General features: G+C 72.9%; 44 protein-coding genes and 3 pseudogenes (1 of these 47 cut by a window edge). 21 read left to right on the forward strand and 26 right to left on the reverse strand.

What is annotated here, in order from left to right; genetic code table 11:
• Window positions 1–59: 59 nt before the first annotated feature.
• On the reverse strand, window positions 60–293 hold the full coding sequence (locus Sru02f_RS14555; RefSeq protein WP_109030445.1) for a heavy-metal-associated domain-containing protein: 234 nt from the start codon (window positions 291–293) through the stop codon (window positions 60–62).
• Window positions 294–483: 190 nt separating this feature from the next.
• Here Sru02f_RS14555 and Sru02f_RS14560 point away from each other — a divergent pair, with 190 nt between their 5' ends.
• Window positions 484–1,488 (forward strand): hypothetical protein, encoded by a 1,005-nt coding sequence (locus Sru02f_RS14560; protein WP_109030446.1) that lies wholly within the window; start codon window positions 484–486, stop codon window positions 1,486–1,488.
• Window positions 1,489–1,554: 66 nt separating this feature from the next.
• Here Sru02f_RS14560 and Sru02f_RS14565 read toward each other — a convergent pair whose 3' ends face one another.
• On the reverse strand, window positions 1,555–2,334 hold the full coding sequence (locus Sru02f_RS14565; protein ID WP_109030447.1) for a DeoR/GlpR family DNA-binding transcription regulator: 780 nt from the start codon (window positions 2,332–2,334) through the stop codon (window positions 1,555–1,557).
• Between the two features lie 127 nt (window positions 2,335–2,461).
• Here Sru02f_RS14565 and Sru02f_RS14570 point away from each other — a divergent pair, with 127 nt between their 5' ends.
• Window positions 2,462–3,343 (forward strand): SIS domain-containing protein, encoded by an 882-nt coding sequence (locus tag Sru02f_RS14570; protein WP_109030448.1) that lies wholly within the window; start codon window positions 2,462–2,464, stop codon window positions 3,341–3,343.
• A 96-nt stretch (window positions 3,344–3,439) separates the two neighbouring features.
• Here Sru02f_RS14570 and Sru02f_RS14575 read toward each other — a convergent pair whose 3' ends face one another.
• Window positions 3,440–4,573: a methyltransferase gene (locus Sru02f_RS14575; RefSeq protein WP_167469465.1), complete on the reverse strand. Its 1,134-nt coding sequence runs from the start codon at window positions 4,571–4,573 to the stop codon at window positions 3,440–3,442.
• A 154-nt stretch (window positions 4,574–4,727) separates the two neighbouring features.
• On the opposite strand from Sru02f_RS14575, the gene Sru02f_RS14580 reads away from it, so the two are divergent.
• Both Sru02f_RS14580 and Sru02f_RS14585 read left to right on the forward strand, forming a co-directional pair.
• Entirely contained in the window at window positions 4,728–5,378 is a 651-nt protein-coding gene (locus tag Sru02f_RS14580) for an alpha-ketoglutarate-dependent dioxygenase AlkB family protein (RefSeq protein ID WP_109030450.1), read from the forward strand.
• Window positions 5,379–5,415: 37 nt separating this feature from the next.
• Complete coding sequence (locus Sru02f_RS14585) at window positions 5,416–6,654, forward strand: ROK family protein (protein ID WP_109030451.1); 1,239 nt, start codon at window positions 5,416–5,418, stop codon at window positions 6,652–6,654.
• 20 nt (window positions 6,655–6,674) lie between these two features.
• Here the strand turns inward: Sru02f_RS14585 and Sru02f_RS14590 are convergent, their stop codons facing one another.
• From Sru02f_RS14590 to Sru02f_RS14610, 5 genes are read right to left on the reverse strand one after another with little or no spacing between them, the layout of a single operon-like run.
• Window positions 6,675–7,073, reverse strand: coding sequence for a VOC family protein (locus tag Sru02f_RS14590; protein WP_159107505.1), 399 nt, complete (start codon window positions 7,071–7,073; stop codon window positions 6,675–6,677).
• Window positions 7,067–7,468 (reverse strand): tautomerase family protein, encoded by a 402-nt coding sequence (locus Sru02f_RS14595; protein WP_109030452.1) that lies wholly within the window; start codon window positions 7,466–7,468, stop codon window positions 7,067–7,069. Before Sru02f_RS14595 ends, Sru02f_RS14590 begins: the two co-directional genes overlap by 7 nt.
• 51 nt (window positions 7,469–7,519) lie before the next feature.
• Complete coding sequence (locus Sru02f_RS14600) at window positions 7,520–8,428, reverse strand: phosphotriesterase family protein (protein WP_109031416.1); 909 nt, start codon at window positions 8,426–8,428, stop codon at window positions 7,520–7,522.
• Complete coding sequence (locus Sru02f_RS14605; protein ID WP_109030453.1) at window positions 8,425–9,012, reverse strand: DUF4865 family protein; 588 nt, start codon at window positions 9,010–9,012, stop codon at window positions 8,425–8,427. Before Sru02f_RS14605 ends, Sru02f_RS14600 begins: the two co-directional genes overlap by 4 nt.
• Before the next feature lie 48 nt (window positions 9,013–9,060).
• A complete protein-coding gene (locus Sru02f_RS14610) occupies window positions 9,061–9,648 on the reverse strand; it encodes a TetR/AcrR family transcriptional regulator (protein WP_109030454.1) in 588 nt (195 codons plus the stop codon).
• A gap of 175 nt (window positions 9,649–9,823) precedes the next feature.
• Between Sru02f_RS14610 and Sru02f_RS14615 the strand changes: the two genes are divergently transcribed.
• The 3 genes and pseudogenes from Sru02f_RS14615 to Sru02f_RS14625 all read left to right on the forward strand — a co-directional run bounded on the left by Sru02f_RS14615 (window position 9,824) and on the right by Sru02f_RS14625 (window position 13,429).
• A complete protein-coding gene (locus Sru02f_RS14615) occupies window positions 9,824–10,108 on the forward strand; it encodes an SHOCT domain-containing protein (protein WP_109030455.1) in 285 nt (94 codons plus the stop codon).
• Entirely contained in the window at window positions 10,105–10,854 is a 750-nt protein-coding gene (locus Sru02f_RS14620) for an ABC transporter ATP-binding protein (protein ID WP_109030456.1), read from the forward strand. Before Sru02f_RS14615 ends, Sru02f_RS14620 begins: the two co-directional genes overlap by 4 nt.
• Window positions 10,851–13,429: pseudogene (locus tag Sru02f_RS14625) on the forward strand (FtsX-like permease family protein). The gene Sru02f_RS14620 and the pseudogene Sru02f_RS14625 overlap by 4 nt, the downstream one beginning before the upstream one ends.
• A gap of 224 nt (window positions 13,430–13,653) precedes the next feature.
• Here the strand turns inward: Sru02f_RS14625 and Sru02f_RS14630 are convergent.
• Window positions 13,654–14,202 (reverse strand): ATP-binding protein, encoded by a 549-nt coding sequence (locus Sru02f_RS14630; RefSeq protein ID WP_174855022.1) that lies wholly within the window; start codon window positions 14,200–14,202, stop codon window positions 13,654–13,656.
• Window positions 14,203–14,387: 185 nt separating this feature from the next.
• Window positions 14,388–14,711 (reverse strand): hypothetical protein, encoded by a 324-nt coding sequence (locus tag Sru02f_RS14635; protein ID WP_109030457.1) that lies wholly within the window; start codon window positions 14,709–14,711, stop codon window positions 14,388–14,390.
• Between the two features lie 277 nt (window positions 14,712–14,988).
• On the opposite strand from Sru02f_RS14635, the gene Sru02f_RS14640 reads away from it, so the two are divergent.
• On the forward strand, window positions 14,989–16,119 hold the full coding sequence (locus Sru02f_RS14640) for a PLP-dependent cysteine synthase family protein (RefSeq protein ID WP_109030458.1): 1,131 nt from the start codon (window positions 14,989–14,991) through the stop codon (window positions 16,117–16,119).
• Between the two features lie 27 nt (window positions 16,120–16,146).
• Here the strand turns inward: Sru02f_RS14640 and Sru02f_RS14645 are convergent, their stop codons facing one another.
• Window positions 16,147–16,620 (reverse strand): SRPBCC family protein, encoded by a 474-nt coding sequence (locus tag Sru02f_RS14645; RefSeq protein WP_109030459.1) that lies wholly within the window; start codon window positions 16,618–16,620, stop codon window positions 16,147–16,149.
• Between the two features lie 132 nt (window positions 16,621–16,752).
• Window positions 16,753–17,577 (reverse strand): DeoR/GlpR family DNA-binding transcription regulator, encoded by an 825-nt coding sequence (locus tag Sru02f_RS14650; protein ID WP_003977803.1) that lies wholly within the window; start codon window positions 17,575–17,577, stop codon window positions 16,753–16,755.
• Between the two features lie 257 nt (window positions 17,578–17,834).
• Here Sru02f_RS14650 and Sru02f_RS14655 point away from each other — a divergent pair, with 257 nt between their 5' ends.
• Entirely contained in the window at window positions 17,835–20,192 is a 2,358-nt protein-coding gene (locus Sru02f_RS14655) for a hypothetical protein (RefSeq protein ID WP_109030460.1), read from the forward strand.
• 50 nt (window positions 20,193–20,242) lie between these two features.
• Here Sru02f_RS14655 and Sru02f_RS14660 read toward each other — a convergent pair whose 3' ends face one another.
• From Sru02f_RS14660 to Sru02f_RS14675, 4 genes are all read right to left on the reverse strand, one after another.
• Window positions 20,243–22,681 carry a right-handed parallel beta-helix repeat-containing protein gene (locus tag Sru02f_RS14660; protein WP_174855023.1) on the reverse strand — a complete coding sequence of 813 codons (2,439 nt, stop codon included), beginning with the start codon at window positions 22,679–22,681 and terminating at the stop codon, window positions 20,243–20,245.
• A 108-nt stretch (window positions 22,682–22,789) separates the two neighbouring features.
• The gene (locus tag Sru02f_RS14665) at window positions 22,790–23,398 is read right to left on the reverse strand and encodes an Rv1733c family protein (RefSeq protein WP_109031418.1); all 609 of its coding nucleotides are present in this window, start codon (window positions 23,396–23,398) and stop codon (window positions 22,790–22,792) included.
• 242 nt (window positions 23,399–23,640) lie between these two features.
• The gene (locus Sru02f_RS14670; RefSeq protein WP_109030462.1) at window positions 23,641–24,468 is read right to left on the reverse strand and encodes an MOSC domain-containing protein; all 828 of its coding nucleotides are present in this window, start codon (window positions 24,466–24,468) and stop codon (window positions 23,641–23,643) included.
• 42 nt (window positions 24,469–24,510) lie between these two features.
• Entirely contained in the window at window positions 24,511–24,954 is a 444-nt protein-coding gene (locus tag Sru02f_RS14675) for a DUF6643 family protein (RefSeq protein ID WP_003977808.1), read from the reverse strand.
• A 295-nt stretch (window positions 24,955–25,249) separates the two neighbouring features.
• Here Sru02f_RS14675 and Sru02f_RS14680 point away from each other — a divergent pair.
• Window positions 25,250–26,573: pseudogene (locus Sru02f_RS14680) on the forward strand (TerD family protein).
• Between the two features lie 19 nt (window positions 26,574–26,592).
• Here the strand turns inward: Sru02f_RS14680 and Sru02f_RS14685 are convergent.
• Window positions 26,593–27,837, reverse strand: coding sequence for a glycosyltransferase (locus Sru02f_RS14685; protein WP_373103460.1), 1,245 nt, complete (start codon window positions 27,835–27,837; stop codon window positions 26,593–26,595).
• Window positions 27,838–27,876: 39 nt separating this feature from the next.
• On the opposite strand from Sru02f_RS14685, the gene Sru02f_RS14690 reads away from it, so the two are divergent.
• Both Sru02f_RS14690 and Sru02f_RS14695 read left to right on the forward strand, forming a co-directional pair.
• A complete protein-coding gene (locus Sru02f_RS14690) occupies window positions 27,877–28,662 on the forward strand; it encodes a glutamate racemase (protein ID WP_174855024.1) in 786 nt (261 codons plus the stop codon).
• 77 nt (window positions 28,663–28,739) lie between these two features.
• Window positions 28,740–29,282 (forward strand): hypothetical protein, encoded by a 543-nt coding sequence (locus Sru02f_RS14695; RefSeq protein WP_109030466.1) that lies wholly within the window; start codon window positions 28,740–28,742, stop codon window positions 29,280–29,282.
• 56 nt (window positions 29,283–29,338) lie between these two features.
• On the opposite strand, the gene Sru02f_RS14700 is transcribed toward Sru02f_RS14695, so the two are convergent.
• Window positions 29,339–30,352: an O-antigen ligase family protein gene (locus Sru02f_RS14700; RefSeq protein WP_167469371.1), complete on the reverse strand. Its 1,014-nt coding sequence runs from the start codon at window positions 30,350–30,352 to the stop codon at window positions 29,339–29,341.
• Between the two features lie 291 nt (window positions 30,353–30,643).
• On the opposite strand from Sru02f_RS14700, the gene lnt reads away from it, so the two are divergent.
• From lnt to Sru02f_RS14720, 4 genes are all read left to right on the forward strand, one after another.
• On the forward strand, window positions 30,644–32,257 hold the full coding sequence (lnt, locus tag Sru02f_RS14705) for an apolipoprotein N-acyltransferase (RefSeq protein WP_109030469.1): 1,614 nt from the start codon (window positions 30,644–30,646) through the stop codon (window positions 32,255–32,257).
• A gap of 68 nt (window positions 32,258–32,325) precedes the next feature.
• Window positions 32,326–32,805 (forward strand): NUDIX hydrolase, encoded by a 480-nt coding sequence (locus Sru02f_RS14710; protein ID WP_109030470.1) that lies wholly within the window; start codon window positions 32,326–32,328, stop codon window positions 32,803–32,805.
• 54 nt (window positions 32,806–32,859) lie between these two features.
• Window positions 32,860–33,660: a 3-hydroxybutyrate dehydrogenase gene (locus Sru02f_RS14715; protein WP_109030471.1), complete on the forward strand. Its 801-nt coding sequence runs from the start codon at window positions 32,860–32,862 to the stop codon at window positions 33,658–33,660.
• A gap of 56 nt (window positions 33,661–33,716) precedes the next feature.
• Window positions 33,717–35,621 (forward strand): helix-turn-helix domain-containing protein, encoded by a 1,905-nt coding sequence (locus Sru02f_RS14720; RefSeq protein ID WP_109030472.1) that lies wholly within the window; start codon window positions 33,717–33,719, stop codon window positions 35,619–35,621.
• 43 nt (window positions 35,622–35,664) lie between these two features.
• Here the strand turns inward: Sru02f_RS14720 and Sru02f_RS14725 are convergent, their stop codons facing one another.
• Window positions 35,665–37,059 (reverse strand): MFS transporter, encoded by a 1,395-nt coding sequence (locus Sru02f_RS14725; RefSeq protein WP_174855025.1) that lies wholly within the window; start codon window positions 37,057–37,059, stop codon window positions 35,665–35,667.
• Between the two features lie 366 nt (window positions 37,060–37,425).
• Window positions 37,426–38,331: an SDR family NAD(P)-dependent oxidoreductase gene (locus Sru02f_RS14730; protein WP_109030474.1), complete on the reverse strand. Its 906-nt coding sequence runs from the start codon at window positions 38,329–38,331 to the stop codon at window positions 37,426–37,428.
• Between the two features lie 58 nt (window positions 38,332–38,389).
• Between Sru02f_RS14730 and Sru02f_RS14735 the strand changes: the two genes are divergently transcribed.
• Window positions 38,390–39,043, forward strand: coding sequence for a TetR/AcrR family transcriptional regulator (locus Sru02f_RS14735; protein WP_167469372.1), 654 nt, complete (start codon window positions 38,390–38,392; stop codon window positions 39,041–39,043).
• 156 nt (window positions 39,044–39,199) lie between these two features.
• Here the strand turns inward: Sru02f_RS14735 and Sru02f_RS14740 are convergent, their stop codons facing one another.
• Complete coding sequence (locus Sru02f_RS14740; protein WP_109030476.1) at window positions 39,200–39,961, reverse strand: ZIP family metal transporter; 762 nt, start codon at window positions 39,959–39,961, stop codon at window positions 39,200–39,202.
• A gap of 120 nt (window positions 39,962–40,081) precedes the next feature.
• On the opposite strand from Sru02f_RS14740, the gene Sru02f_RS14745 reads away from it, so the two are divergent.
• Both Sru02f_RS14745 and Sru02f_RS14750 read left to right on the forward strand, forming a co-directional pair.
• Window positions 40,082–41,386 carry an ATP-grasp domain-containing protein gene (locus Sru02f_RS14745; protein WP_109030477.1) on the forward strand — a complete coding sequence of 435 codons (1,305 nt, stop codon included), beginning with the start codon at window positions 40,082–40,084 and terminating at the stop codon, window positions 41,384–41,386.
• A gap of 16 nt (window positions 41,387–41,402) precedes the next feature.
• Window positions 41,403–43,451 carry a CocE/NonD family hydrolase gene (locus tag Sru02f_RS14750; protein WP_109030478.1) on the forward strand — a complete coding sequence of 683 codons (2,049 nt, stop codon included), beginning with the start codon at window positions 41,403–41,405 and terminating at the stop codon, window positions 43,449–43,451.
• Window positions 43,452–44,371: 920 nt separating this feature from the next.
• On the opposite strand, the gene Sru02f_RS14755 is transcribed toward Sru02f_RS14750, so the two are convergent.
• The 4 genes and pseudogenes from Sru02f_RS14755 to Sru02f_RS14770 form a co-directional block, all read right to left on the reverse strand.
• Window positions 44,372–45,409, reverse strand: a complete 1,038-nt coding sequence (locus Sru02f_RS14755) for a cytochrome d ubiquinol oxidase subunit II (protein WP_109031419.1) — start codon at window positions 45,407–45,409, stop codon at window positions 44,372–44,374.
• A 121-nt stretch (window positions 45,410–45,530) separates the two neighbouring features.
• Window positions 45,531–46,946 (reverse strand): cytochrome ubiquinol oxidase subunit I, encoded by a 1,416-nt coding sequence (locus Sru02f_RS14760; protein WP_109030479.1) that lies wholly within the window; start codon window positions 46,944–46,946, stop codon window positions 45,531–45,533.
• A gap of 1,278 nt (window positions 46,947–48,224) precedes the next feature.
• Window positions 48,225–50,996: a helix-turn-helix transcriptional regulator gene (locus Sru02f_RS14765; protein ID WP_109031420.1), complete on the reverse strand. Its 2,772-nt coding sequence runs from the start codon at window positions 50,994–50,996 to the stop codon at window positions 48,225–48,227.
• 163 nt (window positions 50,997–51,159) lie between these two features.
• Window positions 51,160–51,810: pseudogene (locus Sru02f_RS14770) on the reverse strand (sigma-70 family RNA polymerase sigma factor); the annotation flags it as partial.
• Window positions 51,811–52,207: 397 nt separating this feature from the next.
• Between Sru02f_RS14770 and Sru02f_RS14775 the strand changes: the two are divergent.
• A complete protein-coding gene (locus tag Sru02f_RS14775; RefSeq protein WP_167469467.1) occupies window positions 52,208–54,940 on the forward strand; it encodes an AAA family ATPase in 2,733 nt (910 codons plus the stop codon).
• Between the two features lie 19 nt (window positions 54,941–54,959).
• On the opposite strand, the gene Sru02f_RS14780 is transcribed toward Sru02f_RS14775, so the two are convergent.
• Window positions 54,960–55,433 carry an SsgA family sporulation/cell division regulator gene (locus tag Sru02f_RS14780; RefSeq protein ID WP_167469373.1) on the reverse strand — a complete coding sequence of 158 codons (474 nt, stop codon included), beginning with the start codon at window positions 55,431–55,433 and terminating at the stop codon, window positions 54,960–54,962.
• Between the two features lie 285 nt (window positions 55,434–55,718).
• Here Sru02f_RS14780 and Sru02f_RS14785 point away from each other — a divergent pair, with 285 nt between their 5' ends.
• Window positions 55,719–57,671: the 5' portion of an AAA family ATPase gene (locus tag Sru02f_RS14785; protein WP_244941760.1), read on the forward strand. It continues 858 nt past the right edge of the window; 1,953 of the gene's 2,811 nt are visible here — the first part of the coding sequence; its start codon is at window positions 55,719–55,721; its stop codon lies beyond the right edge, outside the window.

Consider the following 57,671-nt stretch of genomic DNA (forward strand, 5'->3'; position numbering starts at 1 on the left):
TCGTCGGCCGGGACCCGGCGTCGCGGGTCCCGGCGGTGCGGCGGGGGAGTGCGGGGCGGTCAGACGCGGCCGGTCAGCTCGTACCCGGCCTCGTCGACCACCTCGGCGATCGCGGCGTCGTCCGGCTCGGCCTCGGCGGTGACGGTGACCCGGCCGGTGTCGAGCCGGACGTCGACGCCGAGGACGCCGTCCAGCTCACCGATCACCCGGGTGAGGGTCGCGCTGCAGTGACCGCAGCTCATGCCGGCGACGGCGTAGGAAGTGGTGACGAGGGCGGTGACGTTCGAGGGCATTGCTTCCTCCACAGGTGCGGTCGCGAATACGGGGCGGGGGTATCCGCCCGGTCAGTCCATGTATACCCCTAGGGGGTACCCGACGCAAGTGTCTCCACCGCTTGACTCGCTACCCCCCGGGGGTATGGTGAAGTGCATGAAGAGGGCCTCCGAGTGAGCCGGAGCCCCTGGATCCGAGGAGACGACCGTCATGCACACCGGACTGAGGATCACCGCGTTCGCCGCCGCGCTGGCCGCCACCTTCGGCACCGCCTACGGCGTCGGCACCGGGATGGACCCGATCGTCGCGGACGGCGCCGCGCCCGCGCCCCATGACGGGCACGGCGAACCGGACGGGCCGCGTGAACCGACGCCGCGGCCGGCGGAGAGCGGCGGCCACGGGGGCCACGAGAGCACCCCGCCCGGCGGCCTGCAGATCTCCGAGGGCGGCTACACCCTCGACCTCGCCACTTCGCGCGTCACCGCCGGCCGGCGCACCGAGCTGCGCTTCACGGTGCGGGACGCGAGCGGCGCGGCCGTGACCGCGTACCGGCGCGAGCACGACAAGGAACTCCACCTCGTCCTGGCCTCACGCGACCTGGTCACCTACCGCCACCTGCACCCCACCCGGGCCGCCGACGGCACCTGGAGCACCCCCGTCGACCTGCCCGCCGCGGGCGGCTACCGCGTCTTCGCCGACTTCACCCCGGCCGGCGAGGACGCCGAGAACCTCACCCTCGGCGCCGACCTGGCCGCCTCCGGCCGATATCAGCCCGCACGGCTCCCGGCCCCGAACGGCACCGCCCGGACCGACGGTTACGAGGTCGAGCTCGACGGTTCCCTGCGCACCGGCAAGGTGAGCGAGCTGAAGCTGAAGGTGTCCCGCGACGGCGAACCCGTGGGCGACCTCCAGCCCTACCTGGGCGCCTACGGCCACCTCGTCGCCCTGCGCTCCGGTGACCTCGCGTACCTCCACGTCCACCCGAACGGCGAACCCGGCGACGGCACCACCAGGCCGGGCCCGGAGATCTCCTTCACCGCCACCGCGCCCAGCGACGGCACCTACCGCCTCTTCCTGGACTTCCGGCACCAGGGCGAGGTCCGTACCGCGGCGTTCACCGTGCGGGCCGGCTCGGCGACGGGCGCTGCGCCCGGCGCGACGCCGGGGGCCGACCCGAGCGCCACGCCGGAACACACCGACGGACACGGGCACTGACCGGCACCGCCACCGCCGCCGCCGGGGAAGCCGCCACCACCGGGGCCGGGTGCACCTCCGGGGCCCCTAGGCCGTGACGACGCGGACCCCCGCCTCCTCGAACCGTCTTACCAGCTCCGGGTCGGCCGCGCCGTCCGTCACCAGGGTGTCCACCGACTCGGTCGCGCAGATCCGGGCGAACGCCCGCCGGCCCAGTTTGCTGGAGTCGGCGGCCACGACGACCCGCTCGGCGCGCTCGCACAGCAGTCGGTTGATCGCGGCCTCGGCCTCGTCGTGGGCCGCGGCACCGTGTTCGACGTCGAAGGCGACGACGCCCAGGACCGCCACGTCGAGGGTCACCTGGCCCAGCACGCCGTCCGCGAGCGGGCCGATCAGCTCGTACGACTGCGCCCGGGCCACCCCGCCGGTCACCACGATCTTGAACTGCGGGCGAACGGCCAGTTCGTTGGCGATGTTGAGCGCGTTGGTCACCACGGTCAGCGCGGGGGTGCCGGAGGCCAGGTCGGCGCGCACGGCCAGGGCGCGCGCCACCTCCGTGGTCGTCGTGCCCCCGGTCAGTCCCACCGCCTCGCCGGGCGCCACCAGAGCGGCGACCGCCTGCGCGACGCGCTGCTTCTCCGAGGCGCGGCGGGCGGTCTTGTAACGCAGCGGCAGTTCGTACGACACCCCGTGCACCACCGCGCCACCGCGCGTGCGCACCAGCATCTGCTGCTCGGCGAGCCGGTCGAAGTCGCGGCGGATCGTCGCGGCCGAGACCTCCAGCTCGGTCGCCGCCTCCTCGACGTCCAGCCGGCCGCGCTCGACGAGCAGTTCCAGCAGCGCCTTCCAGCGGGCGTCGCGCGACATCCGCGCCTCCGTTCCTCGATCTCCGCCGACCCTAGCGCACGCACTCTTACCCCAGATTGCTTGATAGTGATCGAAAGGTCGCTATATCTTGCAGAAACAGTCAATCCGTATTCGGGGAGTGTGCGGCATGACGTATGTCGAGGACGAGCTCAACAGCCAGCCCGCGTGCTGGACACGCGCCGCGGCCGAGGCGGCGCGCCACGCGGCGGCACTGCCGGCGGCGGGGGAGCGGGTGGCGCTCGTCGGCTGCGGCACCTCGTACTTCATGGCGCAGTCGGCGGCGGCGCTGCGCGAGGACGCGGGGCAGGGTGAGACGGACGCGTTCGCCGCCTCCGAGTTCCCGCGCGGGCGGACGTACGACAGGGTCGTGGCCCTCACCCGCTCGGGCACCACCACCGAGGTGCTGGAGCTGCTCACGGAGCTGAAGGGGCGCACCCGCACCGTCGCGCTCACCGCCGATCCCGAGACGCCCGTCATGACCGCCGCCGACGACGTCGTCGTCCTCGACTTCGCCGACGAACGGTCCGTCGTGCAGACGCGGTTCGCGACCACCGCGCTCACCCTGCTCCGCGCCCACCTGGGCCTGCACACCGAGGCCGTCGTCGCCGACGCCCGCGCCGCGCTCGCCGCCGAGCTGCCCGAAGGGCTCGTCGAGCGCACCCAGTTCACCTTCCTCGGCCGCGGCTGGACCGTCGGACTGGCCAACGAGGCCGGCCTGAAGATGCGCGAGGCCTCCCTGTCCTGGACCGAGGCCTACCCGGCGACGGAGTACCGGCACGGCCCCATCAGCATCAGCACCGCGGGCACGGCGACCTGGATGTTCGGCGAGGCACCCGACGGGCTGGCCGAGCAGGTCCGCGGGACCGGCGCGCTGTGGGTGCCCGGCGAGCTGGATCCGCTGGCCGAACTGGTGCGTGCCCAGCGGCTCGCCGTCGCCGTCGCCGCCGCGCGCGGCCTCGACCCGGACCGCCCGCGTCACCTGACCCGCTCGGTGATCCTCGCCCCCTGACGCCCGCTCCCAGTCGCCCGGGACGGAACCGACCGCACCCCTCGCCACCACCGGCGACCTCGTCGGCCGCGCCGCGGCCGAGCGCTCCGCCGTCGGCTACTCCTTGACCGTCTTCAGCACCACGAACTTCCGGTCGCCCGCCACCAGCTCGCTGTTGCCGAACAGGCGCCGCAGCCTGACGTGGTAGCCCAGGTGCCGGTTGCCGACCACCCACAGTTCGCCGCCGGGGCGCAGCACCCGCCGCGCCCCGGTGAACATCCGCCACGCCGTGGCGTCGGTCGTCGCCTGGTGGGAGTGGAACGGCGGGTTGTTCAGCACCAGGTCGACACTGCCGTCCGGCACCCCGGCCAGCCCGTCGCCGACCCGGAACTCCGCCTGGCCCGCGACCTCGTTCGCCCGGTACGTCGCCCGGGCCGAGGCCACGGCCTGGAACGACTCGTCGGTGAACAGCAGTTCCGCGTCCGGATCGGCCAGCGCCACCGCCGTACCGACCACACCGTTGCCGCAGCCCAGGTCCACCACCCGCCGGAAGCGCCCGGGACCCGGCAGGTGCCGGAGGAAGAAGCGGGTGCCGACGTCGAGCCGGTCGGCGCAGAAGACGCCGGCGTGGTTGACGACCGGGCGGCCGGAGAGCTGCCCGACGTCGTCGGGCAGCCGGTAGCCGAGCGGCCAGGGGTTGGCCGGCCGCTTCAGCGCGGGATCGGGCTCCGCGAAGATCAGCCGGGCCTTTTTCACGGCCAGGGACGTCCGGGTCGGGCCGACGATCCGCTCGAACAGCCGGAGCGTGGAGGTGTGGATCTCCTTCACCATCCCGGTGCCGACCACGACCGTGCCCTCGTGCAGCGCGGGCGCCAGCCGCAGCAGCTGGTCCTCCAGCAGGGCGAGGCTCTTCGGCACCCGCACCAGCAGCACGTCGACGCGGTCCGGCGGCGGATCCTGCGTGGTGAGCAGGCGCACCGAGCCCGGCTCGACACCGCTCCGCTCCAGGTTGGCCCGCGTCGCCTCCCGCGCGAGGTGGGAGTCGGTGATCTGCACCGGGCGGTGCGCCGCCAGCGCCGTCACCAGCGCTCCCCACCGGTCGCCGACGACCACGACCGTGCCGGACAGGGAGACCTCCCGCTCCGCGAGGTGCCCCAGCAGGTACTCGTCCGAGGCGTCCCAGGCGCGGAGCCGGTCGCGCGGGTCCTCGGGGAAGCGGGAGAGCACGCGCTCGCCCCACGGAGTCGCCATGCGGTCGTCGCGGTCGTCGCGGTGGTTCGTGCCGGGATCGTTCGTGCCGGGATCGTTCGTGCTGCGGTCGTTCATCGTGTGTCCAGGCTAGCCGAGCCGCAGCTCAGCGCCGGTCGCCCCCGGGTGGGGGAGGACGCGGAGGCAGGATGGGGACATGGACGCGGAGCTGTTCCCCAGGACCCGCGCCGAGACCGCGCCCGGCGCCGTCCACGTGCCGGACTGGCTGTCCCCGGGACAGCAGCGCGAGCTGCTCGACGCCTGCCGCGCGTGGGCCCGCCCGCCGGCCGGACTGCGCACGGTCCGCACCCCCGGCGGCGGCACCATGACCGCCCGGCAGGTCTGCCTCGGCCGGCACTGGTACCCGTACGGCTACGCCGCCACCGCCGTCGACGGCGACGGTGCCCCGGTCAAGCCCTTCCCAGCCCGGCTCGACGACCTCGCCCGCCGCGCGGTGACCGACGCGCTCGGCGCCGGGGCGGTGGCACCGGCGCCGTACGACATCGCCCTGATCAACTTCTACGACGCCGACGCCCGCATGGGCATGCACCGCGACGCGGACGAGCGCTCCGACGCCCCCGTGGTCTCCCTGAGCCTCGGCGACACCTGCGTCTTCCGCTTCGGCAACCCCGACACCCGCACCCGGCCCTACACCGACACCGAACTGCGCAGCGGCGACCTGTTCGTCTTCGGCGGCCCCTCGCGGCTCGCGTACCACGGGGTGCCGAGGGTGCACCCGGGCACCGCGCCTCCCGAGTTGGGACTCCAGGGGCGGCTGAACATCACGCTCCGGGTCAGTGGCTTCTAGGCACCCCGTGCGGACGGATCATGGGAGACTCCCCCTCATGAGCGGCAAGGCGGACCCCCGGGCGGCGGGGGAAGGGACCACCTCGAGGACGCGGCTGGACCGGGGGCGCGGTGCGCTCGGACCCGCGTTGGAGCTCGTGCACACCGGACGCGCCCCCACCCGGGCCGTCCTCACCGCGGAACTCGGCGTGACCCGGGCCACGGCGGGCGCGGTCGCCGCCGAACTGGAGGCGCTCGGCCTGATCCGGGTGGACGCCAGGCCCGGCGCGGCGGCCGGTTCCCAGGGCCGTCCCTCGCACCGCCTCTCGGTCGCCGAGGACGGGCCCGTCGCCCTCGCCGCCCAGATCCACGCCGACGGTTTCCGCGCGGCCCTGGTCGGCCTCGGGGGCCGGATCGTCGCGACCGCGCCCGGCTGCGAGGTCGTCGACGCCGACCCGGCGAAGGTGCTGGGCTCCGTCGTCGAGGCGGGCGCGGAGCTGCTGCGGGAGACCGGGCGGCGCTGCGTCGGCGCCGGGCTCGCCGTGCCGTCCGCCGTCGCGGAACCGGAGGGCCTGGCCCTGAACCCGCTGCACCTGGCCTGGCCGGCCGGCGCACCCGTGCGGGAGATCTTCGCGCGGCAGGTGCGGGCCGCGGGAATCCAGGGCCCCGCCTTCACCGGCAACGACGTCAACCTCGCCGCCCTCGCGGAGCACCGCCACGGTGCCGGACGCGGCGCCCGCGACCTGCTGTGCGTGGCCACCGGCCACCGCGGGGTCGGCGGCGCCCTGGTCCTGGACGGCCGCCTGCACACCGGCAGCTCCGGACTCGCCCTGGAGGTCGGCCACCTCGCCGTCAACCCGGAGGGCCGCCCCTGCCACTGCGGCAGCCGCGGCTGCCTGGACGTGGAGACCGACCCGCTGGCCTTCCTCAGGGCGGCCGGGCGGGAACCGGGACCCGAGGTGTCCCTGCTCCAGCAGTCCTACGACCTGATCCGCGAGCACTACGCCGACCCGGCCGTCCGTACCGCCACAGAGACCCTCATCGACCGCCTCGGCCTGGGACTGGCGGGCCTGGTGAACATCCTCAACCCGGACCGCATCATCCTCGGCGGACTCCACCGCGCGCTCCTCGACGCCGACCCCGAGCGGTTGCGCGCGGTCGTCGCCGGGCGCAGCCTGTGGGGCCAGAGCGGCGGGGTGCCGATCCTGCCCTGCGGCCTCGACCACAACAGCCTGGTCGGCGCGGCCGAGTTGGCCTGGCAGCCGGTCCTGGACGACCCGCTCGGCGTGCCGGCGTAGGCGACCGGACGTGCCGCGACTCAGGGCGCGGGCCGGTCCCCGCCGCTCGGGGCGTGGCTGAGGTCGACGACGCAGAAGACGTTGTCGTCCGGGTCGGCCAGGACGACGAAGTCGGGGTCGGGCGGGTACAGGTCCCACTCGACGGCCCGCGCGCCGAGACCGATCAGCCGCCGCACCTCCGCCCGCTGCTCCTCGGCCGAGTCCGTGAACAGGTCGAGGTGGAGCCTGGGCCGAGGTTCGGGCGGCGAGTCACTGCGCAGGAGCCCGAGGGCCCGCCCGGAGCCGTCCGCGTACTCCAGCGTGCGCCACGTCCCGCTCTGCCACTCCTCCGAGGCCACCAGCGGCAGCGCGGCCGTCCAGAACGCCACCGCGCGGGGGAGATCCGTGACACCGACGACGGGGATTCCGAGTCTCAGCATGATCCCGACCCTACGTACTGAGCCAGCCCGTTGCCCAGCGACCAGTCCGCCGAGGTGTTCTCGGTCAGGGTGACGAAGACGTTGCGGGGGTCCGTCCCCGCGTACTCCTCGGCGAGTTGGGCGATCCGGCCGTACAGCGCCTCCTTCTGCCGGGTGGTCCGGCCCGCCCGCAGCGTGATCGCCACGAACACGATGCCCGCGTCGCGGCGCACGCCGAGGTAGTCGTCGTAGCGCAGGGTGCCGCGAGCGGCGTGGTGCGCGGTCAGGACCTGGAAGTGGTCGTCGGGCGGAATGCCGAGGGCTTCCACCAGGGCGTCGTGCACGGCCCGCCCGAGCGCGTCGAGCCGGTCGTCGTCGGTGCCGCCGCCGTGGGCGTCGATGCGGACGAAGGGCATGAGGGTCTCCTGTCGGGCGGGACCGGGACGGGGGCCGCGGAACGGGGAGTGTCAGTGCCAGTCGACGGCGAACGCCCGCGCCGGGTTCTCGGTGAGGACGCGCCGCACCAGCTCGTCGCCCACGGCGAGCGCGAGCCGGGGAGCCACGCGGCGCAGCAGGTACGGCATCCCCGGGCCCCCGTCGACCGACCGGGCGGACGCCGTGGTCGTGTCGCCGCCGAGCAGCAGCCGGTCGCCGAAACCCGCCTCGGCGAGGTCCCGCACGGCGTCCGGCATCCGCCAGTCGGTGGCGTGGTTCCCCCGCGACGGCCCGTCGAAGGCCAGCCAGCACCCCGACCCGGCGGCCTGCCGGTGGGTCACGGGGTCGGGGGAGCGGTTGAGGTGACCGAGGATCACCCGGTGCGACGGTACGCCCAACTCGCCGCACAGCAGCTCCAGTACGTCCAGCGCGCCGGTGCCCAGCTCCAGGTGCACGGCGATCGGCGCACCCGTCGCGTGGTGCGCCTCGGCCGCCGCCGACATGGTCCACCGCGCGTGCGCGTCGAGCGCGTGGAAGCCGCCCGCCACCTTGATCAGCCCGGCGCGGACGCCCGACGTCCCGATGCCCCGGGTCAGTTCGGCCACGAAGACCTCGACGGCCCGGCCCCGCAGCGCGGCGAGCGTGTCCTGGTCGTAGTGGACGTCCTGGTGCAGTCCCGTGGCGGCCACCACGTGGACACCGGTCTCCCGGGACAGGACCGGCAGATCGGCGGCCCGCCGGCCCAGTCCGTACGGCGTCCACTGCACCACCGTGCCGCCGCCCCGTTCCCGGAAGGCGGCCAGCTCCGCCCGTGCCGCCGCGGCGTCGCGCAGTTCCTCACCGGGCAGCCGGGGGCTGGCGAAGAACAGGTGGTCGTGGGCGTTGCACACCCCCAACTCCTCGCCGGGCACGTCCCCGAGGACCGTGCGGACGGCGCTCACCACTGCCGTCCCCTGGGCAGCAGGCTCCGGCCGGGCGCGGACAGGTGCAGCACCCGGAAGACCTCGCCCGCCACCCCGTCCGGCGCGTCACCCGCGTGCAGCGAGAAGTGCACCAGCTCCCAGCGCCGGGTGTCCACGACCGCCGCCGCGAGCAGCGCCCCGTCACCGGCGGCCAGGTGCCCGGTCTCCCGCACCGCGTCCGCCGCCGCCTCCGACAGCGGCACCCGCTCCGGCACCCGCTGCCGCCGCAGGACCGCCACCCGCGCGGGGGAGTCGGCGGCACCGCCCTCCTCGTACGCCAGGCCCGTCCACTGCCGGACCGCGGGCCGGCCGAAGTCGTCGGTGGGCCGCTGGAAGGCGCCCTCCCAGAGGAAGGAGTTCATGCCCTCCACGGTGTGCCACAGGTAGAACGGCGCGTACTGGTTGACCGGCGAACCGTCCTTGCCCCGCTCGCGGATCAGATACGCCTTGAGCCCGAGACCGGGCCAGTCGTCCAGCAGGTGCCCGGTGCGAGCCACCCGCTTCCTGATGACGTCCATCGGATAGTCGGCGGGCAGGGTGAAGGCGTACTGCATGGCGTGCACGGCTCGTGGCTCCTCCGGTCTTCTCGGATGGGGTGGGTGCGAACCCCGCTACCGGGCGCGGGACTTCGGCTGGGCGAGCAGCGAGAGCAGTCCCCGGACGCCCGCGTCGAAGGCGGCGGGCGAGCCGGACGCGCGGGCCAGCACATATCCGCCCTGGACGGTCGCGACGACCGCCGCCGCGATCTCCTCGCCGTCCAGCGAGGGCGCGAACTCGCCCTGCTCCCGGCCCTCCTCCACCAACTGGGCGATCTGCTCGCGCAGCCAGTCGAGGGTCTCGTCCACCGGGGCGCGCAGCGCGTCGTCGGCGATCACGTCCGGGTCCATCGTCAGACGCCCGACCGGGCAGCCGCGCAGCACGTCGCGCTCGCGCCGCAGATACGCCTCGATGCGCTCGTACGGCGTCCCCGGACCGTTGAGCACGGCCCCGGCAGCGGCCCGCATCTCCTCGGCGGTGCGCCGGATCGCGGCCAGCGCGAGGTCGGGCTTGCCCTTGAAGTGGTGGTACATGCTGCCCTGCCCGGCCTCGGCCCGCTCCAGGATCGCCTTGGGGCTCGTGCCCACGTAACCGCGCTCCCACAGCAGCTCGCGGGTGGACTCGATCAACCGTTCCGAGGTGCTCATGCAAGCACTGTACATACTAGTAGTTACAGAAGTCGAGCGGCCGAAGAGGAGTGGGGGAGCATTCCCGGGCCGCCGCAGTACTCCCCACGACGTACGCCCACTGCCGCTGGCCGTACGACGACCGGGACCCCCTCCCGGGGCGAGGCTCGGAAGCGACACGAGGGACATCGCGACCGAGGAGTTGGACGACATGGAGACCCTGGCACAGTTCGGCGACGGCGGGCCCGGCCCGTGGATCCTGCTCTTCCCGGTGATCTGGGCACTGGTCATCGGCGGCGGCATCACCCTGCTGCGCCGCACGGTGTGGCGCGGGCGCCGCGGACCCGGACGGCCCGGCGCCGTCGAGCACAACTCGCCCATCACGGTGCTCGGCCACCGCTTCGCCTCCGGCGAGATCGACGAGGACGAGTACTGGCGCCGGCTGTCCGTGCTGGACGAGCAGTTCGGCCGGACGGGCAAGGGCGGTGCGGCATGACCACGACGACCGTCATCCGGGCCGCCGCCCGGGTCGTGGACGCCGTGAAGGTGTACGGCGGTGGCGACACCGCCGTACGCGCTCTCGACGGCGTCAGCGTCGACTTCCCGGCCGGCCGTTTCACCGCCATCATGGGCCCCTCCGGCTCCGGCAAGTCCACCCTCATGCACTGCGCCGCCGGACTCGACACGCTCACCTCGGGCACCGCCCGCATCGGCGACACCGACCTGAGCGCCCTCGACGACCGCCGGCTCACCCAGCTGCGCCGCGACCGCGTCGGCTTCGTGTTCCAGGCGTTCAACCTGGTGCCGACGCTGACCGTCGCCGAGAACATCTCCCTCCCCCTCGACCTCGCCGGCCGCCGGGGCGACCCCGAGTGGGTCGACGCGCTGATCGACGTCGTCGGACTGCGCGACCGCCTCCACCACCGGCCGGCCGAACTCTCCGGCGGGCAGCAGCAGCGGGTCGCCGTGGCCCGCGCCTTCGCCGGACGGCCGGACGTGGTCTTCGCCGACGAGCCCACCGGCAACCTCGACTCGCGCTCCGGCGGCGAGGTGCTGGGCCTGCTCGGCCGCACCGTCCGGCAGACCGGCCGCACCGTCGTCATGGTCACCCACGACCCCGTCGCCGCCGCCCACGCGGACGAGGTCGTCTTCCTCGCCGACGGACGCCTCGTCGACCGCATGGACGCGCCGACCGCCGACAAGGTCCTGGACCGGATGAAAGCCTTCGAGGTGCCGTCGTGAACGCCCCCGCCCCCGTCCCCGTCCCCGTCCGTCTGAGCGTGTCGTCGCTCAGGGCCCACAAGCGCCGCTTCGCCGGGACGTTCCTCGCCGTGGTCCTCGGCGTCGCCTTCCTGACCGGCACCCTGGTCATGGGCGACACGCTCCGCGCGAGCTTCGACACCATGTTCGGCAACGCCGCCGGCGGCACCGACGCCGTGGTGCGCAGCGCCGACGCCATCACCACACCGGGCGAGAGCCAGGGCGTACGGCAGCCGGTCGGCACCGACCTGGTGCGGACCGTCGAGCGGGTGCCCGGCGTCGCGGCCGCCGCCCCCAGCATCCAGGGCGCCGGCCAGCTCGTCGGCGCGAACGGCGATCCGATCGGCGGCCAGGGACCGCCCACCCTGGCCGGCAACTGGATCACCGACCCGGAGCTCAACCCGTACCGCCTCGCCGAGGGCCACGCCCCGCGGAAGTCCGGCGAGGTCGTCGTCAACCGGGGCGCCGCCGAGAAGGGTGGCCTGGCGATCGGCGACACCACCACGCTGCGCACGCCCGACCCCGTCGAGGTCACCGTCGTGGGTCTCGCGACCTTCGGCGGCGAGGACGGCATGGCCCAGGTGACCTTCACCGGCATGACCCGGGCCGACGCGGAGAAGTACCTCACCGCACGGCCGGGCGAGGCGGCGAGCATCCAGGTGCGGGCCGGCCCGGGCATCGGCCAGCGGGAACTCGTCGACCGGCTCACCCCCGTACTGCCCGACGGCGTCGAGGCCATCACGGGGCAGGAGTCGGCGGCGGAGAACACCGACATGATCTCCAGCCAGTTCCTGACCCTGTTCACGACCTTCCTGCTCGTCTTCTCCGGCATCGCCCTGCTGGTCGCGACCTTCTCGATCCACAACACCTTCGCCATCGTGGTCGCCCAGCGCACCCGCGAGAACGCCCTGCTGCGCGCCCTCGGCGCCTCCCGCCGCCAGGTCACCGCCGCCACCCTGGTCGAGGCGGCCGTCGTGGCCGTGACCGCGTCCGCCGCCGGGCTCGCGGGCGGCATCGGCATCGCGGCCGGACGCAGGCCCTCTTTCCGGCGATCGGCTTCCCCTTCCCCGAAGGTGCCCTGGTGATCAGCGCGCTGTCGCTGCTGCTCCCGCTCGCCGTCGGCGTCGTGGTCTGCCTCGGCTCCGCCCTGCTGCCCGCGGCCCGGGCCGGCCGCACCGCACCCCTGGCCGCGCTGCGCGAGACGGCCGTCGACACCTCCGGCGCCTCCCGCGCGCGGGCGTTCACCGGCACGGCGCTGCTCGCGCTCGCCCTCGCGGTGACACTCGTCGGAGTCCTGCTCTCGCCGTCCGTGTGGTCGGCGGGACTGGGCGCCGTCCTCACCCTGGCCGCCTTCGTGGTGCTCGGCCCGGTCGCCTCCGCCACCGCCGTACGCGTCCTCGGAGCCCCGCTGGACCGGCTGCGCGGCGTCACCGGCGTCCTCGCCCGGCGCAACGCCCTGCGCAGCCCCAGGCGCACGGCGGCCACCGCCGGGGCACTGATGATCGGCGTGGCGGTCGTGTCGCTGTTCACCGTGTTCGGGGCCTCGCTCAAGGCGACCATGGACCAGACCGTCTCCCGGTCCTTCGCGGGCGACGTCGCCGTCAGCGCGCCGTCCTTCGGCGCGGGCGGCAGCGGCCTCAGCCCGCGGCTGGCGGGCGCGGTCCAGGAGCTGCCCGAGGTGGACACCGCCGTCGGCCTCGGCCGGGGCGTCGCGGAAGTGGACGGCGAGGGAGGGGCGTTGACCGTCACCGACCCGGCCGCCCTGAACCGCACCTTCGACCTGGGCGCCGTCCACGGCTCACTGGACGACCTCGGCACCGACGGCATCGCGGTCACCGAGAGCGAGGCGGGCGAGCGGGGGCTGACCACCGGCGACACCACGCGGCTCACCTTCACCGACGGACGCAGCGGGACCTTCACCGTCCGCGCGGTCTACGGCCAGTCCGAACTCGCCGGCGACTACGTCATCACCCGCGCGGCCTGGGCCCCGCACCGCACCCAGGACTCCGACACACTGGTCGCCGTCGCCTTCGAGGACGGCGTGAGCGCGGACGCGGGCAAGGCGGCGGTAGAGAAGGTCGCCGCCCAGTACGGCAACCCGGAGGTGCAGACCCGTGACGAGTACGCCGAGTCCTCGGCGGGCGGCATCGACATGATGCTCACCCTCGTCTACGCGCTGCTCGCCCTCGCGGTGCTCATCGCCCTGCTCGGCATCGCCAACACCCTCACCCTGGCGGTCCACGAGCGCACCCGGGAACTCGGCCTGCTGCGCGCCGTCGGGCAGACCCGGGCCCAGCTGCGGGCCATGGTCCGCTGGGAGTCCGTCCTGGTCGCCGCCTTCGGCACGGTCGGCGGGCTCGGCCTCGGCGCCTTCCTCGGCTGGGTCCTCGTGGCGGCCTCCGACGGCGCCTCGGACAGCGCCTTCGCCTTCGCCGTGCCGCCCGCGCAGCTCGCGGTGGTGGCGCTGGTCGGCCTCGGGGCCGGTGCCCTGGCCGGTTTGCGCCCGGCCCGGCGGGCGTCCCGCCTGGACGTACTGCGCGCCGTCGCCACGGAGTAGCCCGCGCCCGCCCGGCGGACCCCGGGCGAACCCGGCCGCCGGTGCGGCACCCGCCCCGCCGCGTGCCACCGCTCGTCCCCGCACCGCGTCCCCGGCTAAGCCGACGCACCGTCAGGGCTGGCACGGGCCCCGCCGGTTGCCGACCGCCCAAGCCGCCAACCCGGGCTCCGGGCGGCGCCGGAACCGGCGCACACGGTCCGCGGTGGCGGACGGTCACCGCCCGGTCAGCCTGCAACGGCCGACCGGGCGGGAGCGGGTTGGGGGCTGCCGAGGCCGACCTCGCGCTCGACCTCCGCGAACGCGGCGGCCGGCACCTCCTCGACCAGACGGCGCGGCGGACGGGCCGACACGGGTCGCGCGGGGACCGGCGCGGCGGTCACGGCCGTCGGGAGCGTGAACCAGACGACCTTGCCGGACTCGCCGTCCGGCCGGGCACCCCAGCTCTCGCTCATCGCGGCCACCATGGCGAGCCCGCGCCCACACGTGGCGAGGGGCTCGGCGTCGTCCACGACGGGCAGTCGCGCATCGTGGTCGCGCACCGAGACCGTCAGCCGGTCCAGGAGCAGTTCTATCTCCACGGTGCACGTCTTGTCGGGCCGCGCATGCAGGTGGACATTGGTCAGCAACTCCGTCACGCCGAGCACCGCACGGTCGATCAGGAGATCCATATGCCAGTAGCGCAATTGCGCAGATACGATTCTGCGGACCTGGCCGATCCGCGACGGCAGGGCTTGGAGCTCCACCGTGCAGTGTCTGCTTGGGTGAGTGATCACGGCTGCGACTCCCCGACATAGAGGTCCGGAAGAACACGGAGTTCGGATCCAGCGAGCCGCACGTGGCGCACGTCGCCCGCTGTCGTGGCCGGCGGGCTGGTTCGCAGCGTTATCGCCGGTAAACCCAGAGTGACGTGAGACCAGCGTGACGCAAGGGGTGAGGCACCGCAAGTTACGGACATCTCTCAGGCGCGGCGTCCGGCCGCCCTGCGCACCGCCTCGATGAAGCGGCGGGCCGCGGGAGGCCCCGGTTCCCCGGGTGCCGGGTCGCGCTCGCCCAGGGTCAGCAGGTACCGCTTCCCGTCCAGGTCGGCCAGCGCCCGGTCCTGCGGGGCGAACCACGGGCGGGAGACGCGCACCGCCTGCACCGGCGCGCTGTCTATCTCACTGCCGTAGCTGGTCAGCAATTCCACCCGGCCACCGCTGATCCGGACCGTCCCGGCCCGGGTGAGCGAACGCAGCCGTTTGCCGATCCGCACCCCCGTGGCCCTGAACTCCGGCTCCGCCATGGCCGTCGCCCCCTCGTGCGCGTCGGTTCCGCCGCTGGCAGTCTGCCCGCACCACGCTCCGAGCACCAGTACGCGCCGGTCCTTTCCGGAGGCGACCGGAGCACTCGCGTGAATGCGCCCCCCGTCGCGCCCCCGCCGCGTCGACCGTCGTACCCCAGGGGTGCCTTTGAGGCACCCAAAGGGGCGTTTATGCAGGTGAGAAGCGTGTGCAAGGTGTTTATGATCCAGGTGTCGGCCGCGCTGTCCGCCGTCGGCGCGCAGCGTAAGGAGCCTCGAAGTGAGCACTGACCGACAGACCGGCACCGGCACCGGCACCACCCTCGACGTCGACCGCAGTGACGCCTTCTACCGTGCCTGGCTGAAAGAGGCCGTCCGCAAGGTCCAGGCCGACGCGAACCGCTCGGCCGACACCCATTTGCTCCTGTTCCCACTCCCCGAGCACTGGGGCATCGACCTGTACCTGAAGGACGAGTCGACCCACCCGACCGGCAGCCTCAAGCACCGGCTCGCCCGCTCCCTGTTCCTCTACGGCCTGTGCAACGGCTGGATCCGGCCGGACCGCCCGGTCATCGAGGCGTCCAGCGGCTCGACGGCCGTCTCCGAGGCCTACTTCGCCAAGCTGGTCGGCGTCCCCTTCATCGCCGTCATGCCCCGGACGACGAGCACCGAGAAGATCCGGCTGATCGAGTTCCACGGCGGACGGTGCCACTTCGTGGACGACTCCCGGCGGATGTACGAGGAGTCGGCCCGCCTCGCGGCGGAGACCGGCGGCCACTACATGGACCAGTTCACCTACGCCGAGCGCGCCACGGACTGGCGCGGCAACAACAACATCGCCGAGTCGATCTTCCGTCAGCTGCGGCTGGAACGGTATCCCGAGCCGTCCTGGATCGTCGCCACGGCCGGCACCGGCGGCACCTCGGCGACCCTCGCCCGCTACGTCCACTACATGCAGTACGACACCCGCGTCTGCGTCGCCGACCCGGACAACTCCTGCTTCTTCGAGGGCTGGACCACCGGCGACCCCGACGTGGCCTGCGACCGCGGCTCCCGCATCGAGGGCATCGGACGGCCCCGGATGGAACCGAGCTTCGTACCCGGCGCGGTCGACCGCATGATGAAGGTGCCGGACGCGGCCAGCGTCGCGGCCGTCCGGTCCCTGGAGCGGGCCATCGGCCGCAAGGCGGGCGGCTCCACCGGCACCGGACTGTGGAGCGCGTTGAAGATCGTCGCCGAGATGGTGGCCGCGGGGGAGCGGGGCAGCGTCGTGACACTGCTGTGCGATCCGGGGGACCGGTACCTCGACAAGTACTACTCGGACGCCTGGCTCGCCGAACAGGGCCTCGACATCGAGCCGTACACGGCGGCGATCGAGTCCCTGCTGCGCACCGGCAGCCTGCTCGACTGAGCCGGTCGCCGGTCGCCGGTCGCCGGGCTACGGCCGCCGCAGTCGGCGGTCCAGCGACGTGACCGCACTCCGGAACGCCCGCCCCAGCCCCGGACGCGCCCGGTCGAGCACGAAACGGAACGGCGCCGTACCGTCCGCCGCGAACGTCCAGCGCACCCGCGTCCCGGTCCCGGCCGGTGACAGACGCCACTCCTCGAGCATGGCCCGGGCCCCCGGCACGTTGGTGACGTCGACGCGGTAGGCGTACACGTCGGACCGCTCGGCCGCCAGCACCGTCTCCACGAAGCGCGCACCGCCCCTGAGCCGGATCTCGCGCCCCGCGCCCTCACCGATCGGCCGGGCGAACGTCACCGCCGAAAACCACGCGGTCCAGCCCGGCACGTCCTCGGCCAGGGCGCGGAAGACCGCGTCCGGAGCGGCGGCGACCTCACGCGCGAAGACCAGGCGTACCGGCGCCGTCTCGACGAAGTCGAGACCCACCGGACGCAGACGGCGAGCCATGGACACCACCCCCTGGTGCGAAGCCGCGCGCGGCGGACGATCGGCTGGGTGGCGCCACGATAGACCCCGGGCGCGCCGGGTGTCAGCGGGGCGGGCACCCGACGGAGGCCCCGCGCACGGCCGGCGCCGAGGTCAGTCGGCCTCGGGCTCCGGCTCGCCCGCCACGACCAGCCCGAGGTGCTCGGCGACCTCCGCGCGGGCATCCGCCGACAGGCCGGAGTCGGTGACGAGCGTGTCCACCTGCTCCAGCGCGGCGAACGAACTCAGGCCCACGACACCCCACTTGGTGTGGTCCGCGACCACCACGACACGCCGTGCCGACTGCACGAGCCGCCGGTTCGTCTCGGCCTCCGCGAGGTTCGGCGTGGACAGGCCGGCCTCGGCCGATATTCCGTGCACGCCCAGGAACAGCGCGTCGAAGTGGAGCGTCGCGATCGCCTGGTCGGCGACCGGGCCCACCAGCGAGTCGGACGGCGTGCGCACACCGCCGGTGAGCACCACCGTCGCCCCGCCCTGCCGCGCCCCCGACGTACGCTGCGCCACGTGGAACACGTCGGCCACCCGCACCGAGTTGGTGACCACCGTCAGATCCGGCACGTCCACCAGCCGGTGCGCCAGCGCGTACGTCGTCGTACCGCCCGACAGGGCGATCGCGGCGCCCGGCGCGACCAGCTCCGCCGCGGCCCGCGCGATGTCCTCCTTGGCGGTCGGCTCCAGACCCGACTTGGCCTCGAACCCCGGCTCGTGCGTGCTCGCCTCGGCCACCGGGACCGCGCCGCCGTGCACCTTCTCCAGCACACCCTGCCGGGAGAGCGCGTCCAGGTCGCGGCGGACCGTCATGTCCGACACGCCGAGCTTGCGGGTCAGCTCGTTGACCCGGACCCCGCCCCGGCGGCGCACCTCGTCGAGGATCAGGGCGCGCCGCTGCTCCGCGAGGAGGTTCGGATTCTCACTCACGTACGCCCCGGTCCTTTCGCCGCAAACCCGTCCGACACGCCGCCGCACTCGCTCGGATGAGGACTTCTCCCCGCACCCGTGCGCGGATGTCCCATCCTCGCACGCCCCACCGCGGCCCGCGCCACCGCCCGTCCCCGGCACCACCGGCCACACGGATCGGGGAGATTCCGTGCCGAAGGGTGTACGACGTCCGCGAACGGGAGATCCTTGTGCCCGCACGGACAGAGCCGACGGCACGTCACGGGGGAGTGCGGACAGTGGAGAAGGCGCAGGAACGGGCCGGGACGGGCGGGCGCGACGCGAGAAGCGGCACCGCCCTGGAACTCCTGGTCCACGGAGTGGGCGGTACGACACCCACCGAGATGCTGGACGACCCGCGGACCGTGCGGATCACCGGCGACCACGTCGCGGCCGTCTTCCGGCGCACCGAGGACGCCGACGCCGAGTCCCGGCCGGAGGACTACCGGGGCCGGCCGGTCCCCGAGGCCTACGTCTGGTGCAACCTGACCTCCGGCAACGGCACCCGAGCCCTGTGGCTGCTGCTCCTGCCCTTCATGGTGGTCAACATCGCCCACTGGATGCGGCCCGCCGCCCACGGCCGGATCCGCACGGTCCGCCTCTACGGACTGCTGCTGCGGCTCGCGGGCCTCACCCTGACGGTGCTGCTCGTCGCCGCCGCCTGCGAGGTCGCCCTCGACCTCGTGGCCTGGCAGTGCGCGGGCACGCGCGCGTGCGCCGAACGGCACTCCTGGCTGGGCTTCCTGTCACCGGCACTGTCGGAGGGCGGCTGGTGGAGCACGCCCGGCCGCAGGCTCGCCCTCGCGGCCGCGGTGCCCGCCGCCCTGACCGGGCTGCTGTGGTACCTCTCGCTGCGCACCTGGCGGGCGTACGAGTCCCAGCAGCCGATGGACCGCGAGGCCGACGCCGAGGAGGACCCCCGCCGCGCCGCGCTGAGCCGCCCCGGGTTCTGGTACGGACGCCGCCTGGTGGCCCGGCTGCGCGCCGCGCACACCGCCGCCGGTCTGCTGACCGTCGCCGTGGGGGTGGCCGCCCCGGCGGCCCGCTTCGACCGCCGGCCGGGCGGACCCGCACCGCTCGACACGCTCGGATGGGCGCTGCTGGGGGCGATGGCCGCCGGGGCGGTCGCCGTGGCCGCGGTGGTGTGCCGCCGCGGCCGCAGCGAGCGGCTCATCGACCGGACACTCGACGAGCACCTCGTCCGCCGCCTGCCGCTCGCCGCCCTCCTCCTGTTCGTCCTCGCCCTGCTCTACGGCGGCTGGTCCCGCCCGGACTGGACCTCGGACGGCCGGCTGTCCGGGAACACCGCCTTCGGCGGCATCGCCCTGGTACAGGGTCTGCTCGTCGTCGCCCTGGCCGTGGTCGCCCACCTGCTCCACCGCAGCCGCCCCGACGTCCGCGCCGCGATCCGCGGCCTCGGCGGCCCCGCCGTCGCCATGCTGGCCTGCGCGCTGGGCGGCGTGATGTCGGGCGGCGTCGCCCAGCGCGTCGCCGACTGGATGGACGGCACCGGCGTCTCCCTCGACGGCCCGCCCGTCCTGCTGACCTGGCAGGCGTCCGTCATCCCGCCGCTGCTCGTCGTCGTCCTGCTGATGTGCGCCGGGCTCGCCCTGCACACCCTGCGCCTCGCCCGCGCGGAACGGGACGCCGTGGAAGGCGACCACCCGGGCGAGACCGGAGACCCGGGGCGCACCCGGCGCATCGCCCTCAGCCGCGCCATGGCCACCCTCACCGACCGGGCGCCCCTCCTCGTCGCCATCACCTCCACCGCCACCCTGCTCCTCGGCGCCGGAGCCCTGGTGGGCGCCCTGACCACCGGCCGGGTGCCCGGCGAGGCCGCGCGCGGCACGTACGCCGTGGTCCAGGGGGCCGCGCAGACCGCGCAGGATCTGGGGTCCTGGCTGATCGGCCTCGGCTTCATACTGTTCGTCACCTGGGGCAGGCGTGCCTACAAGGACGCCTCCGCGCGGCGCACCATCGGCATCCTGTGGGACGTCGGCACCTTCTGGCCGCGCGCCGCGCACCCCTTCGCACCGCCCTGCTACGCCGAGCGCGCGGTGCCCGACCTGACCTGGCGGATGGCGACCTGGACCCGCGCCACCGGCGGCCGGCTGGTCATCTCCGGGCACTCGCAGGGCAGCGTCCTCGCCGCCGCCGCGTCCTGGCAGCTCGAACCGTCCGCCCGCGGGCGCGTCGCCCTGCTCACCTACGGCTCCCCGCTGGAGCGGCTGTACGGCCGCTGGTTCCCGGCCCACTTCGGTCCCGACGCGCTCGCCTCGCTGCACGAGGAGGTCGACTGCTGGCGCAACCTCTACCGGCGCACCGACCCCATAGGCGGCCCGATGCGGCTGCCGGGCGACGCGGGCCCCGCGGTGGACCGCGCGCCCCTCAGGGACCCGCTGACGTACGGCCGGACCGAACTCCACCCGCTGCCGGCGCCGATCCTCGGCCACTCCGACTACCAGGCCGACCCGGTCTTCGCCGAGGAACGCGGACGGCTGCTGGCCCGGTTGCGCCCGGAGCTGCCGGCGCCGCGCCACACGGAGGGCGCCACCGCCACCGTCCCGGCGGCCGACGGCACGGTGGGGGACTGCTAGTACGGCGGGAGGGCCGCAAGTACCCGGTCCGGCGCCACGCCCCGGCTCCGTTACGGCAGCCCGGGCAGGTCCTCGGGGTACAGCAGCGTCAGGTCGTCCGTGCTGGGGTCGGCCAGCTGGGCGACCCGGCTCGCGTGCCGCTCCACCATCGCCTCGAAGGTCTGGCGGGCGGTGCGGCCGTTGCCGAAGGCGGGACCCTTGGGGATCTCCGTGAAGTACTTGGTCAGCGCCTCGGACGTGCCCTCCGCCAGCCGGTACTCGTGCTCGTCGGCCTGCTGCTGCACGATCCGCAGCAGCTCCCCGGGGCCGTAGTCCCCGAAGGTGATGGTGCGTGAGAAACGGGACGCCACACCGGGGTTGACGGACAGGAAGCGCTCCATCTCCGCCGTGTACCCGGCGACGATCACGACGACGGACTCCCGCTGGTCCTCCATCAGCTTGACCAGCGTGTCGATGGCCTCCTTGCCGAAGTCCCGGCCCGCGTCCTCGGGGGAGAGCGCGTACGCCTCGTCGATGAACAGCACGCCGCCGTGCGCCCGCTGGAACGCCTCCTGGGTGCGGATCGCCGTGGACCCGATGTGCTCGCCCACCAGGTCCACCCGGGACACCTCGACCAGGTGGCCCTTGTCCAGCACGCCGAGCGAGGCGAGGATCTCGCCGTACAGCCGGGCGACGGTCGTCTTGCCGGTGCCGGGGGAGCCGGTGAACACCAGGTGCCGCTTGACCGACGCGGCCTTCAGGCCCGCCCGCTGCCGGCGCCGGCCCACCTCGATCATGTCGGTCAGCGCCCGTACCTCGCGCTTGACGCTGTCCAGGCCCACCAGGGCGTCCAGTTCGCCCAGGACGGCCTTGGAGGTCCGGGCCGGCTCCGGCGGGGCGGCGGACGCGATCAGGGGCTCCTGCTCGGTGGTGCGCTGGCCAGGGATCGAGCCCAGCAGACCGGGGGACTGGGCCGCCGCCTGCACCACCGGCTCGGGCGCGGCGGGCGCCGTCAGGCCGGTGCTCTCGTCGCCGGTGCAGTCCTCGACGAGCGGCCCGGAGTCGTACGCAGTGTCGGGGCCGCCGTCCGCGAACTCGTAACCGCCGCGCGCGCACCGCTCCGTGCGGCACTTCCGCAGCGTCGTACGACAGCCGTCGATCACGTGGAAGCCGTAGCCGGCGCTGCCGGTCACCCGGCAGTTCAGGAAGCTGCCGCGGCCTCCGGCCGACACGTACACGCCCGCCTCGGACGGCGAGTCGACCGTGCAGCGCTCGATGGTGGGGTCGGCGCCCTTGGTGACGATCACACCGGTGCGATTGCCGTCCAGGGTGCAGTTGTTCAGGGTGCCGCCGCTGCCGTGGTCGCGGAACCAGGCGCCGGTGGCGGCGTCCCGGATGCGGCAGTCGTCGAGCTGCGCGGTGGCGCCGTCGCTCACCGACACGGCGGTGTTGCGCACCTGGGAGAGGTCGCTGTCGACGACGTCCACGCGCGAGCCGCGGTCCAGGACGAACAGCGCGTCCGGCACGTCGTGCACCCGGCAGGAGTCGAGCACCGCGGTGGCGCCGTCACTGACCCAGACCGCCGGGTAGTCGCCGGTGCTGTCGAAGATCTCGCACTGGTTGGCGTCGACCCGTGTGCCCGGGTCCCACACCGACAGGCCGTTGCGCCCGAACTGCCGCACGCTGGTGCGGGTCAGGGTGAGGACCGAGCGGGACCTGAGGTCGACCGCGTTCTCCGGGATGTCGTGGATGCGGCAGTCGGCGAGGGTGAGCACCGCGTCCGTGTCCAGCGTGACACCGTCGCCGGTGGTGCGGTGCACGTCGCAGTCGGTCAGGTGGGCGGTGGCCCGGGCGGTCACCTGCACGCCGCTGCCCCGCACTTCGTAGACCTCGCAGCCCACGGCCTCGAGCGCGGAGCCCTCGCCCGTCGCGGTCAGCCCGGAACCCGCGGCGTGGTGCACCCGGCAGCGTTCGAGGCGGGGATGCGCGCCGGAGCGCACCGCGACGCCCGCCTGGCCGGCCGCGACCACCTCGCACTCCTCGAACACGCCGCCCCCGCCGTCCAGGACGGCGATGCCGACGCCGGCCGGATTGTCGACGGTGCAGCGCCGCACCGTGGGACGCGCGCCGCCGCGCACCTCTATCCCGGAGGCGGAACGCGCGACGACCCTGAGGCCCAGCAGCTCCGGCGTGCCGTCTTCGACCAGGACCGCGGGCGCCGCCGCGTCCTGGCCCTCGACGTGCAGGTCCTGGATCACCGCCGAGGCGCGCACGGTCAGCGGGACGCCGTCGGCCGGCGCGATGCGCACCGAACCCTGGGCGCCCTCGGGCCCGCGCAGGGTCACCGCCCGCTGGACGACGAGGTTCTCCCGGTAGGTCCCGGGGGCGACGGTGAGGACGTCACCGTCGGCCGCGGCCTCCAGGGCGGCGGCGAGCGATGCGTACTCACCCGTGCGGCGCCGCCACCGCGAGGTGCCGGTGTGCGTCACCTGGACCGTGCCCTGTGCCATGGCGTTGCTGTGCCCCCACCTCGTCGTACGCGGGTCGTCGCCGATTCGGTTCGGCCGGTCCACCGTAGCGTGCGCGCAGGTGGTGAGTTGACCGGAGGCGGAAGCCCGTCAACTGCCCGCGCCGGTCCTGCCCCAGTCCGGCCCCGCCCGCTCCCACTCCTGCTCCAGGCGCGCGTACCTGCCGCGGACCAGGCGCCAGACCACTGTGCGCCGGGCGGCCTCCACGAGGGCCGCCACCGCCACCGCGGTGCCCGTCCCGGCGAGCACCGCGTGGGTGGTCGCGGTCTCGGCGTCCAGCGGGCGGGCCGCCTCACGGCCCCGCGCGTCCGTCCACATCGCGAACCGGTCGCCGCCGTCCGGGCGGTCGATGCCCACCAGGACGGGGCCCTCGTGCCGCGAACCGTCCGGCCCGGTCCAGGCGGCGAGGACACGGCTGCGCAACTCCTCGCCGGAGGAGGCGCCCTCCGGGTCGACGGCCAGGGGCGAACGCTCCAGGGCACGGAGCACGGTGGCCGTCACCCGGTGCCGGGACTCGTGCTGCTCGCGCACCGACCGCTGCAGCGAGTTCTGCGCCGCACCGCCGACGAGCACGCCGATCAGGGGCGCCACGGACAGGATCAACAGCAGTGCCGTCAGGGCCACCCAGGCCTCGGCCAGGTCGGTCCCGCGGCGCAGCGGATTGCCCCTCCAGCGCCAGAGACCTCTGACCGCTCGCACGCGCACACCCCCTTAACGCTCCGCTCCGCCTTCCCCGTCGAGCCGTCCCCACTCGGTGGCCCGTCCCGGCCCGGTTCTCATGAACCTCTCACAAAGCCCAACGCGCGGACCCCGGACCGGGTTCCCGTTACCGGGCTGTTTGTCCGAAACCTGAACGCTGAGCTTCGAAGGCTCTGATGGCTGGACCCTGACCCCTGATCTCCGCCCCCTGTCCCCTCCCCGTCCGGGCCGACGGCCGCACGTCACTCGACGATCCGCACCGGGTCGCCGACCCGGACCGTGCCCGGGCCGAGGGGGACCAGGTTCTGCCCGAAGACCAGCTTGCCGTCGACGCGACGGTGCCGGCCGAGGCTGTGCAGGGGCTCGGCGCCGCGGTCCGCGGTGCCCTGGTCGGTGGTCGTCACGACGCACCGCCCGCACGGCTTGGCGACCCGCAGGACGACCTCGCCGACGGCGACGCGGGACCAGCGGTCCTCGGCCCAGGGCTCGGTGCCGGAGACGACCAGGTTCGGCCGGAAGCGGTCCATGGGCAGGGGGCCCTCGTGCGCGTGCTCGCCCCGCGCGATCAGGGAGTTGAGGGCGCCGAGCGAGGCGGTGGTGGTCAGCAGCAGCGGAAAGCCGTCCGCGAAGGAGACCGTCTCGCCCGGCAGCGCGTACGCGGGGTCCACGGGCCTGCGGGTGGCGGGATCGTCCAGGTGCACCAGCCGGACGTCGGCTCCGAGCAGCGCGCTGCACCAGGCGTGCGCGGCCGCGTCCTCGGCCGGGAGCGCCTCGACCTTGTCCCGGAAGATCTGCACCGTCACGGTGCCCGCCGCACGCGGGACCGGCACCGCGAGCGGCGCCATGCCGGGCGCGGACAGCCGTACGCCGCCGCCGGGCAGAAGCTCGGCGGCGGCCAGGGCGAGGCGCGGCTGCCGGCGTTGCGTGACGACCTTTCCCCCGTCGTCGATCAGCATCCAGCGTCGGTCTCCGGCCGGCCCCCAGGGCTCCACGACGGCCTCCTGGAGCGACAGGCTCCGGAACGCCTTGACCGGATGGACGTGGATCGACTGCAGTCGCGCGTACCCCATGAGGTCATCGTGCCAGCCGGCACCGACAACCCGGAGGACGGCTCAGTAGCCGCGGTACTGCTGCTGGTTGTACGGATCCTGGTACGGCGCGGGCGCCGGCCGGGGAGCCGCGGGCCGCATCGCCTCGTACCCCGCGGGACCGGGCGCGCCCGGGCGGGGCTGCTGCGGCTGCTGCGGGCCGGGGTATCCGCGAGGCGCGGTCGCCTGGTGCGGGATGTACGCGGCGGGCGCCTGCTGCAGCGGGGCGGGCTGCGGGGCCTGCTGCGGGTATCCGTAGGAGGGCTGCGAGGGGCCCGCCGGGAGGGCGGGCAGGGCGGACGGCAGCGCGGGCAGATGGCTGCTGCTCGGCATGTCGTACGCGGCGGGAACCCGGATCGGGGCGATCTGCGGTGTGCCCCGTTCGGCCACGAGCGAGTCGTAGATCGGGGTGTCCGGGAAGGAGGCGGAGTAGTAGCCGCCGCCATAAGTGGAGCGGGGGGAGGTCATGGCCATAAGTTAAGCCCACGATGTGCTGGTTGGGGAGACCGATAAGAGGGTTGTTTTCCGTGTCCGCGGTGACCGGGCATCCCCAATGCGAGCGAACTTGGCAAAATAGGGCGTCACGCCACGCGGTTTTGCGGTAAAGGCCGAGTTCCGGACGGGTTACCGGCGGTTGACGGAACCTGGTGCCGGACTCTTCTTCAGGGGCGGGCGGCCCGGAGAATAGGTTGTGCGTCAGTAACTCGACGATTCGCCGGGACAAGACTCGGCTCGGTGACACGTGATGGGGGCGGACATGTCAATGTCGAAAGGATCGAACACCCCGGTGCCGACGACGGCGCTGCGGGTCGAACTGGGCTGGCGATCCGGCCCCGGCGTGCCCGACGCGGACGCCTCCGCCCTCCTGCTGGTGGGCGGCAAGGTCCGTTCCGACGCCGACTTCGTCTTCTACAACCAGCCGTCCCACGCCTCCGGCTCGGTCCGCCACGAGGGCAAGCGGGACGCCGGCGGCCGGGTGACCGACAGCCTGCTCGTCGACCTCACGCGCGTGGAGCCCGCCATCGAGACGGTGATCCTCGCCGCCTCCTCGGACGGCGGAGCGTTCGGGCAGGTCCCCGATCTGTACATCGAGGTGCGCGACACCGCGCGGAACACCGTCGTGGCCCGTTTCGACAGCCCGGGCGCCGGCGTCGAGACCGCCTTCGTGCTCGGCGAGTTCTACCGCCGCCAGGGCGCCTGGAAGTTCCGCGCCGTCGGACAGGGGTACGACAGCGGACTCGAAGGCCTGGCCACGGACTACGGCATCTCGGTGGACGAGCCGCAGCACGCCCCGCCCCCGCCCGCCCAGCCGGCGCCGACGGCCCCGCCGGTCCCGCCCGCCCCCGCGGCCACGACGCCCCCGCCCCCACCGGCGCCTCCCGTGCCTCCCGTGGCACGGCCTAGCCGCCGCGCCCCCGCCGCCCCCGGCGGCGCCCGCCGCCGAGCCGGTCCGGCTGACCAAGGTCACGCTCACCAAGGCCGCGCCCTCCGTCTCGCTCACCAAGCAGGGCGGCACCTCCGGCGCCATGCGCGTCAACCTCAACTGGCAGGTGCGCAAGCAGTTCTCGGGCTGGGCGCGCAAGCTCGGCCGCCCGGTCGCCATGCACGACGACCTCGACCTCGACCTGTGCTGCCTCTACGAACTGAGCGACGGCAGCAAGGGCGTCGTCCAGGCGCTCGGCAACGCCTTCGGGGCGCTGCACCAGCCGCCGTTCATCCACCTCGACGGCGACGACCGCACCGGCGCCGTGTCGACCGGCGAGAACCTCACCATCAGCCTCGACCACCAGCGGTACTTCCGGCGCATCCTCGTCTTCGTGACCATCTACGAGGGCGCCCGCTCCTTCGCCGACCTGCACGCCACGGTCACCCTCCAGCCGCAGTACGGCGCCCCGGTCGACTTCTCGCTCGACGAGTGCACCGTGCCCTCGACGGTGTGCGCCCTCGCACTGATCACCAACACCGGAAACGACCTCGTCGTCCAGCGCGAGGCCCGCTACCTGGTGCCCGACCGCGGGGTGAGCCCGCAGCGGACGGTCGACCACGCCTACGGCTGGGGCATGAACTGGACCCCCGGCCGCAAGTGACCCGCGCCGGGGCGGGTGTTCAGCCCTCCTCGGGCACCGCGTCCGGACGGGCGTAGGTGCGGCCCTTCCAGGCCGCGCCGCGCCCCCGGTAGTGCTGCACCGCCGAGTCGACCGTCATCAGCAGATAGAGGAACGCGGTGAAGGGCAGCATCGGCGCGAGCCACGGGGGCTGCCGGTAGTAGCGCAGCATCGGCAGGTACGTCCCCGCCATCACCAGCCAGGCGGCGGCTCCCAGGGCGGCCGTCGCGCCCCGCCCCGTCGCCGCTCCGACGAGCACCGCCGCGGGCGGCACCAGATACACCAGGGCCAGGCCGAGCACCGTTCCCGTCAGCACCAGGGGGTTGTGCCGCAGTTGCGCGTAGGCGCTGCGCGAGACCATCCGCCACAGGTCGTGCAGCCGCGGATAGGGGCGCACGCTGTCCACCCGGTCGGCCAGGCCCAGCCAGACCCGGCCGCCGGCGCCCTTGACCGCGCGGGCGAGCGCCACGTCGTCGATGACGGCGTGCCGGATGGCGTCCGGGATCCGCGCCCGCTCGGCGGTGTCGGCCCGCAGCAGCACGCAACCGCCCGCCGCGGCCGCCGTGCGCGTCGCCTTCTTCCGCCCGCTGCCGGCGCGGCCGCCACCGATCCACCGGAACGGGTACAGCTGGGCGAAGAAGTAGACGAAGGCCGGGACCACGAGCCGCTCCCAGACACTTTCCACCCGCAGCCGGGCCATCTGGGAGACGACGTCGAAACCTCCGGTGCCGGCCGCGGACACCAAGGCGCGCAGACTGTCCGGAGCGTGCGCGATGTCGGCATCCGTCAGCAGCAGGTACTCGGGCTCACGCGCGCGTGCCAGGCCGATGCCGTGCCGCACCGCCCACAGCTTCCCCGTCCAGCCGGCGGGCGGCTCCCCGGGCGAGGCCACGGTGAGCGGCAGCCCCCCGTGCCGCCGGGCCAGCTCGCACGCCAGCTCACCCGTGCCGTCGGTGCTGCCGTCGTCGATCAGGAAGACCTCGGCCCGTCCCGGATAGTCCTGGGCGAGCAGCGACGGCAGGCTCGCGGGCAGCACCGCCGCCTCGTCGCGCGCCGGGACGACCACGCACACCGAGGGCCAGACGCCGGGCTCCTCAAGGGCCGGGAGTCTGACGTCCGTGCGCCAGAAGAAGCCCCGGGCGAACAGCAGCCACAGCCAGGCGGCGAGGGAGAGGGCTGACACCAAGGTCACGACGGTCACGACGGAAGTCCACGCATCGGCGCTCACGTGCGCAGTCTGCCGCACGGCACCGGCCGGTGGCGGCGCATCGTCTATGGTGGCCGGGTGAAGATCGCGCTCATGGACTCCGGAATCGGCCTGCTGGCGGCCACCGCCGCGGTACGGCGGCTGCGACCGGACGCCGATCTCATCCTCTCCCTGGACCCCGACGGGATGCCCTGGGGCCCGCGGACCCCCCAGGACCTGACCGGGCGTGCCCTCGCCGTGGCCGAGGCCGCCGCGGCGCACCGCCCGGACGCCCTGATCGTCGGCTGCAACACCGCCACCGTGCACGCGCTGCCCGCGCTGCGCGCCCGGCTCGAGCCCGAGGTGCCCGTCATCGGCACCGTGCCGGCGATCAAGCCCGCCGCGGCCGGCGGCGGCCCGGTGGCGATCTGGGCGACGCCGGCCACCACCGGCAGCCCCTACCAGCGGGGCCTGATCGAGGACTTCGCGGGGGACGCGGCGGTCACCGAGGTGCCGTGCCCGGGTCTCGCCGACGCCGTCGAGCACGCGGACGAGACCGCGATCACCGAGGCCGTCGCCGCCGCGGCCGCCCTCACCCCCGACGACGTGACGACCGTCGTCCTGGGCTGCACCCACTACGAACTGGTCGCCGAACGCATCCGCGCCGCCGTGCAGCGCCCCGGCGCCCCGCGGCTCGTCCTGCACGGCTCCGCCGGGGCCGTGGCCGCCCAGGCGCTGCGCCGGATCGGCGCCCGCCCCGACCCCGGGGCCCCCGCGACGGGCACCCTGACCGTGCTGCTGAGCGGACGCGAGGGCACCCTGCCCGCGCCCGCGCTGGCCTACGACGAGGGCCGGCTCCTGCGCGCGGTCACGCCGGCCGGCTGACGGGCCTCCGCCCGGTCGGCCCAGTCACCCTGCGCGACGAGGTACCCGCGCAGCGGAATATGAGTAACCTCATAGCCATGAGGCATCGCCACGGCGAGACCGTCCCCCAGCCCAACGTCTGGACCGGCCGTGCCACCAACCGGGTCCAGTGGTTCCTGGCGCTCATCGGAGCCGCCTGCATGGCGCTCGGCATCGCCCTGGCCGTCGAATCGGCCTGGGAGTCCGGCGTCGCCCCGCTCGCCATGGCCGTCGTCGGCTGCATCGCGGCCGGACTGCTGGTGCTGTTCGGCACGCTCGCGTTCGTGCACGTCGCGCTCAGAGTCGACGAGGACTGCCTCGAAGTGCGCTGCGGCCACATCGGCCTGCCCCGCCGCCGCATCCCCCTCTCCCTCGTCGCGGGTGCCGAGTTCGCGCCGCACGTCACTCCGCGCCACTGGGGCGGCTGGGGCTACCGGTGGCGGCCGGAGATGGGCACGGCCGTCGTCGTACGGCGCGGGGAGGGCCTGATCCTGCGGCTGCTGGACGGCCACACCTTCACGATCACCGTGGACGACGCGGAGGCGGCCGTCCAGGTCATCAAGGACCGGCTGCGGCCGAAGGCACCGGGCCCGGCACACTGAGGTCGGGCGGCCCCGGCCCGCCGAGCCCGCGGCACGACAGGCCGGGCCGCGGTGCCTCAGCGGGGCAGTCGGCCCCTTCGCGGCCTTGCGTCCGCGCCCCGGGCCGGTGACTCCGCCGCGAAGGGACGGGCCGTGGCCAGGCCCGCGAGGAGCCCCGCGCCCAGCGGGACCGCGGTGAAGCTCAGCGCGTTGCCGACGACGGCGATGGCCGCGAGCCCGGTGAGGGCGGCGCCCGCGGTGAGGACGACCGGAGTGGGCCGCGGGGAGCGCCACAACGCGTACAGCAGCCAGCAGAAGGCCGCGGCCAGCAGCGCCACCCCCACCAGCCCCTGTTCGGCCGCCTGCTGCCACACCGCGGAGTGCGGGCGGCCGTCCGGCACCGGCGACCCCGCGGCCGTCGGGCTCGACGCCCCGAACCGTCCCGGTCCGACGCCGAGGGCCGGGTCCCGGCGCAGCAACTCCAGCGCGTCGGCCCACAGCCGGACGCGATGGGAGGTCAGCTGTCCCTCGAGGGCCGAGGCGAGCCCGTCCGGCACGAAGCCGCCCGGCACCGCCCAGATCAGGCCGGTCACCAGACCCGCGCCGAGACCCAGCCCGGCGATCCCCGCCCCGCGGCGGCGCACCCGGCCGGCGACGAGTGAGCACAGCAGCACCACCGCACAGGCCACGCAGCCGGCGACCGAGCCCAGTACGGCCGCGATCACGGCGATCACGGCGGCCAGCAGCCGTAACGCGACCCGCACGGCCGGCGCCCCGCCCGCCCACGCCCCGCAGCACGCGGCGCCCGCCGACAGCGCGAGCAGGGCGGCGGTCGCACCGGTGTGCCCGAGCGGTGCGGTGAGCCGCGGCCCCGGCGCGAGGTGCGGGACGGCGACCGCCAGGACGGCCCCGGCCAGCGCGACGGCACAGGGCGCGCCAACGGGCAGCAGCGCCCCGCCGATCCGCCCCGCCGCGTAACCGGCGGTCACGGCCAGCACCGCGAGCAGCACACCCTCGGGGCGGCCGTCGCGCGCGGCCGCGGTGATCAGCGACCAGGAGGCGCAGGCGGCGAGGATCACCGTCCCCGCCATGTCGACGCCGCCGTGTCTCGGGCCGTCCGCGACCGCACCGGCCGCAGCCGCCGTCCCCCTCGAACCCACCGTGTCCCCCGCCCGCGCCGCCCCCGACCTGACGGGCCCCCGCCGCCCGGCGGAATCGGACCGGCGACCGGGGCTCGGCCACACCGTAACGGCTGGTCGGCGGATTGTGGACCGGTCGGCGCCCGGTTGTGGCGAAACGATGCGGCAGAGGTCGCCCACGGCCCGCCGACGTCCTCGGACCGTCCTGTCCACGGTCAGGTCACCCGCCGTACACTCCGGGGGGTGACAGCCACCGCAACCACCGTCGGCGAGCCGGACCGGACGCAACCGCAGACCACGCCCGCCTCCCGGGCCGTCTCGCGACTCGCGCGCCTCCTCCCGGCCGCCGCCGCGGCGCTCTCCGGAGTGCTCCTCTACATCAGCTTCCCGCCGCGCACCCTGTGGTGGCTGGCGCTGCCCGCGTTCGCCGTCTTCGGCTGGGTGCTGCGCGGCCGCGGCTGGAAGGCGGGCCTCGGCCTCGGTTACCTCTTCGGCCTCGGCTTCCTGATGCCCCTGCTGGTGTGGACCGGCGTGGAGGTCGGCCCGGGCCCCTGGCTCGCGCTGGCCGCGATCGAAGCGCTCTTCGTGGCGGCCGTCGGCGCGGGCGTCGCCGCCGTGTCGAAGCTGCCGGGGTGGCCGGTGTGGGCGGCGGCGGTGTGGATCGCGGGGGAGGCGGCACGCGCGCGTGTGCCCTTCGAGGGCTTCCCCTGGGGCAAGATCGCGTTCGGACAGGCGGACGGCGTGTTCCTGCCGCTCGCCGCGGTCGGCGGCACGCCGGTTCTCGGCTTCGCGGTCGTCCTGTGCGGCTTCGCCCTCCACGAGGCCGTACGCCTGGCCGTCCGGGCCCGCCGCGGCGCCGAGGTGCGGCGCGGTGCCGCGGTGGTGGCACTCCTCGGCGTGGCCGTACCCGTGGTGGGCGCCGTGGCCGCCCGGCCGCTGGTCAGCGACACGGCGGAGGACGGCACCGCGACCGTCGCCGTGATCCAGGGCAACGTGCCGCGCGCCGGACTCGGCTTCAACGCCCAGCGCCGGGCCGTACTCGACTACCACGCGCGCGAGACACAGCGCCTGGCCGACGAGGTGAAGGCGGGCAAGGTGGCCCGCCCCGACTTCGTCCTCTGGCCGGAGAACTCCTCGGACATCGACCCCTTCGCCAACGCCGACGCCCGCCTGGTCATCGACCGGGCCGCCAAGGCGATCGGCGCGCCCATCTCGGTCGGCGGCGTCGTGGAACGCGACGGCAAGCTGCTCAACGAGCAGATCCTGTGGGACCCGGACAAGGGACCCGTCGACACCTACGACAAGCGGCAGATCCAGCCCTTCGGCGAGTACCTGCCGCTGCGCTCGCTCATCGGGGCGATCAACGACGAGTGGACCTCCATGGTGAGCCGGGACTTCAGCAGGGGCACCGAACCCGGCGTGTTCACCATGGCCGGGACCAAGGTGGGCCTGGTGACCTGCTACGAAGCGGCCTTCGACTGGGCCGTGCGCTCCGAGGTCACCGACGGCGCCCAGATGATCTCCGTGCCCAGCAACAACGCGACCTTCGACCGCAGCGAGATGACCTACCAGCAGCTCGCCATGTCCCGGATCCGTGCGGTCGAACACAGCCGGACCGTCACCGTCCCGGTGACCAGCGGCGTCAGCGCGATCATCATGCCGGACGGCCGGATCACCCAGAAGACCGGAATGTTCGTGGCCGACTCCCTGGTCCAGGAGGTGCCCCTGCGCTCCTCCGAGACGCCCGCCACCCGGCTCGGCATCGCACCCGAGATCGCCCTGGTGCTGGTCGCCGCCGGTGGGCTCGGCTGGGCCGTCGGCGCCGGTGTGCGCGGTCGACGCGCCCGCGACGTGTAGCCGTACGCCCGGTGCACGCCCCGTGACGACGGCGGGGGCGGTCCGGCCGCCCCGTTAGGGTCGGACGCATGACTACTCCCGATTTCATCCGCGACCTGCGCGCCTCGGCCGGACACCAGCTCCTGTGGCTCCCCGGAGTCACCGCCGTCGTCTTCGACGACGAGGGCAGAGTGCTGCTGGGTCGGCGGTCCGACAACGGGCGCTGGTCGTTGATCGGGGGCATTCCGGAGCCGGGGGAGCAGCCCGCCGCCTGCGCCGTGCGCGAGGTCGAGGAGGAGACCGCCGTCCAGTGCGTCGTCGAACGGCTGGTCCTCGTGCAGGCGCTGAAACCGGTCACCTACGACAACGGCGACGTCTGCCAGTTCATGGACATCACCTTCCGCTGCCGGGCCGTGGGCGGCGAGGCCCGGGTCAACGACGACGAGTCGCTCGAGGTGGGCTGGTTCGCGGTGGACGCGCTGCCGGACATCAAGGAGTTCGGGCAGACCAGGGTCAAGCAGGCTCTGTCCGACGCCCCCACATGGTTCGAACCCACTGGTTCCTTCTGAAGTATGGGGCGTGCCCACATGGGGGACGGGGTGGACGCTGCCTAGGGTCGGGGCATGACCTCGCCCAGCGTCCTCCAGGCCCCCCACGCCTCCTCGCTCGACCTGCACGGCCGCACCGCCCTCGTCACCGGCGCCGCCGGCGGCATCGGCCGTGCCTGCGCACTGCGGCTGGCCGCGGCCGGGGCCGAGGTCAGAGCGGTCGACCGGGACGCCGCCGGTCTCGAGGCGCTCGCCGGGAGCTGCGGGGACCTCGCGGGCAGCGTCGAGCCGCAGGTCCTGGACCTGACCGACCTGGACGCCGCCGAACGCGCCGCGGCCGGTACCGACGTCCTCGTCAACAACGCCGGGCTGCAACTGGTGCGGCCCCTGGAGGAGTTCCCGCCGGACGTCTTCCACACCGTGCTCACCGTGATGCTGGAGGCCCCCTTCCGGCTGATCCGCGGCGCCCTGCCCCACATGTACGGGCAGGGCTGGGGCCGCATCGTCAACATCTCGTCCGTCCACGGCCTGCGGGCCTCCGCCTACAAGGCCGCCTACGTGTCCGCCAAGCACGGACTGGAGGGCCTGTCCAAGACCGCCGCCCTCGAAGGCGCCGCCCACGGCGTCACCTCCAACTGCGTGAACCCCGCCTACGTCCGCACCCCGCTGGTGGAGCGGCAGATCGCCGACCAGGCCCGGGCCCACGGCGTCCCCGAGGAGCAGGTGCTCTCCGACGTACTGTTGCGCGACAGCGCCCTGCGGCGGCTGATCGAACCCGACGAGGTCGCCGAAGCGGTGGCGTACCTGTGCGGCCCGTACACGGCAGGGCTCACGGGCACCTCACTCGCCCTGGACGGCGGCTGGACCGCGCACTGAGCCGGGGTTTTCCACAGGGCTGCCGGGACGAGCGGGTGATGGGGAATCCTGTGAGCATGTCCCGTGATCACGCGCAGTCCGCCGAGACGCCGTTCCTCGAGCTGCTGGCCCGCGGCGCCTCCGCCGACGCCTACGAGCAGCCGGTGCTGCTCGCCCGCGCCGAGGGCGGACCGGCCGAGCGGACCGACGCGCTCGACCGGGCCAAGCACCTCGCGCTGCGGGTGCGCTCGGAGCTGGAGGGCCGGCGCAGGCGCGAGGCCGAGCTGTCCGCGCTGTTCGAGACCGCCCACGACCTCGCCGGACTGCGGGACCTGGACGCGGTACTGCGCGCGATCGTGCAGCGCGCCCGCTCCCTGCTCGGCACCGACGTCACCTACCTCAGCCTCAACGACCCCGACCGCGGCGACACCTACATGCGGGTCACCGAGGGCTCGGTCGCCGCCCGCTTCCAGCAACTGCGGCTCGGCATGGGGGAGGGCCTCGGCGGCCTCGTCGCCCAGACCGCCCGCCCCTACGTCACCGACGACTACTTCAAGGACGCCCGCTTCCAGCACACCGGCACCATCGACGCGGGCGTGCGCGACGAGGGCCTGGTCGCCATCCTCGGCGTACCCCTCATGCTCGGCCACCACGTCATCGGCGTGCTCTTCGCCGCGGACCGGCGGGCCAGGGTCTTCGAACGCGAGCAGATCGCCCTGCTCGGCTCCTTCGCCGCCCTCGCGGCCGCCGCCATCGACACCGCCAACCTGCTCGCCGAGACCCGCTCGGCCCTCGCGGGCCTGGAGCGGGCCAACGAGATCATCCGGGACCGCAGCGGCGTCATCGAGCGCGCCTCCGACGTCCACGACCGGCTCGCCGAGCTCGTCCTGCGCGGCGGCGGGGTGCACGACGTGGCGGCCGCCGTCTCGCAGGTACTGGACGGCACCGTTGAGTTCACCGAGGCCACCGCGGCACCGGAGTACGCGCTGGAGGCGTCCCGCGCCGACGGACACGTGGTGCGGCACAAGGACGACTGGATCGCCGCCGTCGCCGCCGGTGACGAGCTGTTCGGCGCCCTCGTCCTGCGCGGCCACCCAGGGCTCGACCCCGTCGACCAGCTCACCCTCGAACGCGCCGCGATGGTCACCTCCCTGCTGCTGCTCGCCCGCCGCTCCGCCGCCGAGGCCGAACAGCGGGTCCGCGGCGAGCTCCTGGACGACCTGCTCGACGCCCGCGACCGCGATCCGCGCCTGCTGGACGACCGGGCCCGACGGCTGCACGCCGACCTGTCCGCCGCACACGTCGTCCTCGCCGCCCGCCTCGACGCCACCGAGGCAGACGCCGACCAGGAGGCGGACGCGCGCCGCCGCCTGTGGGCCGCGGCCTCCCACCTCGCCGCGACCCGGCACGGCCTGGCCGCCGCCCGGGACGGCGGCACCGTACTGCTGCTGCCGCTGACGGACAGCGACAGTGCCACCGATCTGGCCCGCCGCACCGCCCGGCACCTGGGCCGCGCGGTCCACGAGGCCGTCACCGTCGGCGCCTCCGCGCCCGTAAGGGATCTCGCCGCCCGTCCCGAGGCCGTGGCCGCCGCCTACACCGAGGCCGGACGCTGCCTGGACGCCCTGCGCCTGCTGGGCCGGGGCGGGGACGGCGCGGCGGCCGAGGACTTCGGCTTCCTGGGCCTGCTGCTGGCCGGGGACCAGGACGTGCCAGGGTTCGTCGACCGCACCATCGGCCAGGTCGTCGCCTACGACGAGCGGCGCGGCACGGAACTCGTCCGCACCCTCGACGCCTACTTCGCCTGCGGGACGAGCCCGGCCCGGACGAAGGAGGCCCTGCACGTCCACGTGAACACCGTCGCCCAGCGCCTCGAGCGCGTCGGCCGGCTCCTGGGCGACGACTGGCAGAGCCCCGACCGCGCGCTGGAGATACAACTTGCCCTCAGGCTCCACCGGTTGTCGGCCCCGACACGACACTGACCCCCGCGCGCACGGGCGCACGGGGGTCGGTGAGGGGGGCGGCTCAGACGGTGCGCGCCCGCTCCGCACGGGAGTCGGACACCGGCCCGTCCTCGTCCGCGTCGCCGGCGACGGAGTCCACCTCCGCGAGGTCCCGGTGCCGGGTCTCCCGGGCCACCCCCACGGCGAACAGCGTCAGCACGGCCGCCGCGATGACGTAGAGCGAGATAGGCGTCGAGCTGTCGTACTCGGACAGCAGCGCGGTGGCGATCAGCGGCGCCGGAGCACCAGCTGCCACGGAGGCGAACTGGGCGCCGATCGAAGCCCCCGAATAGCGCATCCGGGTCGCGAACATCTCGGAGAAGAAGGCCGCCTGGGGCGCGTACATGGCGCCGTGCAGCACCAGCCCCACGGTCACCGCGAGCAGCAGACTGCCGAAGTGACCGGAGTCGATCAGCATGAAGAAGGGGAACATCCACAGCCCGACACCGGCCGCCCCCAGCAGGTACACCGGGCGCCGGCCGATCCGGTCCGACAGCGCGCCCCAGGCCGGGATGACCGCGAAGTGCACGGCCGAGGCGATCAGTACCGCGTTGAGCGCGGTCTGCTTGGAGACGTCGGCCGCGGAGGTGGCGTACACGAGGATGAAGGCCGTGATGACGTAGTAGCTGATGTTCTCCGCCATCCGCGCGCCCATGGCGATCAGCACGTCGCGCCAGTGGTGCCGCATCACGGCGACCAGCGGAAGCGGCTCGGCCTTCGCCTTCCGCGACTCCGCCCGCGCCAAGGCCTGCTTGAAGACCGGTGATTCGTCGACAGACAGACGAATCCACAGACCGACCATGACCAGGACCCCGGAAAGCAGGAACGGAATCCGCCAGCCCCAGCTGTTGAACGCGGCGTCCGACAGCACGGCCGTGAGCAGCGACAGCACACCGGTCGCGAGCAGTTGCCCGGCCGGCGCCCCGGTCTGCGGCCACGACGCCCAGAACCCGCGCCGCCGCGCGTCCCCGTGCTCCGACACCAGCAGTACGGCCCCGCCCCACTCACCGCCGAGGGCGAAACCCTGGACCAGCCGCAGCACGGTCAGCAGCACGGGAGCGGCCGTGCCGACGGTCGCGTGGGTGGGGAGCAGCCCGATCGCGAACGTCGCCCCGCCCATCATCAGCAGGCTCAGCACCAGTAGCTTCTTACGCCCGAGCCGGTCACCGTAGTGCCCGAACACCAGGGCCCCGACCGGCCGTGCGGCGAACCCGACGGCATAGGTCAGGAACGACAGCAGCGTGCCGACCAGCGGGTCGGAGTCCGGGAAGAACAACTCGTTGAACACGAGCGCGGCGGCGGAACCGTAGAGGAAGAAGTCGTACCACTCGATGGTGGTGCCGATGAGGGACGCGGCCACGATGCGCTTGAGGTTGTTCGGGGCCGGGACTGGTGGAGCGGTTGCGGGCGACGACATCGGCACCACTTCCTGGGGATCTGCGGGGACGGTTGTGTGTCGCCACACCGTAGGAATCCGCAGGTGAGAGGCGTATGTGGTGGGACACCATAGTTCGGAGGCGAGCTATGCGTGCGGTCCCCATGCGTCCTCACCAAGGGGCGCTTCGTCGGCCTGAAAGAAGTCGGAACGAGCGGTGCCTGCGATGCGTTGTTCGGCATGATTCGACGATGGCGTGCTGACTTCCGTGCCGGTTCGGTGCTGACTGAAGGCGCACACCGGTGAGTGCCGGACAGCCCAGCGCGGCCCACACCATGACATGCCCGGCGAGTGCCCGTTCCGGCTCCCACGTCGATTGGCACCACGACCGGCCGGAGCCTCTTCCGGTCAGCGGCGTGGTGCGCCGCCTGCCTCGTCGGCGGGCATCCGGGCGGGGTAGGGCTCGGCGAAGTCCGCCGAGCGGCTGACTCCTTCCCACGCGGTGGCTTCCGTCAACTGGCGACGGGAGTACTCCTTTGCCATGTCGACGGCGTTGACGCCGAGCAGGAGGTGCGAGGGCGGGTAGTCGCGTCGGACCGCCTCGACGATGATGCCGGCGGCGCGTCGCGGGTCGCCGGCGGCGCCGGCCTGGCTCTGCCGCATGCGCCGGTTCATGAGACCGACGGTGTCCTCGTACTCCGCGGGCACCGGCTGCACCGTCATGGAGGACCCGGCCCAGTCGGTGGCGAATCCGCTCGGCTCGACCACCATGACCCGTACGCCGAACGGTGCCGCCTCCACGGCGAGTACGCGGCTGAACCCGTCCACCGCGAACTTGGCCGCCTGGTAGGAGGCGATGCCGGGTGATCCGCCCACGCGTCCACCGACCGAGGAGACCTGGACGATCGTGCCGCCGCCCTGAGCGCGCAGGATCGGCAGGGCGGCCCTGGTGACGTGGTAGACGCCCCAGAAGTTGGTCTCGAACTGTGCGCGGAAGTCGGCGTCGTCCGTCGTCTCGATCGGTGACACGTTCGCGTACCCCGCGTTGTTGACCAGGACGTCGACGCGTTCGAAGCGGCTGATCGCCGCGTCGACGGCCCCCTGGGCGCCGGTGGCGTCCGTGACGTCGAGTGCGACCGGGTGGATGCGGTCGTCGCCGTACCGCTGTACGAGGTCGTCGAGCTGTTCCGGTCGGCGGGCGGTGGCGACGACCAGGTCGCCCGCGTCGAGGGCGGCGGTGACCAGGGCGCGGCCGAGGCCCCGTGAGGAGCCGGTGACGAACCAGACCCGCTGACTGTGCTTGCGCTGTTCCATACTGATAGCGAAACACCGTTGCGCTAATAATGCAACGCGGTTGCCCTATCCTGGAGTGATGATCGGGTCCGGATTTCAGCGCGCCCGCAGCGCGGAGGCCAAGCAGCAGCGTGAAGAGGCGATCCTGGAAGCGGCCCGTGCGCTCGGCGCCGAGCGGGGCATTCGTGAGATCACGCTGACCGACATCGCCGCCGCCGTGGGCATGCACAAGTCAGCGCTGCTGCGCTACTTCGAGACGCGCGAACAGATCTTCCTCAAGATCACTGCCGAGGGGTGGAGGGAATGGTCCGCGGAGTTGTGTTCCCGACTGGGCGCACTGCCGAGCGCCGCACCGGAGGCGGTAGGCCAGGTCTTCGCGGCCACCCTGGCGGCCCGGCCCCTGTTCTGCGACCTGCTGGCCCAGGCGCCCCTCAACCTCGAACGGAACGTTTCCATCGAGTCGGTGCGCGCCTTCAAGATCGTGACCCTCGACGAGGTCGACCGCATCGTCGCCGAGCTGCGTCGACTGCTCGGCATTGAGGAGACCCAGGCAGTGGACGTCATCGCGACGGCCACCAGCCTGGCGGGCGCCCTGTGGCAGATGGCGACGCCCGGCCCGCACATCCAGAACCTCTACCGGAGCGACCCCCGGCTCGCACACGCGGTCGTGGACGTCGAGCCACGCCTGGACCGCGTCCTCGGCTCCCTGCTCCGGGGACTGACCGACCGGTGACGGGAAGGCGGTCGACCCCGCCGAGCCGGAGGAGTTCCTGCCGACGAGCAAGCCCATGGCCGGACCGGTACCCGGCCACACGCAGGCCGGAGCGAGCAGCTCCGTCACCTGGAACCCCGCGTCGGGCCCCTCCTGCGAGTCTCCCGCAGGCATGCCTCATGCGTGGGAGAGTGCGAAGGAGACGAGGAAGCCGCTGACCGTGACCAGCCCGATGGCCAGGTGGGCGTCTTCGAAGGCCTCCGGGATCATGGTGTCCGCGATCATCGCGAGGATCGCCCCGGCCGCCACCGCGGTGACGGCGGCGACGACGGCGGGGGAAAAGGCGCCGACGACGGTGTAGCCGAGGACCGCGGACACGGTACTGGCGGCGGCGATCGCGCCCCACACACCGAAGACGTACGCCGTGCCGCGGCCCGCGCGTTTCATACCGGCGGAACTCGACAGCCCCTCCGGGACGTTACTGATGAACACGGCCGCCACCGTGACCATGCTGACCGCGCCGCCGTCGAGCAGGCTCACGCCGATCACGGCCGATTCCGGCACCCCGTCCAGGAGCGCCCCGAACGCGAGAGCCAGGCCCGAACCGCCCTGCTGGGCTTCGGAGGGCTGCGCGTGCGCGGTGTGGTGGCCGGACCTCTTCCGGTGCCTGGCACCACGGCGGGCCAGCCAGAGGTTGCCCAGGGTGTAGGCGGTCGCTCCGATGATCGTGCCGATCGCCGCGGGTGCCAGTCCGGCCTGTTCGTAGGCCTCACCGACGAGTTCGTAGGAGACCGCGGAGAGGAGCACCCCGGCGCCGAAGGCCATCACGGTGGCGATCACCTTCTGCGGCACCCGCACCCCGAACCCGATCGCCGCGCCCAGCAGCAGCGCCGCTCCCGCCAGCAAGCCCCACAGCCCCGCCTGCACCGCATCGCTCATACGTGGGCCCTACCCCGCGGGACCACGTCGAGTCCGACACCCCGCGAACGGACCGGGTGGCGAGGGCCGGAGGTTGTCCGGTGCGTGGCGGGGTACCCAGCCGATCTTGAGAGGAGAGACGTGTCTGAAGAGGATGTGAAGAATGTCTTCGTCGTCGGTCTCGACGAGGCGAACCTGCCGACGCTCCAGGCCGTACCGGGCGCCCGATCGCTGCGCTTCCACGGCCTGTTGACGGTGGAGGAGCTCCAGGACGGAGAGGTCTCGGTGCCCGACATCCTGGAGAAGGCCCAGCGGGAGCTGGACGCCTTCGAGGGAAGCATCGACGCCATCGTGGGCTACTGGGACTTCCCGGTCAGCACCCTGGTGCCGATCCTCGGCGAGCGTTACGGCACCCGCACCACCAGCCTGGAGTCGGTGGTCAAGTGCGAGCACAAGTACTGGAGCCGGCTCGAACAGCGCGAGGTCACCGACTGCCACCCGCGCTTCGGCCGCGTCGACCTGCGGGGCGACCCGCCGCGCCCGCCGGACGGCGTGCGCTTCCCGATGTGGCTCAAGCCCGCACTGTCCTATTCCTCCGAACTCGCCTTCGGCGTCGGCGACGAGGAGGAGTTCCGCAAGGCCGTCACGGAGATCCGGGACGGCATCTCCCGCGTCGGCCGCCCCTTCGAGCGCATCCTCGACCGCATCGACCTGCCGCCCGAGATGGACGGCGTCGGCGGCCGGGTGTGCCTCGCCGAGGAGGAGTGCTCCGGCATCCAGGTCGCGGTGGAGGGCTATGTGCACCAGGGCGAGGTGACCGTCTACGGCACCCTGGACTCCATCGACTATCCGGACTCGGCGTGCTTCCTGCGCCACCAGTATCCCTCCACCCTCCCCGCACAGGTGATCGGACGGCTGCACGACGTCACCGAGCGCGTGATGAGCCGTATCGGCTTCGACTCGGCGACCTTCAGCATGGAGTACTTCTACGACCCGAGCAGTGAGCGGATCAACCTGCTCGAGATCAACCCCCGCCACTCCCAGTCGCACGCCGAGCTGTTCCAGTACGTCGACGGGGTGTCCAACCACCACCCCATGCTGGCGCTCGCCCTCGGCTCCGACCCGACCATGCCGCACCGGCAGGGTCCCTACGCGATGGCCGCGAAGTGGTACTACCGCTGGTTCACGGACGGCGAGGTGCGCAACGTGCCCTCGCCCGAGACGATCGCGCGGATCGAGCGGGAGACACCGGGCGTGCGGATCCACGTCCTGCCCGAGGCCGGCCGGCGACTGTCCGACCTCTCCCAGCAGGACAGTTACAGCTACGAGGTCGCGCACATCTTCACCGGCGGGAACGACGAGGACGAGATGCGCGAGAAGTACGACCACTGCGTGGCGGCCCTCGGGCTCACCATCGACGAGCCCGACGCGGGAGCGCGACGGTAAGGAGTACGCAAGACCCATGCGTTACGTGACCCAACTGCCCCACGAGACGAAGGAAGAAGAGCACGTCGTCATTCCCATGTCCGACGGCGTCCGCCTGTCGGCGCGGGTGTGGCGGCCCCTGTCGTCCGACCACGAACCCGTGCCCGCGGTACTGGAGTACATCCCCTACCGCAAACGGGACCTCACCGCCGTCCGCGACTCGGTCCACCACCCCTACATCGCCGGGCACGGCTACGCCTGCGTCCGCGTCGACCTGCGCGGAACCGGTGAGTCCGAAGGGGTCCTCCGGGACGAGTACCTGGAACAGGAGCAGCGCGACGCCGAGGAGGTGCTGGCCTGGCTCGCCGACCAGCCCTGGTGCGACGGCAGCACCGGGATGATGGGTATCTCCTGGGGCGCCTTCGCCGCACTCCAGGTGGCGGCCAGGCAGCCGCCGAGCCTCAAGGCCATCGTCATCGCCTCGTTCACGGACGACCGGCACGCCGACGACATGCACTACATGGGCGGCGCGATGCTGTCCGACAACCTGGCCGAGGCGGGCACCATGTTCGCCTACGCCACCTGCCCGCCCGACCCGGCCGTGGTCGGTGACCGCTGGCGCGAGATGTGGCACGAACGCCTGGAACACACCCGGCCCTGGGTGCTGGAGTGGCTCCGGCACCAGCGCCGCGACGACTACTGGCGGCACGCCTCGGTCGCCGAGGACTACCAGGCCGTACGGTGCCCCGTCCTCGCCTCCAGCGGCTGGGCGGACGGTTACTCGAACGCCGTCACCCGGCTGCTCGCCCACCTGGACGTGCCCCGCAAGGGGTTGATCGGCCCCTGGTCGCACAAGTTCCCCCACCTCGGCGAACCCGGCCCCGCCATCGGCTACCTCCAGGAGGTGGTGCGCTGGTGGGACCACTGGCTCAAGGGCGTCGACAACGGGGCCATGGACGGCCCCATGCTGCGCACCTGGATGCAGGACAGCGTGCCGCCGTCCACGTCGTACGAGGAACGGCCGGGGCGCTGGGTGGCGGAGCCGTCCTGGCCCTCTCCGAACGTCCACCCGGTCACCCACCCGCTCAGCCGGCACCGCATCGAGGCCCCGGTGGAGCAGTCGCCCGAGCACGGCGGGAGGGCCGCGGCAGGCGACGTACTGACCGTGCGGTCGCCGTTGTCCGTCGGCCAGTTCGCCGGCAAGTGGGCCTCCTACAACGCGCCCCCGGACCTGCCGTACGACCAGCGTGAGGAGGACGGCGGCTCCCTCGTCTTCGAGACCGATCCGCTCACCGAACCGCTGGAGATCCTGGGCTCACCGACCGTGGAACTCGACCTGTCGGTCGCCGAGCCGGTCGCCATGGTGGCCGCGCGTCTGTCCGACGTACGCCCCGACGGAGCCGCGACCCGGGTGACCTACGGACTGCTCAACCTCACGCGCTGCGAGAGCACCGAGCAGCCCGAGCCGCTGGAACCCGGCCGGCGCTACCGGGCCACGGTCCACCTCAACGGAGTGGCACAGTCCTTCCCGCCGGGACACCGGATCCGCCTGTCCCTGTCCACCTCCTACTGGCCGCTCGCCTGGCCGCCGCCGAGGCCCGCCGAGCTGAGCGTCCACGAGCGGTCCAGCACCCTCACCCTTCCCGTCCGGCCGCCGCACCGCCCCGACGACACACCTGCCGACCCGTTCGGCGTCCCGGAGGGGACTCCGCCGCTGACGACGACCACGCTGAGCCCTCCGGAGGAACGCTGGGAGGTGCGGCGCGACCTGATCGACTACGACGCCGAACTGAACATCGTCAAGGACCGGGGCCTGATCCGCTGCGACGACATCGGCGTGGACGTCGGTTGCCGGGCTCACGAGCGGTACGCGGCGACGGCGGACGACTTCACCTCGGCGCGTGGCGAGTCGACGTGGACCATGCGCTTCGGGCGGGACGACTGGGACGTCAGCGTCGTGACCCACACCCGGCTCAGGTGCGACGAACAGAGCTTCTTCGTTGACGCCACCCTCGACGGCTACGAGGCGGGTCGCCGCGTGTTCTCCCGCACCTGGAACGAAACGGTGCCGCGGGACCTGCTCTGACGTGACGGCGCCGCCCTCCACGGCAAGGAGACCCGGGACCGTGGAGGCGCAGGGCCGGGTGGGCCGACGAGCACCCAGTAGCGGCCGGGGCGGGGTGCCGGCACGCCCGTCCGGGCGGTTGGCCACCCGCTTCGAGCAGTCCTCGTACCAGGTGCAGGTTCAGCCGGCACACCAGTTCGGTGTGTTCCCGGACGTGTGGGCGGAAGGGGGCAGTTGTGCAGGTCGACGCCCCCTCGGCGGTCGGCGCAGGCTCGCGTCGCACGTGAGGACATGGCGGATCGCGCCTTCGGTGCCGCGCGAGAGGCGTACGACGTCCTGGGATTCACGCGTCCTGGCCGACCAGGCCGTCTCCGGGCTTCGCCGGCTGCGACGGCACCTCAAGGACCGCGGTTGGAAGACCAACTCCTACCGCGAGGGCGGCGACGTCGGTGACTGGTCCCCGTACGCCGGCGGCAGCACCGTGCCGTGCGCCTTCGATCTGACCGCAGGACCGGCGACGCCGAGTGGGCGGGCGGCGAACCGACCCCGCCCTCCCTCGGGCCCGCGGCGGCGCACTCGCCGTGAGCGCGAGACAACAGCGTCCCGTCACTGCGGCTCGGTGGAGATCTGGATCAGGTTGCCGCAGGTGTCGTACCGTCGGCATCACTGAATTCATGCCGGACGCCTGGCCGCTGCGCGTCGGGGTGTTCGACGCCGCGGGCCGGCCCGAGCCGGGGCCCGGCCGGAGGTCGTCGACTTCGCGGGCCCGCGCTGTTTCGCGGGCGACGTGACCGCGACCGGGCGCGAGCTGCCGGCCGACTCCCTGCCAGGGCACGCTGTCTACGGCCATCGGACGGATTCCGGTGGACGGGTCGCCTTCGCACTCGTGCGCGAAGACCAGCTGCACGACGTGGGCCGATCATGTCTCTCGGTCGATTCTCTCAGTCGACCGACGCCTCGGAGGAGGATGAGGAGCCGGGCCCGGCGGCGGGAGCGCGCCGTTGGAACGTGGCGTACAGCAGCCACAGTGAGGGGACGAGCAGGAGGGCCCCCACGGCCAGTACCACCAGGCAGGCCGCCAGGACCGCACCGTCCGAGGCGGCCTGATGGACCGTCGTTCCGCCGACCAGCATCGCCGGGTACTGCCCCGCGCCCCACGCCCACAGGATCGCGGCGACAGCCAGCGCCGAGGCGGGGCGGGCCAGCACGAAGCGGTTGCGGTGCAGCAGGGCGAGGCCGAGGAGACCGGCGACGACGCTCAGGATGACCAGCGGCAGCGCGCGATGGGTCAGCCCGTGGAAGAGCTCGGGGGCGTCGGCGTGCAACACGGCGATACCGGCGCCCGCGACGGCGCCACTGACCAGACCGCTGACGACGGCGCGACGGGCGAAGGCCGAGGCGAGCGCGCGCTCGCCGTCGCGGGCGGCGTCGGCACACAGGTACACCGCGGCGAGATGGGCGCAGGTGGTGACCGCGAGGACACCGCCGAGGGCAGACGTCGGATTGAGCCAGCTGGTGATCACGTTGCCGGCGGCGAGACCCGGAGGGACCCGTCCGGAGGCGACCGCCCCCGCGACGGTGCCGAGGAAGAACGGCGTGACCAGGGAGGACAGGGCGAAGCAGGCCCCGAACAGCCGCTGCTGCCACAGCTCGGTGCTCGCCTTGCGGAAGGCGAAGGCGGCCCCGCGCGCGATGATGCCCAGGGCGGCGAGCGTCAGCGGCAGGTAGAGCGTGGACATCACGGCGGCGAACACGGGGGAGAAGGCGGACCACAGCAGCACGATCACGAAGATGAGCCACACGTGGTTGGCCTCCCAGATGGGGCCGATGCTGTGCTCGATCAGACGCCGCTGGGGCAGTCCGCGCCGAGATCCGCCAGCGAGCAGGTCCCATACACCGGCCCCGAAGTCCGCCCCGCCGAACAGGGCGTAGCAGGTGAGGCCCACCCACATGACAGCAAGAGCCGTGTCTGCGAGCACGGTCACCTCCGGTGCTGGCCGACTGGGCGGCGCGAGAAGGGGGTCAGAGGATGGAAGCGGCGGGCGGCGGAGCGCTCCGGGTGATGTGGACGGTGCGGGGTGCCGGGAGGCAGCGGGCCGGTCATACGACGGGATAGCTCTCGACATCCTGTTCCTGCGGTGCCAGGGGCACGGCAGTGCCCTTGGCGAGGCGGCGGAGCACATAGACGGTGGCGACGGTCATGCCGGCATAGACGATCAGCACCAGCCACAGTCCGGTCATGAGGCCCGGCGCCGGGTTGACGGCGTCACGCACGCTCATGATTCCCCAGACGATCCAGGGCTGCCGCCCGAGTTCGGTGACGCACCAGCCGCTCTCCAGCGCGACCACCGAGGCCGGACCGCCGATCGCGGCCAGCGTCAGGAACAGCCGGGACCCGCGCTGGTCGAGCAGCTCACCCCGGCACCGGCGTCCGCGCCACCAGGAGAGCAACAGCCAGGCCCCCAGGGCCAGGAGGAACAGCCCGATCCCCACCATGACGTCGAACGCCCAGTGCACGCCCGTCACCGCCGGCCACTGGTCGCGGGGCACCTTGTCCAGGCCCTGGACGACGGTGCTCGGCGAGTAGCCGACCAGCAGGGAGAGGCCGTTGGGGATCTCCAGCCCGTAGCGCAGGGCATCGTCACGCGCGATGCCGCCGAGAGTCAGCGGTACGTGCGAACCGGTGGTGAACACCCCCTCGATCGCCGCCAGTTTCGCCGGCTGGAACTCCGCCAGGAACCGCGCGGCCCAGTCCCCCACGACGAGCTGAAAGGGCGTCACCACAGCTCCCAGCGTGAAGGGGATGTAGAACCCCGCCTTGTGATAGGCGTCCCGGCGGCCCCGTAGCAGGGCGACCGCGTAGACCGCCGCCGTCAGGAAGGAGGCCACCATGAACGCGGCGAGGATCATGTGCACGGTCTGCGGCGGGCTCGCGGGATTGAGCATGGCGGCCCAGGGGTCCACGTCGACGACCTTCCCCTCCCGCAGCACGAAACCACGGGGCTGGTTCATCCAGGCGTTGGCGCAGACCACGAAGAAGGCCGAGGCGACACCCGCCACCACGATCGGCAGCCCGGTGAGCAGGTGCCGCCTGGGCGGGAGCCGGTCCCAGGCGTAGAGGTAAATGCCGAGAAAGATGGCCTCGATGAAGAAGGCGATGCCCTCCAGGGCGAAGGGCAACCCGATGACCTGCCCGAACATCCCCATCAGGCCCGGCCACAGCAGTCCCATCTCGAAGCTGAGAATCGTGCCGGACACCGCGCCCACGGCAAAGAGCACGCCCATCGCACGAGCCCACCGGCGTGCCAGGAGCTGGTGGGCGGGGTTTCCGGTACGGATGCCGTACCACTCGGCGAGCAGCGTGAGCGCGGGCAGGCCCACCCCGAGACACGCGACGACGATGTGCCAAGCGAGGGAGAACCCCATCTGTGCCCGGGCCGCGGCGAGGTCGCCCTCGGAGACCTTGTCCACGGCCAGCGCGGCGACCTGCCACGGCGCCGCGGCCAGATGATGCATGAGAGCCACGCCTGCCTCCCAACGGTGAGCCATGCCCGGAGTCACAACGCAATGCCCCGGTTTATACCCTTGAAGGTAGCGGCACTGAGCCGCTGAGCGGCCAGCGCCACGCCTCGGTGAATGCCGCGCCGACGACCGGGGCCCGGCCTGGGATCGCCGCCCCGTCCGTCCTCCGCATGGCCCGCACCGGGCGGTGGTCAGGTGAGCAGGTCGACGAGCATGTCCCGCTCGCGGGGTTCGCCCCAGGCGTACGTACTGGCCACACCAGATCGGCCCGGTCGAGCGCGAACATGCACACCGGGGACCGGTGAGCCCGGACAGCACGGCGTCGGCGCAGCCGCGCACCACGGCGCTCCGGAACTGCTCGGCAACGGCCCCACCGTTCTCGCACTGGCTCGCTCCGACGGTTCCGCACAGGCGCATGAGAGCGCCGGGGCCAAAGTGCTGCGCGGGGGGTTGGCGGACCTCGACGTCCTGCGCTCCGGCGCGGCGCAGTGCGACGGCGTGATCAGTCCGGCGTTCGGGCGCGACTACGGCAGCCCGGACGCACTTCGGCAGGCCATCGCCGAGGAGGGCGCCGCGCTCGCCACGCTGGGGCAGGAAATTGTCGGGAGCGACCGTCCGATCGTCGCGGTTTCGGGTATGCCCTGGGCGCCGGTACGCGCCTCTACCGAGGCCGATCCGCTGCCGACGAGCTTCCTTCATGCCTGCCGCAGGGGGCATCGTCTCGACCACCCGTCAGGTGGGAAGAGGCTCACTGTCAGTAACGATCACTGGTGCGGGTCATCAGGTCCGCCGTCGGCCAGGTCGGCTGCTTCCCCGTATACCGGCCAGCACGAGAATTCCCGGTGCTGGTTCGGTGCTGACCTGGAAGGGTCAGTAACGGAAAAGCCGCAGGTCGTGGCTCCGATCGAGTGGGTTGTCGTACCACTCGATGGTGGTGCCGATGAGGGATGCGGCGACGATGCCCTTGAGGTTGTTCGGGGCCGGGACTGGTGGAGCGGTCGCGGGCGACGACATCGGTACCACTTCCTGGGGATCTGCGGGGACGGTTGTGTGTCGCCACACCGTAGGAATCCGCAGGTGAGAGGCGTATGTGGTGGGACACCATAGTTCGGAGGCGAGCTATGCGCGCAGTACCCATGCCTCCTCGTCGAGGGGGGCTTTGGTGGCATGCAAGAGGCAGTCGGCCGGGCAACTTCTGCCGCAGGGCGCCTCTCGCGGCATCCGGGACTTGCCGGTCCTGCGCCAACAGGTGGGAAAGGAAGCGACGCCGTCTCAGGTGGTCACCACTGTCCCTTCCCACAGCGCACCGCTGATCTGCTTGCGCGACGCGATGTCGAGCTTCGCGAACACCTTGCGCAGGTGCCATTCCACGGTGTGCGGGCTGATGAAGAGCTGAGCTCCGATCTCGGGATTGGTCATGCCTGCCCCCGCCAAGCGCGCGATCTGCGATTCCTGGGCAGTGAGCGACGCACGGGGCTCAGGAGTTCGTTTGCCCACCGTCGCGCCGGTGGCGCGCATCTCGTGCCAGGCGCGCTCCGCGAAACCGTCGACTCCGATCGCGCTGAGGATCCGGTACGCCGTCCCCAGGTGTTCGCGCGCGTCGACGCGGCGGTTCTCCCGGCGCAGCCACTCCCCGTAGAGCAGGTGCGAGCGCGCGTGAGTGATCTTGACCTCGGTACGGCCGAGTCGCTCGACGGCCTCTCGGTACAGGGCCTCGGTCTCTTCCTCGCTCACCTGCGCGCGCACCATGGCCGCGGTTCCGAGAGCCCAGTCGGTGCCGCTGGCTTGTGCGAAGGCGTCGAGCTGCCGGGCTGCCTCGGCGGCCCGAGCCCGTCTGCCGCTGCGCACGGCCGCCTCTACCAGTTCGACCATCGACCGGATGGCCAGGCCGAGTTCCTCCAGGTTCTCGGCGCCTTGTTCCGCCGCGGCGTACGCCTCCTCGTAGCGGCCGAGCCCGTTGTAGAGCACCGCCTTCGCCCACTGGCTGGCACTGAGCACCTTGCCCTGCCGACCCTGATGCAGATCCGCGTCTCGGGTCATCGCGTTGATGGCGTGGAGCGTCGCCGCTTCTTGGCCTCTCCACGGCTCCGTCACCAGGGACACGTAGTGCGCGAGGTAGCGGCTGTTCGTCGCCTCACCGAGGGTCTGCGCCTCCGCGATGAGCGCGTCCGCGTGATCCAGTTCCCCCGCCAGCACACGGTTCGACACCAACTGAAGAAGCGCGGACGGCAACACGGACAGGGCCCCGCTCTCACGGGCGAGCTCGACCAGTCGCGTCGACAGAACCGTGTTGCTGTGGAAGTCCCAGACGTTGAAGGCCATGCGAGCGGCGAGGGGGAACCAGCCGAGGCTCTCCTCCGTGCCGATCTCCTCCGTGCAGAAGGCGTCCAGGGCGCGCAGCACCATGGGCGCGCCCGCCGCGTATCCGTCCACTGTCATGATGGACAGGCCCCGAAGGAGCAGGTTGTTCCGGTCCAGTGGCGGCTTGGAGGGCGCGGCGAGAGCCGTCGTGGCGATGTCCCGGAGCCGCGCCCCGACCGGCAGCCGGTCGACGATGAGCGCGGCGTCGAGTGCGTCACGGTACGTCTCCTGGGCCAGCCGCGCGTCCAGTGGCTCCAGGCGTCTTGCCGCCTTGAGGAGGAGAGGCAGGGCGCTGCCGGCGTTCCTGGAGGCGAACGTGATCCGACCGCGGAGCAGGTCCGCCTCGGCGAGCTGCCGCTCGTCCAGGGGACTGATGGTGGCGGCGTCCAGTAGTTCGCGTGCAGCGCTGTATGCGCCGGCCTGGTACTTGGTCCGGGCCGCCGCCAGTGTCCGGGTTCCACGAACAGCGGGGTCGGGGGTCAGCTCCGCGGCCCGTTGCAGGAACGCGGCCGCCGCGGCGACTCCGCCGCGCGCTTGTGCCCGGTCGGCAGAGCGCACCAGCTCCGCCGCCACCGTCTCGTCGGAACCGGCCGTCGCGTTGGCCAGGTGCCAGGCCCGGCGATCGGGGTCCTTGTCGGCGTCCGTCACCTCGGCCAGGGCCCGGTGGACCTGCTGGCGAGCCTCGGCCGACGCAACCCGGTAGGCAGCCGAGCGCACCACGGGATGCCGGAACCGCACCCGGGTACCGATAGTGATCAATCCGGCAGCCTCGGCCGCCGCGGAAGCCGACGTCTCGATCTCGAGCAGTGCGGCGGCCCTCGTCAGGAGCGTCACGTCGCCCACGGGCTCCGCCGCGGCGACGAGTAGCAGTTCGCGCGTCTGGGGAGGAAGCGCCCGGACGCGTGCGATGAAGCTCTGTTCGATCTGGCTTGCCAGCGGCCGTGCGTCGGGGCGTCCGAACCCGCCTGCCAGCTCCGCCGACGTCAGACCCCGGGACAGTTCGAGCAGGGCGAGAGGATTTCCCTGAGTCTCGGCCACGATGCGGGTGCGGACCCGCTCGTCCAGGGGGCCCGGGATCACGGAGTCCAACAGCGCGCGGGCGTCGCCGTCGCTCAACGGCTCGACCGTGAGCTGCGACAGTCCCGCCAGTTCGGCCTCGACGGACGACTCGCGGACGGCGAGGACCAGTCCGACGCGCTCGGCGAGTAGACGTCGCCCGACGAAGGCGATCGTTTGCAGGGAGACCCTGTCCAGCCACTGGGCGTCATCGATGAAGCAGATGAGAGGTTCCTTCGTGGCCACGTCGGCGAGAAGGCTGAGTGCCGCGAGACCGACGAGGAAACGGTCCGGTGGAGACCCCGAGCTCAGGCCGAACGCCGTGCCGAGTGCCTCGCGCTGAGGGTCAGGCAGGCGACCGAGATGGTCCAGGAAAGGCGCGCACAACTGGTGCAGGCCCCCGTAGGCCAGCTCCATCTCCGACTCGATGCCCACAGCTCTGGCGGTCCGGCATCCCTGCGCGCTGGTGCGTCCGAAGTCGAGCAACGCCGTCTTTCCGATGCCCACCTCGCCACGCAGGACCAGAACGGAGCTGTGGCCGGCCTGCACCGTCGCGATGAGCTGGTCCAGTCTGGAGCACTCGGCCTGCCGCCCCTTCAGGCGTACCTGAGGACTCTCGCTCACCATGCTCTCCGTCCCCGCCGACAGTTCCTCCACGACAGTCGATCACCGAGTGACACTGTTGTGTTTGTCGGCGCCGCGCTGCAGAGCTCGGCACATATTACTCTCCTGCCACCCTCCCGCTTCCGGCGCAGACCTTCGGAACGGGTGCACCACGGGGAATGGGACGCCGCACCTTGATGCTGTCGGACGGGCCGACGCAACGCGGAGAGAACAGTGTCTCCAGCGGCGTGAGGTCTCCCTTCCGGGCAGCCCTCACGAAAGCCTTGAGCAGTCGGCGGTGCTCATCGGTGTCTGCGGTCATCCGCTGGTCGGAAAGGAGGTGTCTGCGCGCTCGGCTCACGATCTGGCGTACGTTGACCGGGGTGAGGCGCAGCATCTCGGCGATGTCGGCGTAGGTGTAGTCGAAAGCCTCCCGCAGGATGTACGCGGCCCGCTCCTGCGGTGTCAGCTTCTCCAGTACGAGGAGGAGGGCGAATTCGAGGGCCTCGGCCCGCTGTGCACCGGCCTCGGGGTCGTTGCTCGTGTCCACGGGTTCGGGCAGCCAGGGACCGATGTACGTCTCGCGCCGGACCCGGGCGGACTGGGCCACGTTGATGGCCAGGCGAGCGGTGGCACTCGACAAGAACGCCGCCGGGCTGCGAACTGCCGAACGGTCGGTCCCCTGCCAGCGAAGCCACACCTCCTGAACGATGTCCTCGGCCTCCACCGTGCTGCCGAGAACGCGGTAGGCGATGCCGAAGAGTCGTGGCCGGAGCTGTTCGAAGATCGAAAGCGCCTCGTCCAAGGTGTCCTCGCTGGGGGACGGGTCGGGATGCATGAGCCTGCTGACTCCGTTCGTGCGGGTGGGTGCCTGTGGGACGCGCTGACGCAGGGGGACATCCGGCGTGGTCGAGACCTGGGCCGCGTGCGATTGCGGCAATTTCCGGTGGGGTCGTCCCACAGTCGCGTGCCGGGGCGCTCCGTGGCGCCCCGGGGAGTGCCTGGTCGACACCCTGGTCTCCCGGGTGCGCACCCCAGTGGTTCACCGTTCCGTGCCTGGTTGGTTACGTAATGTGCGCGGTTGCCGGCGGCACGGACCGACCGGGTCGGCTCCCCGGACTCCCTGGCTGGGCTTCGGGCGGTGGTGCATGATAGGGAGACTTCAAATCGAACGGGATGTAGCCCCCTGAGCTGCGCGGTGGTGGTGGATGTCGAGCAGTGCACCTCGGCGCGGCATGCTTGGCCGACACCACGAGCGGGGTGTGCTGGACGAGGTCCTCGGTGATGCCCGAGCGGGTCGGAGCCGGGTAGTGGTCCTGCGCGGCGAACCGGGGGTCGGAAAGTCGACCCTCCTGGATCACCTGGCGGAGAACGCTTCAGGCTTTCGAATACTTCGCGCTGTCGGCGTCGAATCCGAGATGGAGCTTGCCTTCGCGGGTCTGCACCAGCTGTGCATGCCGTTGACGAGCCGCATCGATCGACTTCCCGGCCCGCAGCAGGAGGCCCTGGCTGTTGCGTTCGGACTGCGGGGCGGGGATGCCGCGGACCGGTTCATGGTGGGACTGGCCGTCCTCGGCATGCTGGCCGAGGCGGCGGAGGAGCAACCGCTGCTCTGCCTGCTGGACGATGCTCAGTGGCTTGACCGGATCTCCGCGCAGAGCCTGGCCTTCGTGGCTCGAAGACTGCTCGCGGAACGCGTGGCGCTGGCCATCTCCGTGCGTACCCCGCCCGTCGATCCGCAGCATGATCCCTGGACGGCGCTGCCGGAACTCGAGGTCCGCGGGCTGCGCGACGACGAAGCGCGTACGTTGCTCGACTCCGTGATGCCCGGCCGGCTGGACGAGCGCGTTCGGGAGCGCATCATCGCCGAGACTCGTGGAAATCCCCTGGCGCTGCTGGAACTGACGCGGGGGTTGAGCACGGCGGAGCTGGCCGGTGGCTTCGGGCGTCCCGACGCCCGGCCGCTGGCGAGCCAGATCGAGCAGAGCTTCGTGCGACGCATCGGGGGTCTGTCGGACGCGGCTCAGCGGCTGCTGCTGGCGGCAGCCGCCGAGCCGGTGGGGGACGTGCCCTTGTTGCGGCGTGCCGCCGAGCGGCTTGACATCGGGGCGGACGCCGAGGGAGCGGCGCAGGAATCGGGGCTCGTCGAATTCGGCACGCGGGTGCGCTTTCGGCACCCGTTGGTTCGTTCGGCGGCCTACCGCTCGGCTCACCCCGGAGAACGCAGGACCGTGCATCGCGCCCTTGCCGAGGCGACGGCTTCGGAGTTCGACACTGATCGCCGAGCCTGGCACCGTGCTCACGCGGCGGTCGAACCGGACGAGACGATCGCCGACGACTTGGAACGCTCGGCAGGCCGGGCGCACGCTCGTGGCGGTATCGCGGCTGCCGCCGCCTTTCTGAGGCGCGCGGCCGAGTTGACGCCTGATCCGGGCAGACGGGGAGCGAGGTCGCTGGCCGCGGCGCGAGCCTCCTTCGAAGCCGGTGCTCCCGAGGTCGCGCTCGAACTTCTCGCCGCGGCGGAGGCCCAACCGCTGGACGGGAGCGGGCAGACAGCGCTCGCCACGCTCCGCGCTCAGGTGGCGTTCGCCCGCAGACGCGGAGGGGAGGCCCTGCCGATGCTGCTCGAAGCGGCGGGGCGGCTGGAGGAGGTCGACGCGGGACAGGCGCGCGAGACGTACCTGGAAGCGGTCGGAGCGGCCGTTTTCGCCGGCCGTCTCGGCGGCCGCCCGGGAGTGCGCGAGGTGGCCGAGGCGGCACTCGCCGCGCCGGGCGGGCCGCAACCGTCGCGGCTGGCGGACGGTCTGTTGGACGGTTTGGCGACGTGGTTCGCCGTCAGCCGCGACGAGGGCGCGTCACTCCTCAAACCCGTGTTGCTCGCTCTGCGCACCGGGGCCGCGCAGGGGGACGACGTCATGCGCTGGCTCTGGATAGCCTGGCTGGTCGCCGGTGACATGTGGGACGACGAGACGTGGCACTCGCTCACCGATCACGCCGTACGCGCGGCTCGAACCGTCGGCGCGCTCAACGTCCTTCCTCTGGCACTCTCCTACCGTGCGGCCGTCCACGTGCACGCGGGGGAGTTCGACCACGCCTCCGCGTTGGTCAACGAGTCCGGCAACCTCATCGAGGTGACCGGTAACTCGCCTCTCGGGTACGCCCCGCTGCTCCTGCTGGCGTGGCGTGGCGAGGACCCCCGAGCGGCGGAACTCATCGAGGCCGGCGCCCGGGAGGCGGCGTCGTGGGGGGAGGGCAGGGCGACCGGCCTGGCCCACTACCTGCTCGCCGTGCTGTACAACGGCCTCGGTCGGCACGAGGAGGCCCTGGACAGTGCCGAACGGGGGGCGAAGTACGAGGACTTGGCGGTCGTTGGTTTTTCCCTCATGGAACTTGTCGAGGCCGGTGCCCTTGGTGGGAGACCGGAAGCCGCGGCGACAGCGCTGCGCCGGCTGGAGGAGCACGCCGGCGCCGGCGGAACGCAGTGGGCTCTGGGCATCCTGGCCCGGTCGCGAGCTCTGCTCAGCGACGGTCAAACCGCCGACCTGCTGTACCAGGAAGCCATCGAGCGTCTGCGGCACAGCCGAGTCAACGTCCACCTCGCGCGCACCCATCTCGTGTACGGCGAATGGTTGCGCCGTGCGAATCGCCGCGGCGAGGCGCGTGAACACCTGCGCCTCGCCTTCGACATGCTGCACGGTTTCGGAGCGAGTGCCTTCGCGGAACGCGCGCGTCGCGGACTGAGTGCACTCGGCGAATCCGTGCGTCAGCGGGAGACCGACGCGTACGAGGCCCTCACCGCGCAGGAAGCCCACATCGCCCGGCTGGCCGCCGTGGGGAGGACGAACGTGGAGATCGGCGCCGAACTGTTCATCAGCCCACGCACCGTCGAATGGCATTTGCGCAAGGTGTTCACCAAGCTCGACGTGGATTCACGTACCCGGCTCGGCGCGGTGCTGGGGCGTCTGTGACGACAGCGGCCCGCCTCCTTCAACGGATGTACGGTGAATCGAGGCCGGATTCCCCGCCGAGGACCCCGGCAAGGAAACGGTCCACGTCGCACCTGGCCATCTCCGAGCCGGCCGGAACGCTGCGGTAGGTGTGATCGAGCCACTCCTCCAGCGGCCGGGCGGACATCTCGAAGACAACCGTGGCCTCCTCCGACGTGAGCTGCATCCAGACCGTCGTCTGTTCGCCGATGTACGTCGGCCAGACCTGGACGTCGCCGGTGCCGCTCACGGAGCGGAGCCCCTGGTGCAGAACGTCCCGCCCCACGTACCAGGTGATCCGAGGGCCGTGCGTCACGAGAAAGGTGAGACGGACGAGCAGAGGAGATGCGGGATCGTATCGGAATTCGGCTCGAACGTCCTCCCATGCCACGCCGTCCCGCATGCGGTGCAGAGTGAGGAAGAGGTCCTGCGAAACCGAACGTGGTGATTGCACGTTTCCGTGGTTGCTGTTCATGGCGCAACTCCTTTCTGTCTGATGTCGAATCGCCTCGTCCGTTGAGCTCCGGATCGATCAGTACCTGCCACGTCATGGCCAGGGTGACCGGAGATGCAGGCCGGATGGAGAGTTCCGTGGCCGATTCGTGGCGGTACAACAGAGACAGGCCGGCCCGGTCGAATGTGACAGGTGTGTGCGAGTAAGCGGTTTTCCTGTCCGCATGCCGCCGGAGAGGGGCGGGCGGTGGTCGCTGTGCACGGCACCGCGACGCTCGGCGGTTGAGGACATGCTCCGATAAGATGCGTGGGCGAGGGCATGGCGGAGCGGTACTTCCCGGCGAAGGCGGACATGGTGGCTGGCATCGCGCCGTTGCGGGGGCGACGCCGCGAGTTGGCGGAGCTGGAAGCACTGGTGAGCCGTGCCCGCGGGGGCCGCAGCGGGGCGCTGGTCGTCTCCGGGGAGGCCGGTGTGGGCAAGACGGCGCTCCTCGACCACCTCACGGCACGGGTCGCGGCACACGTCCGCACCGAGCGCATCGTCGCCTCCCAGTCGGAGATGGAACTCGCCTACGCGGGACTCCATCAGCTCTGCGGGCACATGATGGGTTCCGCCGCCCGGCTGCCGGCCCCGCAGCAGGAGGCGATCGAGGTGGCGTTCGGGCTGCGCAGCGCCGCCGCTCCCAGCCCGTTCCTCGTGGGGCTGGCCCTGCTGGGGCTGCTCACCGAGGCCGCCGAGGAGCGGGCACTGCTGTGCGTCGTCGACGACGCACAGTGGCTCGACCAGGCGTCCGCGCGTGCCCTCGCCTTCGCCGCCCGGCGTCTGGACGCGGAGGGCATCGCCCTGGTGCTCGCCATGCGGCAGGCCGACCCGGTGTTCGCGGGCCTGCCCCACAGGGTCGTCGAAGGGCTCGGTCACGAGGACGCGTGCGAACTCCTGCGCCTGGCCGTACCCGGCGGTCTCGACCTGCGGGTACGCGACCAGTTGGTCGCGGAGGCCCGCGGCAATCCCCTCGCCCTGCGCGAACTGCCCCGGGCCCTGAGCCCGGCCCAGATCGCCGGCGGCTTCACTCTGACGAGTTCCCTGCCGCTGGAAAGCCGCATCGAGCAGAGCCTGGTCGTCCAGCTCGCCCCGCTGTCCCCGCAGGCGCGCCTCCTGCTGCTGCTGGCGGCCGCCGAGCCCACCGGCGACCCGGGACTGCTGTGGCGTGCGAGCACGGTACTGGGACTGGGGCCGGAAGCCTTCGACGCGGCCAAGGACGCGGAGGCGTTCGTCGTCGGCACCCGTGTCGGCTTCCGCCATCCGCTGGTGCGGTCGGCCGTGTACCGGGCGGCGTCGCCGGGGGACCGGCGTCGCGTCCACGCCGCTCTGGCGGACGTCACCAGCGCCGAGCACGACCCGGACCGCCGGGCCTGGCACCGGGCCAGCGCGACCCTGCAACCGGACGAGGAGGTCGCCGCCGATCTGGAGAAGTCCGCCGTGCGTGCGCGGACCCGCGGCGGCGCGGCGGCCGCCGGCGCGTTCCTGGAGCGGGCGGCGGAGCTCACACCCTCGCCGTTCCGCCGCGGGCAGCGGCTGATCGCGGCCGCCGAGGCCAAGCACGACGCGGGCGCGTCGGACGAGGCCCTGCACCTGCTCGGGACCGCCCGCGCCCTTCCCCTCACCGCGCTCCAGGAGGCGCTCGTGGTGCGGCTGCGGGCGAGGGCCGGATACGCGCTACGGCGTGATCGCAGCGGGGCGCAGCACCTGCTCGACGCGGCAAGGGGGCTCGAAGGGCTCGACCCGGTCCTCGCCCGCGACACCTACATCGAAGCGCTCGCGGCGGCGACCTACGGCGGCAGGCTCGGTGACGCAGAGCAGGTGACCGCCGTCGCGCACGCGATCCTCGGCGCCACGCCCGCCGCCGAGGGGACCGACCGGGCACGGGACCTGATCCTGCGCGGACAGGCGCTGCTCGCCACCGAGGGGCAGGCGGCGGCGCTCCCCACCCTGCGACGGGCGCAGCGTGCGTTCCTGGAGCAGGCGCCGGACTTCCTGGAACTGCACTGGATGTGGTTCGCCTCCCGCGCCGCCCAGGACCTGTGGGACCCCGCCGGGCTGCGCGCGCTCGCCGACCGCCAGGTCGAACTCGCTCGTGCCGAAGGCTTCGTCACCGTACTGCCGATCGCCCTGAGCCTGCTGGTGCTGGTGCAGACGATCGACGGCGACCTGGACGCCGCGGAAGCCTCCTGCGACGAGATCGACGCCATCAAGGAGGTC

The sequence above is a fragment of the Streptomyces rubrogriseus genome (assembly GCF_027947575.1).
Classification (GTDB): Bacteria; Actinomycetota; Actinomycetes; order Streptomycetales; family Streptomycetaceae; genus Streptomyces; species Streptomyces rubrogriseus.

What these genes read in the sequence shown, in the direction of transcription:
- Sru02f_RS14675 (WP_003977808.1), bottom strand. Translation starts at nt 24,954, where the DNA reads ATGACCTCCCCCCGCTCCACTTATGGCGGCGGCTACTACTCCGCCTCC.
- Sru02f_RS14660 (WP_174855023.1), bottom strand. Translation starts at nt 22,681, where the DNA reads ATGGCACAGGGCACGGTCCAGGTGACGCACACCGGCACCTCGCGGTGG.
- Sru02f_RS14720 (WP_109030472.1), top strand. Translation starts at nt 33,717, where the DNA reads ATGTCCCGTGATCACGCGCAGTCCGCCGAGACGCCGTTCCTCGAGCTG.
- Sru02f_RS14560 (WP_109030446.1), top strand. Translation starts at nt 484, where the DNA reads ATGCACACCGGACTGAGGATCACCGCGTTCGCCGCCGCGCTGGCCGCC.
- Sru02f_RS14765 (WP_109031420.1), bottom strand. Translation starts at nt 50,996, where the DNA reads ATGGTGAGCGAGAGTCCTCAGGTACGCCTGAAGGGGCGGCAGGCCGAG.
- Sru02f_RS14700 (WP_167469371.1), bottom strand. Translation starts at nt 30,352, where the DNA reads ATGGCGGGGACGGTGATCCTCGCCGCCTGCGCCTCCTGGTCGCTGATC.
- Sru02f_RS14780 (WP_167469373.1), bottom strand. Translation starts at nt 55,433, where the DNA reads ATGAACAGCAACCACGGAAACGTGCAATCACCACGTTCGGTTTCGCAG.
- Sru02f_RS14670 (WP_109030462.1), bottom strand. Translation starts at nt 24,468, where the DNA reads ATGGGGTACGCGCGACTGCAGTCGATCCACGTCCATCCGGTCAAGGCG.
- Sru02f_RS14595 (WP_109030452.1), bottom strand. Translation starts at nt 7,468, where the DNA reads ATGCCCTTCGTCCGCATCGACGCCCACGGCGGCGGCACCGACGACGAC.
- Sru02f_RS14575 (WP_167469465.1), bottom strand. Translation starts at nt 4,573, where the DNA reads ATGGCGACTCCGTGGGGCGAGCGCGTGCTCTCCCGCTTCCCCGAGGAC.
- Sru02f_RS14750 (WP_109030478.1), top strand. Translation starts at nt 41,403, where the DNA reads ATGCGTTACGTGACCCAACTGCCCCACGAGACGAAGGAAGAAGAGCAC.
- Sru02f_RS14775 (WP_167469467.1), top strand. Translation starts at nt 52,208, where the DNA reads ATGCTTGGCCGACACCACGAGCGGGGTGTGCTGGACGAGGTCCTCGGT.
- Sru02f_RS14580 (WP_109030450.1), top strand. Translation starts at nt 4,728, where the DNA reads ATGGACGCGGAGCTGTTCCCCAGGACCCGCGCCGAGACCGCGCCCGGC.
- Sru02f_RS14730 (WP_109030474.1), bottom strand. Translation starts at nt 38,331, where the DNA reads ATGGAACAGCGCAAGCACAGTCAGCGGGTCTGGTTCGTCACCGGCTCC.
- Sru02f_RS14585 (WP_109030451.1), top strand. Translation starts at nt 5,416, where the DNA reads ATGAGCGGCAAGGCGGACCCCCGGGCGGCGGGGGAAGGGACCACCTCG.
- Sru02f_RS14565 (WP_109030447.1), bottom strand. Translation starts at nt 2,334, where the DNA reads ATGTCGCGCGACGCCCGCTGGAAGGCGCTGCTGGAACTGCTCGTCGAG.
- Sru02f_RS14610 (WP_109030454.1), bottom strand. Translation starts at nt 9,648, where the DNA reads ATGTACAGTGCTTGCATGAGCACCTCGGAACGGTTGATCGAGTCCACC.
- Sru02f_RS14735 (WP_167469372.1), top strand. Translation starts at nt 38,390, where the DNA reads ATGATCGGGTCCGGATTTCAGCGCGCCCGCAGCGCGGAGGCCAAGCAG.
- Sru02f_RS14615 (WP_109030455.1), top strand. Translation starts at nt 9,824, where the DNA reads ATGGAGACCCTGGCACAGTTCGGCGACGGCGGGCCCGGCCCGTGGATC.
- Sru02f_RS14760 (WP_109030479.1), bottom strand. Translation starts at nt 46,946, where the DNA reads ATGCATCATCTGGCCGCGGCGCCGTGGCAGGTCGCCGCGCTGGCCGTG.
- Sru02f_RS14695 (WP_109030466.1), top strand. Translation starts at nt 28,740, where the DNA reads ATGAGGCATCGCCACGGCGAGACCGTCCCCCAGCCCAACGTCTGGACC.
- Sru02f_RS14715 (WP_109030471.1), top strand. Translation starts at nt 32,860, where the DNA reads ATGACCTCGCCCAGCGTCCTCCAGGCCCCCCACGCCTCCTCGCTCGAC.
- Sru02f_RS14635 (WP_109030457.1), bottom strand. Translation starts at nt 14,711, where the DNA reads ATGGCGGAGCCGGAGTTCAGGGCCACGGGGGTGCGGATCGGCAAACGG.
- Sru02f_RS14740 (WP_109030476.1), bottom strand. Translation starts at nt 39,961, where the DNA reads ATGAGCGATGCGGTGCAGGCGGGGCTGTGGGGCTTGCTGGCGGGAGCG.
- Sru02f_RS14620 (WP_109030456.1), top strand. Translation starts at nt 10,105, where the DNA reads ATGACCACGACGACCGTCATCCGGGCCGCCGCCCGGGTCGTGGACGCC.
- Sru02f_RS14710 (WP_109030470.1), top strand. Translation starts at nt 32,326, where the DNA reads ATGACTACTCCCGATTTCATCCGCGACCTGCGCGCCTCGGCCGGACAC.
- Sru02f_RS14645 (WP_109030459.1), bottom strand. Translation starts at nt 16,620, where the DNA reads ATGGCTCGCCGTCTGCGTCCGGTGGGTCTCGACTTCGTCGAGACGGCG.
- Sru02f_RS14590 (WP_159107505.1), bottom strand. Translation starts at nt 7,073, where the DNA reads ATGCTGAGACTCGGAATCCCCGTCGTCGGTGTCACGGATCTCCCCCGC.
- Sru02f_RS14555 (WP_109030445.1), bottom strand. Translation starts at nt 293, where the DNA reads ATGCCCTCGAACGTCACCGCCCTCGTCACCACTTCCTACGCCGTCGCC.
- Sru02f_RS14725 (WP_174855025.1), bottom strand. Translation starts at nt 37,059, where the DNA reads ATGTCGTCGCCCGCAACCGCTCCACCAGTCCCGGCCCCGAACAACCTC.
- Sru02f_RS14570 (WP_109030448.1), top strand. Translation starts at nt 2,462, where the DNA reads ATGACGTATGTCGAGGACGAGCTCAACAGCCAGCCCGCGTGCTGGACA.